General features: G+C 61.1%; 65 protein-coding genes (1 of these 65 only partly in view). 43 read left to right on the plus strand and 22 right to left on the minus strand.

The genetic code is table 11. From position 1 onward, the window contains the following. Positions 1-169 precede the first annotated feature (169 nt). A complete protein-coding gene (locus F8O05_RS05520) occupies positions 170-487 on the minus strand; it encodes a GntR family transcriptional regulator (RefSeq protein ID WP_225735760.1) in 318 nt (105 codons plus the stop codon). A 280-nt stretch (positions 488-767) separates the two neighbouring features. Between F8O05_RS05520 and F8O05_RS05525 the strand changes: the two genes are divergently transcribed. From F8O05_RS05525 to F8O05_RS05545, 5 genes are all read left to right on the plus strand, one after another. Continuing rightward, a complete protein-coding gene (locus tag F8O05_RS05525; RefSeq protein ID WP_192497049.1) occupies positions 768-1,148 on the plus strand; it encodes an SMI1/KNR4 family protein in 381 nt (126 codons plus the stop codon). 166 nt (positions 1,149-1,314) lie between these two features. After that, entirely contained in the window at positions 1,315-1,845 is a 531-nt protein-coding gene (locus F8O05_RS05530; protein ID WP_192497050.1) for a hypothetical protein, read from the plus strand. Positions 1,846-2,066: 221 nt separating this feature from the next. Then, positions 2,067-2,396, plus strand: a complete 330-nt coding sequence (locus F8O05_RS05535; RefSeq protein WP_158051777.1) for a hypothetical protein — start codon at positions 2,067-2,069, stop codon at positions 2,394-2,396. Then, positions 2,380-2,739: a hypothetical protein gene (locus F8O05_RS05540; RefSeq protein WP_158051778.1), complete on the plus strand. Its 360-nt coding sequence runs from the start codon at positions 2,380-2,382 to the stop codon at positions 2,737-2,739. The genes F8O05_RS05535 and F8O05_RS05540 overlap by 17 nt, the downstream gene beginning before the upstream one ends. Positions 2,740-3,101: 362 nt before the next feature. Next, positions 3,102-3,320 carry a hypothetical protein gene (locus F8O05_RS05545; RefSeq protein WP_158051779.1) on the plus strand — a complete coding sequence of 73 codons (219 nt, stop codon included), beginning with the start codon at positions 3,102-3,104 and terminating at the stop codon, positions 3,318-3,320. A gap of 283 nt (positions 3,321-3,603) precedes the next feature. Here the strand turns inward: F8O05_RS05545 and F8O05_RS05550 are convergent, their stop codons facing one another. Continuing rightward, positions 3,604-4,011, minus strand: coding sequence for a hypothetical protein (locus tag F8O05_RS05550; RefSeq protein ID WP_158051780.1), 408 nt, complete (start codon positions 4,009-4,011; stop codon positions 3,604-3,606). Positions 4,012-4,098: 87 nt separating this feature from the next. Then, positions 4,099-4,956, minus strand: coding sequence for a MerR family transcriptional regulator (locus F8O05_RS05555; protein WP_158051781.1), 858 nt, complete (start codon positions 4,954-4,956; stop codon positions 4,099-4,101). A gap of 277 nt (positions 4,957-5,233) precedes the next feature. Here F8O05_RS05555 and F8O05_RS05560 point away from each other — a divergent pair, with 277 nt between their 5' ends. The 5 genes from F8O05_RS05560 (at position 5,234) to F8O05_RS05580 (ending at position 7,650) form a co-directional block, all read left to right on the plus strand. Beyond that, positions 5,234-5,479 (plus strand): type II toxin-antitoxin system Phd/YefM family antitoxin, encoded by a 246-nt coding sequence (locus tag F8O05_RS05560; RefSeq protein WP_158051782.1) that lies wholly within the window; start codon positions 5,234-5,236, stop codon positions 5,477-5,479. Between the two features lie 9 nt (positions 5,480-5,488). Next, positions 5,489-5,746 carry a type II toxin-antitoxin system RelE family toxin gene (locus F8O05_RS05565; RefSeq protein ID WP_158051783.1) on the plus strand — a complete coding sequence of 86 codons (258 nt, stop codon included), beginning with the start codon at positions 5,489-5,491 and terminating at the stop codon, positions 5,744-5,746. Between the two features lie 797 nt (positions 5,747-6,543). Continuing rightward, complete coding sequence (locus F8O05_RS05570; protein WP_158051784.1) at positions 6,544-6,825, plus strand: type II toxin-antitoxin system RelE/ParE family toxin; 282 nt, start codon at positions 6,544-6,546, stop codon at positions 6,823-6,825. Beyond that, on the plus strand, positions 6,800-7,120 hold the full coding sequence (locus F8O05_RS05575; protein WP_158051785.1) for a HigA family addiction module antitoxin: 321 nt from the start codon (positions 6,800-6,802) through the stop codon (positions 7,118-7,120). The genes F8O05_RS05570 and F8O05_RS05575 overlap by 26 nt, the downstream gene beginning before the upstream one ends. A 20-nt stretch (positions 7,121-7,140) precedes the next feature. Beyond that, on the plus strand, positions 7,141-7,650 hold the full coding sequence (locus F8O05_RS05580) for an AAA family ATPase (protein ID WP_158051786.1): 510 nt from the start codon (positions 7,141-7,143) through the stop codon (positions 7,648-7,650). Positions 7,651-7,902: 252 nt separating this feature from the next. On the opposite strand, the gene F8O05_RS05585 is transcribed toward F8O05_RS05580, so the two are convergent. Together F8O05_RS05585 and F8O05_RS05590 are read right to left on the minus strand one after the other, a co-directional pair. Beyond that, entirely contained in the window at positions 7,903-8,118 is a 216-nt protein-coding gene (locus tag F8O05_RS05585) for a hypothetical protein (protein WP_158051787.1), read from the minus strand. Positions 8,119-8,503: 385 nt separating this feature from the next. Then, positions 8,504-8,698: a hypothetical protein gene (locus F8O05_RS05590; protein ID WP_158051788.1), complete on the minus strand. Its 195-nt coding sequence runs from the start codon at positions 8,696-8,698 to the stop codon at positions 8,504-8,506. Positions 8,699-9,229: 531 nt separating this feature from the next. On the opposite strand from F8O05_RS05590, the gene F8O05_RS05595 reads away from it, so the two are divergent. Further along, positions 9,230-9,991, plus strand: a complete 762-nt coding sequence (locus tag F8O05_RS05595; RefSeq protein WP_225735761.1) for an alpha/beta fold hydrolase — start codon at positions 9,230-9,232, stop codon at positions 9,989-9,991. Between the two features lie 148 nt (positions 9,992-10,139). After that, positions 10,140-10,961, plus strand: a complete 822-nt coding sequence (locus tag F8O05_RS05600) for a siderophore-interacting protein (protein ID WP_225735762.1) — start codon at positions 10,140-10,142, stop codon at positions 10,959-10,961. A gap of 77 nt (positions 10,962-11,038) precedes the next feature. Here the strand turns inward: F8O05_RS05600 and F8O05_RS05605 are convergent, their stop codons facing one another. Further along, entirely contained in the window at positions 11,039-12,082 is a 1,044-nt protein-coding gene (locus F8O05_RS05605) for an alpha/beta hydrolase (protein WP_192497051.1), read from the minus strand. A gap of 25 nt (positions 12,083-12,107) precedes the next feature. Here F8O05_RS05605 and F8O05_RS05610 point away from each other — a divergent pair, with 25 nt between their 5' ends. The 4 genes from F8O05_RS05610 to F8O05_RS05630 all read left to right on the plus strand — a co-directional run bounded on the left by F8O05_RS05610 (position 12,108) and on the right by F8O05_RS05630 (position 16,081). After that, a complete protein-coding gene (locus tag F8O05_RS05610) occupies positions 12,108-12,578 on the plus strand; it encodes an iron chelate uptake ABC transporter family permease subunit (RefSeq protein WP_225735763.1) in 471 nt (156 codons plus the stop codon). Positions 12,579-12,616: 38 nt separating this feature from the next. After that, entirely contained in the window at positions 12,617-13,459 is an 843-nt protein-coding gene (locus tag F8O05_RS05615) for an ABC transporter ATP-binding protein (protein WP_158052079.1), read from the plus strand. 571 nt (positions 13,460-14,030) lie between these two features. Then, a complete protein-coding gene (locus F8O05_RS05625; protein ID WP_225735764.1) occupies positions 14,031-14,924 on the plus strand; it encodes a M23 family metallopeptidase in 894 nt (297 codons plus the stop codon). 8 nt (positions 14,925-14,932) lie between these two features. Continuing rightward, positions 14,933-16,081 carry a DUF2207 domain-containing protein gene (locus F8O05_RS05630; RefSeq protein ID WP_158051790.1) on the plus strand — a complete coding sequence of 383 codons (1,149 nt, stop codon included), beginning with the start codon at positions 14,933-14,935 and terminating at the stop codon, positions 16,079-16,081. A 24-nt stretch (positions 16,082-16,105) separates the two neighbouring features. On the opposite strand, the gene F8O05_RS05635 is transcribed toward F8O05_RS05630, so the two are convergent. Together F8O05_RS05635 and F8O05_RS05640 are read right to left on the minus strand one after the other, a co-directional pair. Beyond that, a complete protein-coding gene (locus F8O05_RS05635; RefSeq protein ID WP_158051791.1) occupies positions 16,106-17,125 on the minus strand; it encodes a CNNM domain-containing protein in 1,020 nt (339 codons plus the stop codon). Then, on the minus strand, positions 17,122-18,501 hold the full coding sequence (locus F8O05_RS05640; protein ID WP_318655810.1) for a hemolysin family protein: 1,380 nt from the start codon (positions 18,499-18,501) through the stop codon (positions 17,122-17,124). Before F8O05_RS05640 ends, F8O05_RS05635 begins: the two co-directional genes overlap by 4 nt. 266 nt (positions 18,502-18,767) lie before the next feature. Between F8O05_RS05640 and F8O05_RS05645 the strand changes: the two genes are divergently transcribed. The 6 genes from F8O05_RS05645 (at position 18,768) to F8O05_RS05670 (ending at position 22,194) form a co-directional block, all read left to right on the plus strand. Continuing rightward, complete coding sequence (locus F8O05_RS05645; RefSeq protein WP_158051793.1) at positions 18,768-19,040, plus strand: hypothetical protein; 273 nt, start codon at positions 18,768-18,770, stop codon at positions 19,038-19,040. A gap of 64 nt (positions 19,041-19,104) precedes the next feature. Further along, positions 19,105-19,548: a YtoQ family protein gene (locus tag F8O05_RS05650; RefSeq protein WP_158051794.1), complete on the plus strand. Its 444-nt coding sequence runs from the start codon at positions 19,105-19,107 to the stop codon at positions 19,546-19,548. Positions 19,549-19,599: 51 nt separating this feature from the next. Further along, complete coding sequence (locus F8O05_RS05655) at positions 19,600-19,968, plus strand: zinc ribbon domain-containing protein YjdM (protein ID WP_158051795.1); 369 nt, start codon at positions 19,600-19,602, stop codon at positions 19,966-19,968. 19 nt (positions 19,969-19,987) lie between these two features. Beyond that, positions 19,988-20,686 carry an SDR family oxidoreductase gene (locus F8O05_RS05660; RefSeq protein WP_158051796.1) on the plus strand — a complete coding sequence of 233 codons (699 nt, stop codon included), beginning with the start codon at positions 19,988-19,990 and terminating at the stop codon, positions 20,684-20,686. Positions 20,687-20,819: 133 nt separating this feature from the next. Beyond that, positions 20,820-21,050, plus strand: a complete 231-nt coding sequence (locus tag F8O05_RS14950; protein WP_225735790.1) for a hypothetical protein — start codon at positions 20,820-20,822, stop codon at positions 21,048-21,050. A gap of 460 nt (positions 21,051-21,510) precedes the next feature. Further along, positions 21,511-22,194, plus strand: coding sequence for a YdeI/OmpD-associated family protein (locus tag F8O05_RS05670; protein WP_158051797.1), 684 nt, complete (start codon positions 21,511-21,513; stop codon positions 22,192-22,194). Here the strand turns inward: F8O05_RS05670 and F8O05_RS05675 are convergent. Next, complete coding sequence (locus tag F8O05_RS05675; protein ID WP_158051798.1) at positions 22,191-23,240, minus strand: tocopherol cyclase family protein; 1,050 nt, start codon at positions 23,238-23,240, stop codon at positions 22,191-22,193. The genes F8O05_RS05670 and F8O05_RS05675 overlap by 4 nt on opposite strands. 132 nt (positions 23,241-23,372) lie before the next feature. Between F8O05_RS05675 and F8O05_RS05680 the strand changes: the two genes are divergently transcribed. Further along, entirely contained in the window at positions 23,373-23,729 is a 357-nt protein-coding gene (locus tag F8O05_RS05680) for a carboxymuconolactone decarboxylase family protein (RefSeq protein WP_225735765.1), read from the plus strand. A gap of 6 nt (positions 23,730-23,735) precedes the next feature. Then, positions 23,736-24,296 (plus strand): dihydrofolate reductase family protein, encoded by a 561-nt coding sequence (locus tag F8O05_RS05685; RefSeq protein WP_158051800.1) that lies wholly within the window; start codon positions 23,736-23,738, stop codon positions 24,294-24,296. Here the strand turns inward: F8O05_RS05685 and F8O05_RS05690 are convergent. After that, positions 24,293-24,637: a CHY zinc finger protein gene (locus tag F8O05_RS05690; protein WP_225735766.1), complete on the minus strand. Its 345-nt coding sequence runs from the start codon at positions 24,635-24,637 to the stop codon at positions 24,293-24,295. The genes F8O05_RS05685 and F8O05_RS05690 overlap by 4 nt on opposite strands. After that, on the minus strand, positions 24,630-25,766 hold the full coding sequence (locus F8O05_RS05695) for a threonine synthase (RefSeq protein ID WP_158051801.1): 1,137 nt from the start codon (positions 25,764-25,766) through the stop codon (positions 24,630-24,632). The genes F8O05_RS05690 and F8O05_RS05695 overlap by 8 nt, the downstream gene beginning before the upstream one ends. A gap of 133 nt (positions 25,767-25,899) precedes the next feature. Here F8O05_RS05695 and F8O05_RS05700 point away from each other — a divergent pair, with 133 nt between their 5' ends. The 4 genes from F8O05_RS05700 to F8O05_RS05715 are packed head-to-tail and all read left to right on the plus strand — an operon-like array spanning position 25,900 to position 28,954. Continuing rightward, complete coding sequence (locus F8O05_RS05700) at positions 25,900-27,291, plus strand: MFS transporter (protein ID WP_158051802.1); 1,392 nt, start codon at positions 25,900-25,902, stop codon at positions 27,289-27,291. Positions 27,292-27,301: 10 nt separating this feature from the next. Beyond that, positions 27,302-27,763, plus strand: coding sequence for a DUF1801 domain-containing protein (locus tag F8O05_RS05705; protein WP_158051803.1), 462 nt, complete (start codon positions 27,302-27,304; stop codon positions 27,761-27,763). Between the two features lie 25 nt (positions 27,764-27,788). Further along, positions 27,789-28,154 carry an iron chaperone gene (locus F8O05_RS05710; RefSeq protein ID WP_158051804.1) on the plus strand — a complete coding sequence of 122 codons (366 nt, stop codon included), beginning with the start codon at positions 27,789-27,791 and terminating at the stop codon, positions 28,152-28,154. A 23-nt stretch (positions 28,155-28,177) separates the two neighbouring features. After that, positions 28,178-28,954 carry a tellurite resistance/C4-dicarboxylate transporter family protein gene (locus tag F8O05_RS05715; protein WP_225735767.1) on the plus strand — a complete coding sequence of 259 codons (777 nt, stop codon included), beginning with the start codon at positions 28,178-28,180 and terminating at the stop codon, positions 28,952-28,954. Here the strand turns inward: F8O05_RS05715 and F8O05_RS05720 are convergent. The 4 genes from F8O05_RS05720 to F8O05_RS05735 are packed head-to-tail and all read right to left on the minus strand — an operon-like array spanning position 28,951 to position 32,125. Then, entirely contained in the window at positions 28,951-29,514 is a 564-nt protein-coding gene (locus tag F8O05_RS05720) for a TetR/AcrR family transcriptional regulator (protein WP_158051805.1), read from the minus strand. The two genes, F8O05_RS05715 and F8O05_RS05720, sit on opposite strands and share 4 nt — an antisense overlap. Then, a complete protein-coding gene (locus F8O05_RS05725) occupies positions 29,511-31,049 on the minus strand; it encodes an MFS transporter (RefSeq protein ID WP_158051806.1) in 1,539 nt (512 codons plus the stop codon). Before F8O05_RS05725 ends, F8O05_RS05720 begins: the two co-directional genes overlap by 4 nt. Before the next feature lie 46 nt (positions 31,050-31,095). Further along, complete coding sequence (locus F8O05_RS05730) at positions 31,096-31,389, minus strand: acylphosphatase (RefSeq protein WP_158051807.1); 294 nt, start codon at positions 31,387-31,389, stop codon at positions 31,096-31,098. A gap of 10 nt (positions 31,390-31,399) precedes the next feature. Then, complete coding sequence (locus tag F8O05_RS05735) at positions 31,400-32,125, minus strand: MgtC/SapB family protein (RefSeq protein WP_158051808.1); 726 nt, start codon at positions 32,123-32,125, stop codon at positions 31,400-31,402. A gap of 104 nt (positions 32,126-32,229) precedes the next feature. Between F8O05_RS05735 and F8O05_RS05740 the strand changes: the two genes are divergently transcribed. The 4 genes from F8O05_RS05740 (at position 32,230) to F8O05_RS05755 (ending at position 35,604) form a co-directional block, all read left to right on the plus strand. Then, positions 32,230-32,826 (plus strand): protein-L-isoaspartate O-methyltransferase family protein, encoded by a 597-nt coding sequence (locus F8O05_RS05740; protein ID WP_158051809.1) that lies wholly within the window; start codon positions 32,230-32,232, stop codon positions 32,824-32,826. 65 nt (positions 32,827-32,891) lie between these two features. Further along, positions 32,892-34,337: a succinic semialdehyde dehydrogenase gene (locus tag F8O05_RS05745; RefSeq protein ID WP_158051810.1), complete on the plus strand. Its 1,446-nt coding sequence runs from the start codon at positions 32,892-32,894 to the stop codon at positions 34,335-34,337. A gap of 18 nt (positions 34,338-34,355) precedes the next feature. Beyond that, on the plus strand, positions 34,356-35,177 hold the full coding sequence (locus tag F8O05_RS05750; protein WP_158051811.1) for an SDR family oxidoreductase: 822 nt from the start codon (positions 34,356-34,358) through the stop codon (positions 35,175-35,177). Between the two features lie 7 nt (positions 35,178-35,184). Then, a complete protein-coding gene (locus F8O05_RS05755) occupies positions 35,185-35,604 on the plus strand; it encodes an MmcQ/YjbR family DNA-binding protein (protein WP_158051812.1) in 420 nt (139 codons plus the stop codon). A 9-nt stretch (positions 35,605-35,613) separates the two neighbouring features. Here the strand turns inward: F8O05_RS05755 and F8O05_RS05760 are convergent, their stop codons facing one another. Beyond that, complete coding sequence (locus F8O05_RS05760; RefSeq protein ID WP_158051813.1) at positions 35,614-37,023, minus strand: DHA2 family efflux MFS transporter permease subunit; 1,410 nt, start codon at positions 37,021-37,023, stop codon at positions 35,614-35,616. A 36-nt stretch (positions 37,024-37,059) separates the two neighbouring features. Between F8O05_RS05760 and F8O05_RS05765 the strand changes: the two genes are divergently transcribed. The 3 genes from F8O05_RS05765 (at position 37,060) to F8O05_RS05775 (ending at position 40,131) form a co-directional block, all read left to right on the plus strand. Beyond that, complete coding sequence (locus F8O05_RS05765; RefSeq protein WP_158051814.1) at positions 37,060-38,130, plus strand: LacI family DNA-binding transcriptional regulator; 1,071 nt, start codon at positions 37,060-37,062, stop codon at positions 38,128-38,130. Positions 38,131-38,320: 190 nt separating this feature from the next. After that, the gene (locus F8O05_RS05770; protein WP_225735768.1) at positions 38,321-39,355 is read left to right on the plus strand and encodes a Gfo/Idh/MocA family oxidoreductase; all 1,035 of its coding nucleotides are present in this window, start codon (positions 38,321-38,323) and stop codon (positions 39,353-39,355) included. Next, positions 39,352-40,131, plus strand: a complete 780-nt coding sequence (locus F8O05_RS05775; RefSeq protein ID WP_158051815.1) for a TIM barrel protein — start codon at positions 39,352-39,354, stop codon at positions 40,129-40,131. Before F8O05_RS05770 ends, F8O05_RS05775 begins: the two co-directional genes overlap by 4 nt. Before the next feature lie 59 nt (positions 40,132-40,190). On the opposite strand, the gene F8O05_RS05780 is transcribed toward F8O05_RS05775, so the two are convergent. Together F8O05_RS05780 and F8O05_RS05785 are read right to left on the minus strand one after the other, a co-directional pair. Further along, entirely contained in the window at positions 40,191-41,117 is a 927-nt protein-coding gene (locus tag F8O05_RS05780) for a transketolase family protein (protein WP_158051816.1), read from the minus strand. After that, positions 41,117-41,989 carry a transketolase gene (locus tag F8O05_RS05785; protein ID WP_158051817.1) on the minus strand — a complete coding sequence of 291 codons (873 nt, stop codon included), beginning with the start codon at positions 41,987-41,989 and terminating at the stop codon, positions 41,117-41,119. The genes F8O05_RS05780 and F8O05_RS05785 overlap by 1 nt, the downstream gene beginning before the upstream one ends. 126 nt (positions 41,990-42,115) lie before the next feature. On the opposite strand from F8O05_RS05785, the gene F8O05_RS05790 reads away from it, so the two are divergent. Then, on the plus strand, positions 42,116-42,904 hold the full coding sequence (locus F8O05_RS05790) for an IclR family transcriptional regulator (RefSeq protein ID WP_158051818.1): 789 nt from the start codon (positions 42,116-42,118) through the stop codon (positions 42,902-42,904). Next, on the plus strand, positions 42,901-43,644 hold the full coding sequence (locus F8O05_RS05795) for an IclR family transcriptional regulator (RefSeq protein ID WP_158051819.1): 744 nt from the start codon (positions 42,901-42,903) through the stop codon (positions 43,642-43,644). The genes F8O05_RS05790 and F8O05_RS05795 overlap by 4 nt, the downstream gene beginning before the upstream one ends. A gap of 7 nt (positions 43,645-43,651) precedes the next feature. On the opposite strand, the gene F8O05_RS05800 is transcribed toward F8O05_RS05795, so the two are convergent. After that, a complete protein-coding gene (locus tag F8O05_RS05800; RefSeq protein WP_158051820.1) occupies positions 43,652-44,407 on the minus strand; it encodes a sulfite exporter TauE/SafE family protein in 756 nt (251 codons plus the stop codon). Positions 44,408-44,548: 141 nt separating this feature from the next. Between F8O05_RS05800 and F8O05_RS05805 the strand changes: the two genes are divergently transcribed. The 6 genes from F8O05_RS05805 to F8O05_RS05830 all read left to right on the plus strand — a co-directional run bounded on the left by F8O05_RS05805 (position 44,549) and on the right by F8O05_RS05830 (position 51,172). After that, complete coding sequence (locus F8O05_RS05805; protein ID WP_158051821.1) at positions 44,549-46,000, plus strand: sugar porter family MFS transporter; 1,452 nt, start codon at positions 44,549-44,551, stop codon at positions 45,998-46,000. A 68-nt stretch (positions 46,001-46,068) separates the two neighbouring features. Further along, positions 46,069-46,848, plus strand: coding sequence for an IclR family transcriptional regulator (locus tag F8O05_RS05810; protein WP_158051822.1), 780 nt, complete (start codon positions 46,069-46,071; stop codon positions 46,846-46,848). Then, entirely contained in the window at positions 46,845-47,594 is a 750-nt protein-coding gene (locus tag F8O05_RS05815) for an IclR family transcriptional regulator (protein ID WP_158051823.1), read from the plus strand. The genes F8O05_RS05810 and F8O05_RS05815 overlap by 4 nt, the downstream gene beginning before the upstream one ends. 71 nt (positions 47,595-47,665) lie before the next feature. Beyond that, entirely contained in the window at positions 47,666-48,514 is an 849-nt protein-coding gene (gene iolB, locus F8O05_RS05820) for a 5-deoxy-glucuronate isomerase (protein WP_158051824.1), read from the plus strand. A 49-nt stretch (positions 48,515-48,563) separates the two neighbouring features. Next, complete coding sequence (gene iolD / locus F8O05_RS05825; protein ID WP_158051825.1) at positions 48,564-50,444, plus strand: 3D-(3,5/4)-trihydroxycyclohexane-1,2-dione acylhydrolase (decyclizing); 1,881 nt, start codon at positions 48,564-48,566, stop codon at positions 50,442-50,444. A 146-nt stretch (positions 50,445-50,590) separates the two neighbouring features. Next, on the plus strand, positions 50,591-51,172 hold the full coding sequence (locus F8O05_RS05830) for a TetR/AcrR family transcriptional regulator (RefSeq protein WP_158051826.1): 582 nt from the start codon (positions 50,591-50,593) through the stop codon (positions 51,170-51,172). Between the two features lie 13 nt (positions 51,173-51,185). Here F8O05_RS05830 and F8O05_RS05835 read toward each other — a convergent pair whose 3' ends face one another. From F8O05_RS05835 to F8O05_RS05845, 3 genes are all read right to left on the minus strand, one after another. Further along, positions 51,186-51,647, minus strand: a complete 462-nt coding sequence (locus F8O05_RS05835; protein WP_192497054.1) for a hypothetical protein — start codon at positions 51,645-51,647, stop codon at positions 51,186-51,188. An 80-nt stretch (positions 51,648-51,727) separates the two neighbouring features. After that, entirely contained in the window at positions 51,728-53,230 is a 1,503-nt protein-coding gene (locus F8O05_RS05840) for an HNH endonuclease signature motif containing protein (protein ID WP_158051828.1), read from the minus strand. A 326-nt stretch (positions 53,231-53,556) separates the two neighbouring features. Continuing rightward, positions 53,557-54,852 carry the 3' portion of an amidohydrolase gene (locus F8O05_RS05845; RefSeq protein ID WP_158051829.1) on the minus strand. 339 nt of this gene lie beyond the right edge of the window, so the window shows 1,296 of its 1,635 coding nt (coding positions 340-1,635); its start codon lies beyond the right edge, outside the window — the gene reads right to left on this strand; the stop codon is at positions 53,557-53,559.

Genomic DNA, 54,852 nt, shown 5'->3' on the forward strand with positions numbered 1-54,852 from the left:
ACTGCCGACTAGCCCTGGTGGCAACACCCCCCGGATCATTGGTTAGACAGGGGCAAGACACCATGCCAGGACTAGCTGGCCGACAGTCCAATCATCACCGATGAAGGACTCTCAATAAAGTAACGGGCGCCGTGTTCCCACGCGGTGCGAACGGCGCTCAACGCATCGCTCAAGCTTGCAGCGCTGCGTCGCGCGCTGAGGATATAAGCCTCGGCGACCGCACGGAGATCCCCGGTAACACTCGGGTTCCTCCTGCTCTGTTCGACGTGATCAACCCCATGGTCTCGAGCTCTCGGTATGCGCGTGCGACGGTGCCCGGAGCGATCCGCAGGTCACCGACGAACTGCCGGATGGAGGGGAGTCGGTGCCCGGCTTCGAGTTCACCGCTCCTGATGCTGTCCTTCGACCTGAACCGTCGCGAAAGTGGCTTCCCTCTCGCGGTCTCGTAGATAGGCTTCCCCGAAGACGCGGAACCACTGGGCCTCACGATGTCAGAGTACTTCGCGGAAACACGTACTGGTCAGAGTGCTTGAGTCTGCTTGCGGAGTCGCGCGGTAGTACGGGAGAGCGCATGTGTTACGTGCGTGAACGCGCTCAGTAAAGAGCGACATGCAAGGTTAGGGTCGGATGCGCCAGAGTATCGTCTTGCTCGCGCGACCTTCTGCGTTATAGTCACCAATTTCTCCCTCGCCTTCACGCACCATTTTGCCCGCGATGCGTTCATCGTGTGAGATTGTTGGTCGATGCTGTCGAGAAGCGTACTGAGTGTGACGTTCACCCTGCATCCTCCCGCACCCCGCGCTGCCATCGAGCGGGAAGAGATCGAGTATGGCGGCTCGTTGCCCCGGGAATACGTGGAGTTGCTCCAGATTTCGGATGGGATGTACACCAACGGGAATCTGAGCATTCTCGGTGCTGAGGGTGTCGTGCAGCGCAACGTGGACTACGAGGTGCAGGTCTACTTACCGGACTGTTTCATGATTGGTGACGACGGCGGCGGGCACGCGATCCTGCTGAACCTCGGTGATCGCCGCATCTATGAGGTGGACATGGGGGTCATGGATGAGGAGAGTATGAAGCTCGGCGCTGAATCCCTCGATGAACTACTTGCGCTTGGCACTTGTTTGACTGAGCGAGGCGGCGGATGAAGATCGCCTGGCATGTGCGGTGACATGGGAGAGGTCCTCTTCAACGTATAGTCGAGTTCCGTCTCCACAGAGAGCGCAGGGAACGAAGCTCGGCGAACGGGAAGAGAACTAGCGGGTGTCAATACGAGCGGGTCGAGTGTTCCTCGCATTCACAGGTGTGCTACTCGTGGCTTCCCTGGCGTGGATCGGGGTCGTCTGGTCCGCGGCGGATCCACTGCCGAGCGCTTTCGTCGCGCCCTCGGTGATCGGTCTCGTCGCCCTCGTTTTCTTCATCGTCGGCGCTCTGATGTTCTCGCGATTCGTTGAAGTGTCTGTCGGTGAAGGCCACGTCACAGTCCGGCATGTCGTGGGGGCGGGTCGGTCTGTGCCGCTGTCTGAGATCGATGAGGTTGTGCTGCTACAGCGACTGATCCTGCCCGCAAGGAGTGGGTCGTCGTCGACTCCACGAGTGCTTCTCCGTCACGGTGATCGCACTTTGCTCGCCTTCACTCCTCGAGGGCACGGAGTAGTGGAGATACTGGCATCGCGCGGGTTGCCGTCGACGGTCATCAGTGAGCCGCTGACGCCGATCCAGGCGTCGCGACGCTACCGGAGGTCCGTCAGTTTCGGAGAGCTGATTGGCGGCCCGCTGGTCTGGGCGGCAATCGTCATTTCTGTGATCGTCACCGTTTGGGCGCTCTGGAGTGCGGTGCACTGATAGCGGATAGGGCTGCTCGAGCGTGCAGCGGTGGGCTAGGTGACAGTTGACGCGAAAGCATGAGTGAGACGTGGAAGATTCTCGGCGCGTCGTCGAGATCGTGGAAACAGTTGAGGCGAGCGGCGGGTACGTCGGAGTGGCCGAGGAAGCTACCCAACAACGGAACTACTGAGTCGATCTCAGCCAGTGCCTCGCTCGTCGGGGCCGAGAGGAAAACCGCTGTGCGTATTGACAGCCTGTTCGCCCTCCGATCGGGTGGGGTCCGGCTTCCGGACGGCCAGCCCGCAACGCTTGAGATGCAAGAGCTCGGGCGGCTTCGTGTGCCGCCGGGTAGCCTCGGCATCTGCGACCCGATCTGGCTTCAGGCCCCCGTTGTGCTATCGATTCCGCCAGGTGATCATCGGGTGCTGACGACAATCGCTCGGGTTCCAGAAAGCTACGACCTTATGAGCCGACCGGGCTATCTGAGCCTTGTCATCTCTGACCGGCCAACCACCTCGGTGCACCCTGGAGTATTCGAGGAGGGTGGGCCGGATGGACACGGAACGTGACGGGCCACTCGGCTCTATCTTCACGGAGCGGCCGGAGGCGACTAACGGTGAGAACATTGCAATCCTGATTGCTCGCCCCGAACGGTTGTTTCCGGGGCTGGAGACGAGAGATGCGCAGGGTGCGATCACCGGAATCCATATCGACCTGGTGATTATCGGCGGACTCAGTGAATTGCTTAGCGCTTTTGATGGACAGAGCAAATATGCGGCGGAGTTCGCCGCGGAGGCTGAAGACGCCCGGCGTCGCAAAAGTGAGGCCGCACGCTGCCGCGCACCGTTGTGGCGAGTTGAACGCTTTGGTCGTAGCGCTTGGATGCGGTGGCGGTGCCGTGATGATCGGTGAGAGCGAGCTTTGCGCCTGCGTCCCACGCGAGGTGGCTTCCCTCATGCGATCAATACCTTCTGGTCGGTTCGAGCAACGGATCATTTTACGAGATCTCTACGGGCAGCATCGGTTGCATACGTTGGTATGTGCGGCGACGTGGTGGAGTTCCGGTTCAACGTATAGAAGTACCAGGTCACGGTTGATTTCCTGTGTCGCAGTTCCACTGGGCGAGGCTCGTCGAGCTCCGTTCAAGGGTGAAGACTCGGACGATGTCGCCAGCGCAGCCATCGACGGCGACCTGCGCTTCATCTACGGGCGGTACATGGATCCCGAACGAGGTGGTCAAGTCCAATGACAGGTGGAACTGTAGCCTTGCTCGTATGAGCAGACCTCGCCCCGACTACTCCGGAATGACTGTGAACGAGCGGCTCAGTGCTGCCGGATTGCTTCCTCAGTGGGACGCGGCGATCGCGGCGGGTGACCGGCAGAGGGCGATCGACGTGCTGGGTCGGGTCGACATGGACGAGACTCGAGCATCACCCACAGTCGACGCGACACTGGGCGACCCGTCGAAGTACGGCTTCCCGCCCTCGAGGTAGTCCGCGCTCGGTAAGAATCTGGTCAGCTAGAGCCGGGAATCTAGAACCGGGACACTAGGCTCTCCGACGAATAGAGGCAGAGGTTCCTCTGTGTGCGTCCGCCGGGGCGCGGACGGTGACTCGCCCGTCTTGGCCTTCGTGAGTGGCTCGGTCGTGGCGAGCGCGTCGACGGTGGAGACGGGACCGCGTGATGGCCGTACGTGCCGCAACTCGGTCGGCTTTCGATTTAACGTGTGATGTCGTTGCAAGGCGCTGGCGGGTCCGTCGCCCTCGCTGCCGGGAGTCAGGAGGGCAGCGATCCGGTACGGATCAGGTGGCCGAACTCGTGGGAGAAGCGCTCGGCAACGACCTTGCGGTTCGGCACCATAGTGATGTCGCGCCCCGAGGTCCGAGCCGCCCTCACCTTGGAAAGGATTCCCGGACGGTAGCGGACGCTCTCCACCTCCGAGCTGGGGACTTCCCGCTGGATCTTGGCACGCTTGAGGGGTCCGGCCACTGAGACGAGGAGGAACCGGGTGGCGGTCGCGATCATAACGTTGGGGAAGTCACCCGCGACGCCGGGAAGCACCAGCAGCACTTCCTCCTCGGGATGGAGCAGGGAGGGAACGTCGCGGCGCAGTCCAGGGCTCTCGAACAGCTCGTTGCGGTTGAGTGCGCTTGCGTAAGTGAAAGCGGCGCGAGTGGTGGTCACATCTCGAGTCTTCCGGAGCTTACCGAATAGATCAACCAGCAGACGGGCCAAAGGTTATTCAGTAACGGAACGTTGTCGCCTTTCGCTTCAATGTTCAACGCAGGTCGGTCGGCTGACGGCAACTGAGGCGGCGAGTTCTTCGGCCAATTCCACGCAACGCACGCGGGCCGGGGAGTAGTCGTAGGGCATCTTCCCGATGGCTTGGATGACGCTCATGGACTCTTGCCCCGTGCCAGAGCCTTGGCCGGCCTCGTTTTCGCCTTCATCGGCGGGAGCGGGGTGCAGAGCGTCCCAGGAGTCGAAAATCGCATCATCGTCTTCCGCCAAACCGGAATCCTCGATGACGGCATTCAAAGCCTGTTCGAAGGCATGCCGCTCGGCAGCCACCTGTGCCACGCGGGCGTCGTCGACAGCGATCGTGTCATCGAGTGCCTCCTCGGCGGCCTCAACGCGGTCGGATTCCTCCCGCAGACCCGGGTGGGTGGCCAAGGCGATGTAACGGGCGGCGTTGATGGCCGCACCGAGCGGGCTGAAGATCCGCTCCATGACCAGCAGGTTGTCCAGGTCCGTCTGGCGCAGGGAGCCCTCCGACAGGTTCTTGAGGCGGCTGGTGACGAAGTCAGAGAGCAGATCCATCCTGCCAGCTGGGGTGCGCATTCGCAGCAAGACAGCCACATCGCGGTGGCTGACAGCACCAGCAGGAGTCGTGTCAGCAAAGATGTCACGGATATCGTCTAGGCCGATCCCGGCGTCGGTCATCGTGCGAATCCACAGCAGCCGGATCACCTGGTCGTAACCGTAGCGGCGGCGGTCGTCACTGCCTCGCTCGGGATCGGGGAGCAGGCCAGTCTCGTGGTAGTGACGGATCGCCCCCGGTGTGGTGCCGACGAACGATGCCGCGTCACCGATCGTGACCTGACGCGGCGGAATAAGGGACGGATGCATGAGCGGATTCTTCCTTAGCGGGGCGGGACGTGAGCCCATCGGACCACAGAACGCTACGGAAGGTGCACCTCAAAATATCTCACCGCCGGAGCTTCAACCGCCTGGTTGATCCTAAGAGTCGACCTTTACTTCCTCGGTCGCCCCATGGCAGTCGTCTTGCAGAATGTGCCGAGAAGATCCGTGAGCGATGCCCTGCGCGGCCTATTTTATGCACGCTTGGTGGGGCACGGATGCTAAGGGCATGTACATCTCGGTGTCAGTCTTGTACAATCGGATCATGTTCACTATCGCCGCCTCTGAGGCGCGCAAGGGCTTCGCTGCCGTTATCGAGACCGCTCAGCGCGAGGCTGTCTTCATCGAGCGTCGCGGCGAAGCCGAGGCTGTGGTGATCAGCACTGCGGAGTACAAGCGTCTGATAGATGCGGCCGAAGAAGCTGAGGATGTTGCCGCATTCGACACTGCCATGGCCGAAGAGGGGCCGAACATCCCATGGGATCAAGTCAAGACAGACCTCGGATGGTGACCTGGATCCGTGGCGTACGAGATCCAGGTACGACCGGCCGCTGTGCGCGCACTGAAGCGCATCCATCGACAGGATCAGGCGCGCATTCGTGGCGCAATCGCGCTCTTAGCAGCTGATCCCAGACCGCCCGGCACGAAGGTCCTCCGTGGTCGCGATGGTTTCCGCATCCGCGTCGGCAACTACCGCATCCTCTACACCGTCGAAGACGATCGGCTACTCGTCGTGGTTGTCACGCTCGGTCATCGTCGCGACGTGTACGACCGGTGATCGAGGCCGCCGGTCACCAGGATGGGCGAGCTGAAGCCGACGCCTATTGTGCTCTGGAGGAGGCAGGCCATTCCGTTGCTAGCGCGAAGTAGACGTTATTCGGCTTCGGAACGCGGTTGACTTTAGATTTAACGTCTGACCAGGGACGACCTGCTCGGTTATCAAACAGCGCGGTGCTCTTGACTGTCTGGACGGGGAGGTCGATACCCGGCACTTACTCCTCCGGCCACCGCCACACTCGCAATCCCTTGTCCAGAATGGTCTGGAGCCCTCGCCACGTCGCGTGCGACCGTGCCGCAAAGTTCCCATCCTCGGTGACGGCGTCACTCGCTCAACCCACGTGAAGCCAACATCACGCCAGTCTTCATCCTTCTTGCGGTGCCGGGCGACAAGAAAGGAAACGCTGCGCCTGTCGTCCATCGGCTTCGGCGGCGTCTCCGGAAGCGGCTTCAGTTTGGCCAGCTTTCGACTGCTCGGCATCGACGGTTTGCCCCAGTCCAGTCGCCGCAAAATCGGAGCAGTGCCCACACGCCGCGCGTCGAGATTCGCGACCCGGAAGAGAGTGCGTTGGCCGTCAGGCAAGGTGTAGGCGAGCACGTCACCGGGACTGAGGTCGGTCGTGTGCGACCAAGGGCGGCGGACCTTCGTGGCGGGCTTCTGCGGACCCGTGAGGGCCTCTCGAAGCTTGCTCAGGACAGCTTTCCTCTTGGCCAACACACGTTATTCGGCTACGGAACGTGGTCGAGTTCCGGTTTAACGTATAGCGTTATTGACGGCTCCCGCTATAGAATGCTCTCGTGATCAGATCATTCGGGAACAAAGACACCGAACGAATCTGGCACGAGCAGTACGTCAAGGGTGTTGATCGGACCGTGCAGCGGGCGACGCTGCGCAAGCTCGAGCTGATTCACGCGGCAAAGGACGTCGACGACCTGCGGATCCCGCCCGGGAATCGGTTGGAGAAGTTGGCCGGAGATCGGCGGGGTCAGCACAGCATCCGGGTGAATGCCCAGTGGCGGATCTGCTTCGTCTGGAGAGATGGAGGTGCGGATAATGTCGAACTCGTCGACTATCACTGAGGCCGACCTGATCGAGCCGATCCACCCGGGAGAGATCCTGATGGAGGATTTCATCGAGGGGTTCGGGATCACGCAGAACAAGCTTGCTGTGTCCATCGGTGTGCCGCCGCGCCGGATCAACGAGATCGTGCACGGTAAGCGGGGGATCACCGCCGACACGGCGATCCGCCTGGCGCGGTACTTCGGGACGTCTGAGGAGTTCTGGATGAACCTGCAGTCGAACTATGAACTGCGGCTCGAGCGTCGAGTGCTGCGCGACAAGGTCGTTGCGATCACGCCGTTGAAGGTCGCATGACCTCTGGGGAGACCGGCTCCGTGAGCTCTCGTCTGATCATCATTCGCGGGAACTCGGGCAGCGGGAAGTCGCATTTGGCGCAGGCGATCCGAGCTGCGCGACCTCGCGGCGTGGCGATTATCGGCCATGACGTGCTGCGGCGAGAGATCCTCCACGTTCGCGACCATCCGGGTGCGTTGAGCGTGCCGTATATCGATCTGTCGGCGCGGTTCGCGCTCGACAACGGTCTCGACGTCGTGATCGAGGGCATTCTGCATTCCGAGATCTATGGCGAGATGCTCGCTCAGCTGCGAAAAGATCATGCTGGTCTGACTTGCTGCTACTGCTATGAACTCGACCTCGACGAGACGCTCGAACGGCATCGAACGAAGGCATTGGCTGCGGAGGTGTCGGAGGCCGATGTCGCGTCCTGGTACCGCAGCAAAGACCGGGATGAGTCAGTATTCGATGCCACGGTGAGCGCCGCTGACGCTCTGCAGCAGGTCCTCGCGGATGCGGGGTGGAGCGAGACGCGCGACATCAGTTCATGACTGGCCCTCGTGATATCCATCGCTGACATGGTGCGTTCGGGCCGAACTTCATCAGAGGTTGCTCTGTGCCGGAATGCCGTCGAGTTCCGCTTTAACGTCTAGTAAGCAAATCTGAACTGGGGTTTTGGCCTCGCTCCGACCGGGTAAGCCTGCTGGGGCGTTCCAGTCGGTCACGCGTTGCTCTGTGTTTGTCTCTGCCGGGTCAACATTGTGATCTGCTCGCGGCTCAGTGCATCACTCGCGCGGGAGTTATCAGGTCTGCTTGTGTTTCCTGCTCTCCACCACCTGGATCCGCCGGGACCTGAGGGTCGCAATGACCTCGGCAAACGGCTTCTGGTACTCGGCGGCGGGGTAGCGCTGCAGTTTGGTCTGAACGGTGTGCTTGGCATTCGGGTGCGCGAGCAGCAGCACGCTGACGAGCAGGAGGATTGTGCTCCGCCGGATTCTCGGTCGATGGAATTCGCGCATACTGGTGAAGCTTTGCACTGCATACCTTCGGTCGGTTCGATGAATGATCTATTTTACGGAGCTTCTCCGGGCCTGTGCGTGCCCGCATGTGAACGCGCGGCGATGACTCAGTGGCGGTGGTGGTCCGGTGCCGACCTGAGGTCCAATGCCATAACCGTTTTGCCTGAGGATCTCCCTGCGCTCGTCGATCGAGCGGCAGAGCTGGTCTAGCCCGTTCTGAGACTACTGCGGACGGTAGTGCGGCACCGCTTCTGGAAGCGAGAAAAATAGAGTCCTCATATCAAGGTGGTATCTGCGGCTAGGTGGTCGAATTTAGACTCGTTGTCTGGCGGTCAACAGTAGTGAATGGCGGTAATCGAGTGGTTTCGAATCGGTCGGGGCGTATTCAGCTCCCACTTGCTAGGAAGCATTGGGCGATAATTGCTGCCGCGGCGATGCTGGTGGTCGGTGGGTGCGCGATGTACCTGTCGTGGGGTGCGTGGGGTGTGTTCGCAACCTGTAGTGCTGTGACGCTGGTGGGCTCAATCGCTTCGGCGCTGCTGCTTCTGCCGCGGTCTGCGGTGACGCGAATGTTGGTCATGCAAGTGGCATCTTGTGCGCTCTGGTTCATGCTCATCGGATGGGGGCTGGTCGCACTGCTCTACCCCGAATACACAGTCGGGTGGAGATTCCCGACTAAAGGTGGCAGCGGTGGCATGCGCATAGAGGATGAGGACGACGCTCTATGGGTGGGCTGGTCCGTGCTCAGCATGGGGGTTGCCTGTGCTGTTCTGATCATCACGGTCGAGAGGCTCCCTCGCATACGTAAAGCACGAATGAAGTGACTTCGAGGATCTCGCGGTATGGTTCCTGCTGTTCGCCAGAGGTTATTCGGCAACGTAACGCGGTCGAGTTCCACTTCCAAGTGTAGTCGCGTTCAGCTCCGGTGAGCTGGGTCGTCATATGTGGGCGGCTCTCGTTGGTCACGCTGTATCTTCGTCTTCGAGAGACCGGGCGTGGCTGCTTTGGAAAGTCTGATCAAGTGTGAGGCTCGTGCAGTGCGGGATCTCAGGAGGTACGGAGAAGGCGTCACGGTGCGGCTGGGGAATCGTGCATCGGTAGGCTGAAGTCTGTGGCAGAGAACGGATCGGATCTACTCGTTGAAACTCGAGGAGAGGGTTCGTCGACGATTCTCCTGCTCCACGGTGGCGGTGTCGCGGGGTGGATGTGGGAGCCACTTGCTTCGCGCATTGAGTCGTCGTATCGGTTGGTTATTCCAGACCTTCCCGGTCATGATCGCAGTCAAGGTGCGGCCTACCGTTCCCATGACGCGACAATCGAGATCCTCGCTACAGTGATCGAGAAAGATGCTTCGACACCAGTAACTGTTGTGGGTTTCTCGCTCGGAGCGCAGCTCGCCGTGCTTCTGGCGGCACGCTATCCGCGCTTGGTCCAAGATGTCGTAATTATTAGCGCCCAGGCAAAGCCAACTCCGTGTCCGGGCGCGACGCTCGCTTTACTTCGCATGGCTGCTCCGCTGGCGAGAAATGAGAAATTCGCGCGGCTGCAAGCTAAAGAGCTATTTGTGCCTAACGAGCTCATGGACGACTACTTGCGCACCTCTAGGAGTATTAACGCACATACGTTAGTGGCGGCCGTGGGGGAGAACCTGAAGTTCACGGTCCCCCCGGGGTGGTCAGCATTCCCCGGTCGTTCACTCGTCATGGTGGGGGAGCGTGAGCGTGTGCTGATGAGGAAGTCCGCACAGCTCTTAGCGGAGGCTCACAGCAGAAGCGAGATTGTCGTTGTTGAATCCTGTGGGCATGGCATCCCATTTCAGCAGCCCGAAAGACTTGCTGTTCGACTCCAAGAATGGCTGCGCGGGGCGGGTTAGCTCTGCATCTTTTTCGATTGGACATGCTTCCCAAGGACGATGGTAAGAACCGCGATGACGTGGTCGAGGTTCGCTGCGATAACTGGCTGACTGGCGGGAATCCCTGTCACTCGTTCGAGTCAAGTGAAATTAGGGTAGCCTTACCTTCGTGGGTAGGAAAAAGAATACACCGTCCGACCGCCGATTCTTGATGACGAATGTCGTTCGAAAGGAACGCATCAGTCCCAGTATCGTGCGGTTGACGCTCGCTGGTCTCGAGGGACTCGAAGTCCGCGGAGCTGACCACTGGTGCAGGCTCTTCTTCGCGCGGGACGGGCAGGACGTGCTGGAACTTCCCACCAGCACTACGGAGATTGGCTGGTACCTGCAGTACCTCGCGACCCCGAAGACACGACGACCGTGGGTGCGTGCGTACACAGTGCGGAATGCACGGCCTGATGTGGGGGAGGTGGACATCGACTTCGTCATCCACGGCGAACACGATGGGAGCATCGGGCCCGCCGCACGATTCGCGCTCGATGCCAGAGTCGGCGACCGGGCCGGATTTCTCGACCAGGGGCTGGCCTTCACTCCCGACCACCCTCACGACTGGACGCTGTTGGTCGGTGAAGAGACGGCGCTGCCCGCGATCGCCGGCATCTGCCGCGCGCTGCCACGCGACGCACGAGGCGTCTCGATCATCGAAGTTCCCACCGCCGGTGATCGCCAGGAGCTCTCGGCGCCCACTGGGATGGACATCACCTGGGTCCATCGCGACGAGTCGCCACAGGCTCCTGATCGGCCGGGAGAACTCGCCCTTCATGCGCTCAGAGCTGCCACGCTGCCAGAAGGGGCGGTGCATGCGCACGTCATCGGCGAGTCCGCGCTGGTTACCGGAGCAAGGCGGCACCTCGTCCAGGAGCGAGAGGTGCCGAAGCGCAACGTGGACTTCGTCGGCTACTGGCGGTACGGGCGCTCCGCGGCCAACTGAGCTCCCACGACAATCTGCCATTCCTGAGTCCCGGTAAGGGCGGCGGTGGCATGCGCGTGGAAGATGAAGATGACGCACTAAGCGGAGACCGGAAGCACCTCGGCCAGGGCCGTGACCAGTTCAGCGCGCCACGCTGGCCAGTCATGCCCACCGGTAAACACAGTGCGCCGAACCTTCCGGCCCTGGAGCCGAAGGTCTGAGTCCAGCGTTTGCTCCAGATTATGAGTCGCGTCGATCATGTGTCCCTCATGCACACCCGCTTGAAGTTGGATCGAGGTCCAGCCTGCTGCGGAAAGCAGAGGCTCTGCGACATCGAACCGCCAAAGAGAGGGGGATTGTGCAATCGCACGGCCGACCTCGCCATCGCTGAGCGCCAGGGTCCACAGAGCGGCGATTCCGCCGAGGCTCTGGCCAGCAACGATCGTGTCGCTTCCCTCGCGTGTGACGTTCCACTGTGCACGTATTTGGGGAAGGAGCTCATCAAGGAGTACATCCACCTGCCCGCCTGGAACCCCGAGCTGTTCGCCCCGATCGCGCGGATCGCCCACGTCAAGGAGAGCGAGGTGCACTGGCGGCAGCACACCTACCTCGACCGCCTGGTCCAGTATCCGCGGCAAACCCATCTCTTTCCACCGTCTGCCATCGAACAAAATAATGAAGGGCGTCGCAGGACAGTGAACCGCAGGTGCCTGCACCCACGCACCTGCGCCACCACTCAGCGGAAGATGATCCAAGCGAGAACTCGGTGAAGTTTCTTCGGACAACGGCTTCTGCCTGGGAGTTGGATCCCAAAGCTCCTGTGAAGCCTTAGGTCCGTGCGCGATTGAGACGGGCCTGCCATTCGGGTCGACCGTGTTTTCTGTTGCTCGGGGGTCTGGTGAACCTGCCTCTCGCGCCGCCACGATCACCTCGCGCCGGCCCTCCGCAATCCGCCACGGTGGGCGCTCATCGTGTTCCCAGATGGCGATGCGGTAGGAAGCTCGCAACGATGCCGGGAATCGGAGACAGATGGTCCAGAACCCGGAATCGGTCAGCGGGGTTAGCTCAGCGGTTTCGATCGCGTTGTGGTCGAAAACGGGATTGAGCCACAGCAGAACTGCTCTGGCCTGTGGAGCTTGCACCAACCACGTCCAGAGGCAGGTGTCCGTGTCGTTGCCCAGGACACTGAAGGAAGGGTTCGGCTGGCTCAACGCCTCGCGAACTACGAGTGCTCGATTATCCGCCGCTGCGCTCCTTGCGCCGGCCTTGAAGCGACTTGAACTGGGTGAGGATGCAGCCGTCACCCTGGGTACTCGACCGACCCCGGTCAGGCTGGCGCTGATCATCGTCGGCGTGGCCACCACGGCACTCGTCACAGCAGCGGCCGGACCTATCGGCTTCATCGCTCTCGCGGCCCCACAACTCGTTCGTCGGATCGCCCGCACCCCCGGGGTCTCGCTGCTAGCGTCCGCCGCCATGGGAGCTTTTCTGCTGGCGAGCGCACACCTTGTGTCGCTCTTCATCGCCCAGGTGTATCGCCCAGTACCCGTGGGTCTCATCACCGTCTGCGTCGGTGGAACCTACCTCATCTGGCTGCTGATGCGTGAGACCCACAAACGCTACGGAGGCGACAGGTGAGTCTTTCGGCAGACCATTGTAGTCAGGAAGGCAACGGAATGGTCCATGACCTAAATGGATTCGACGGCGTTAAAGCGGGCGGGCAGGCACGCCTTCGGGTCGAGAATGCGACGATCTGTTACGAGAAACGCACGATCTCGGAGGCCCTGAGCGTCGAGATCCGCGATGGTACTTTCACCGCGATCATCGGGCCGAACGGCTGCGGGAAGTCCACGTTGCTGCGTTCGCTCGCACGAGTGCTCAGGCCGTCCGTCGGAGAAGTGGTGCTTGACGGGAAGGATATTTCTTCCTACCGGTCCAAAGAGGTCGCTCGTCGGCTCGGGTTGCTCCCTCAGAGCTCGCTGGCACCCGACGGGATTCGTGTCGCAGATCTCGTGGCGCGTGGCCGGGCTCCGTACCAATCTCTCTTTCAGCAATGGCGAAAGAGTGATGAGGACGCTGTGTCTGTTGCATTAGAGGCCACCGGTCTCAAGAGCCTTTCAGACCGTCTTGTCGATGAGCTATCCGGCGGGCAGCGTCAGCGCGTGTGGGTCGCCATGCTCCTTGCGCAAGACACGCCCATCATGCTCCTGGACGAACCCACTACGTTTCTCGACATCGCGCATCAGTATGAGCTGATGGAGTTGTTCCGTGACTTCCATGACCGTGGGAAAACGATCGTTGCGGTTCTGCATGATCTGAACCAAGCCGCCCGCTATGCCGATCAGCTGATCGTGATGCGTGAGGGAGAGGTCGTTACCTCTGGGGAACCCGCTGATGTCATTACTCCAGATCTGATGGAAAGAGTCTTCGGACTACGCTGCCTGGTCATACCTGATCCGGTCACTCATACCCCGTCCGTCGTCCCGCTCGATCCGCGCAATCCACGATCACCCGGCTAGTAGTCTGATTGTTTGGAGTATCGTAATATTGGAGAGTGGCTACTAATCTGCGGGACCTCGAACTAAAGCTCTCTGAGCTGACAAAGAGGGTAGAACAGCTTGAATCTGAACAGGGTGGCAAGCATCCGGCCTCAGCATCCGTTCCCGTATCTGAAGAAGAGCAGTTCTGGGCATTGCACGGGTTGCAGGCCCGGCTTGCTGACCATCCACGCACGGCCGGTGGTGCGGTCATGATTGTTGGCAGCGCCATCTTGCCAGACGGGACGCCAGTTGCCTGGCAGCCAAGCGCTGGGAGTGACGGTCTTCTCGAAACAGACTGGTCAGACTTGGCCGGGACACTTAGTGCGCTCGGGCACCCGGGCCGCCTGGAACTTATCCGTCACATTCTTTCTGGAGTACATGGCACTGCGGAGCTCGCTGAAATTACGTCGCTTGGAACCACGGGAAAACTCCACCACCACCTACGGCAGCTTGTGGCAGCTGGATGGGTGCGGCAGAGTGGCCGTGGCAGCTATGAGGTTCCTGCGGCCCGCGTAGTCCCACTGCTTGCTTGCCTGACGGGAGCGGAGCGGTGAAACGCGCAGTACTCGCGATTTACCGCGTGCGGGGACCGTTGTATTTTTTGGCGGCCGGGATTCTCATCGGTAACGCATTGTTTGGCCGGTTCCTCACACTGGAAACGGTGGCAACGTATCGGAATGCGCTGGTATGGGCTGCAATGGCACTGGCCGCGCTCTGTGTGGTGCTGACGTATTCGGGGCCTCGTGTTCTGCCCCAGGTCCTGTCACGCTCGGTGCGCGTCCCAGTGATGGGAAGATGGCAGGCGTTGAACAGCCCGGCGTCTGCCGTACCGAGCCATGGTGTTCGCGCTTACGGTCAGGCTTACGCGATAGACCTCGTGTATGACGACGTCCATGCGCCTCGTCCCGAGTTTGGTCGGGCGATGATGAGGGAACCGAACGAGTACCCAGCGTTCGGGCAACCCGTGTACTCCATGATCGAGGGGACGGTGGTGCGTGCTTCCGGTTGGCGGCGGGACCACCGCGCCCGATCGAACGCCTGGGGCGTTGCCTACATGATGATTGAAGGCGCCTTTCGGGAGTTGGGCGGTCCAGGGTGTGTGGTCGGTAACCATGTCGTCATTCGTGGTGACGAGGGAGTCTATGCAGTGGTCGCTCACCTGAAGCAGGGATCTCTGGCGGTGTCGGTAGGTGATCGCATCGCCGCGGGTGTCCTCGTGGGCTATTGCGGTAACTCGGGCAACAGCAGCGAACCACACGTGCATGCGCAGCTTATGGATCGCGCGTCGTTCTGGACCGGCCAAGGGGTCCCGATGGTGTTCGAGAATGTCACAGTCGGTGACGAATCTGCCGCCACGGTGCTTCCTGCGAACGGGGAATACCTCGCCACACAGTCCGATGGAGGGGCCTTCGGGGCTGCCATCGGACTGGGCGATACCATGTGATCTCGCTCATGATGGAATTATCCCGGTTATTTGGTTTTGTCGCGATAGGCGTAGTGCTTGTGCTGATCGCGCTCCTCATTGTCGTGATGACCGGCCCGTTCGTGAAGCATCTGCCGCGGTCCCAAGTTGTGCATTATGTGCCGCCCGCTGGGAGCGTAATCCACCACGGACTCGCGGTGCGCGCGGACCGCAGAGTCCTCGCTGCCGCTATCATTGAGCTCGTCGTTACGAGAAAAGTGCGCCTCCTTACAATGCCGGGCGCTCGCGGGCCAATTGCCCTGGAAGTACGGCCTAACGTGGAGCTCACTCCCGATGACCTTCGCTTCCTCCAAGCCTTGCGGCCAGCGCTCATCGGGAGGCGGCGGCGCCGTTATCTCGAAGCGCTTAAGGAAATCGGTATTCATGTCCAGGTTCCGGAAAAAGCTCCCGACATCTACTTCCTCAAAGGTAGGGGCGCTTTTCGTCTACAACAGCGAACCGGGCTGTCGAATTATTTCGATGCGGTTCGAAGAGAACTCGTCAGCGGTGGTCTAACTCACAAACGGCCGGTGAGCGTTCATCTCTACCTGCTCTCCCTGTTATTCCTCGCCGTCTGCATAATTGGCTTTTTGCTCGTCATCGGTGCGATCGTCCAAGGAGAGTGGAGCGGAGCGATCGTAATCGTACTCGTCGCGGTTGCGTTATTCGGTGTGCTCATGATTGCTCCGCCTCCGTTACTGCGGTTCACGCCGTTGGGGCGGGAACTGAGACGTTACCTGTCCGGGCTCCGTGATTATGTGCGATTGGCCGAACAAGACCGGTTGCGCGTATTGCAATCTCCTCAAGGAGCACTCCGCTTGCCCGCAGGCGCGCTCACACCGGGCGGTAAGGCACTCGGATTGAGACCGGCGCCGATCACTGATGACGTGGTTGCGCAGACGGAGCTTGATCGGTACTTGTTGATCGAGAAGTTACTTCCGTATGCAGTGCTGTTCAGGTGCGAGAAGCAATGGCAACGTGAATTCCAACAGCTTGGGAGCGCCGATGTCTCCGTGCAGAACCTGCATGCGTTGGAATCCACTCTCAATGGCGTTGCCGCCGTGTTCCAGGCGATTTCCATTGTGCTGCAGATTGCGCGCTTCATCGGCAGCGTGCTGTCGCTTTTCGCCCGCGGATAGCGGTAAAAATAGCGGATTGCCTGGTTAGCGGCCTGCCTCGACGGCGGTAGAAGCGGGAAGCATTTCTCGCAGGAGGTCGTCGAGCGTTATTACGCCGACGAGCTGCTCGTCGGCGACTACGGTCGCGAGCTGCACACGGTTCTTCCGCAGGTGCGCGAGTGCGTCATGTGCTGAGGCGTCCGGTGACACGACGAGCGCTTCGCGGGCCAACTCAAGCGCTGGGGTACTCGGCGCAGCAGTAAGGGTGTCTCGCACATGCGCGACACGAGCTGATGGTCCTTTTCCAACCAGGATGCGCAGATGGCCTGTTGCCGCTGCGACTCTTTGAACATCGGCCGCGGTCGCACCCATCGGGACGAAAGTTGGTCTCCGATCGGTACGAACAACGTCACCGACAGTAAGTGTGCTGAGCGCGATCGCTTTCGCGATTGGCTCGGAGTACTCCTGTTCGAGCGTTCCAACCGTGCGGGAATGAGCTACCAGTTCACGGATGGTGTCTGCATCCTGCCCGCCCACGGCGGCTTTTTCGACGGGCTCAACGCCGGATGCCTTTACGAGCTTGTTTGCGATGCGATTGATCCAGAGCAGAAACGGTCGCAGGGGCCAGGTCATCGCGCGCGCGAGAATGCTGGTTGCCTTGGCGGCTGTTTCAGGGTGGGCGATTGCCCATGATTTCGGCGCCATTTCGCCGATGACCAGATGCAAGAACGTGACAACGATGAGCGCCAGCACGAATGCAATGACATCAGCTAGAACGTACGGCAGGCCCCACTCCTCGAATACGGGGGAGAGAGCGTAGTCGATGGCTGGTTTCGTCACAGCGCCGAGGAGGAATGTGCAGGCGGTGATGCCGAGCTGTGCAAACGCGAGCATCACCGTGAGTTCGTTCATGCCTCGGAGTGCAGAGCGGGCCGCAGCACTCTTATCCGCTTCTTCTTCTAGCCGGTGTCGGCGTGCTGCAAGCAGCGCGAACTCGACGATGACGAAGAATGCGCTCGCAACGATCAGCGCGATCGTAATGATTGTTACTACCCACCAGCTCATCGGATCGTCCCTTCGTCGGAAAGAACGGATGGCTCATCGAGATTGGTCTCGTGCAGCTGCACAGTTACCTGTGACGGCACCAGGCGTGTTACCTCCGTGACTGTGATGTCGAGCCAGCGCTCGACACGCAAACCCTGTACCGTCTCAGAAAATCGTTCAGGAATGTCGATCCGCACGGTTGCATTAACAGGCATGAGATCGCCGTATTCGGCGACAATTAGCCCAGAGATGGTTTCGGAGTCGTGCCGATCTAACTCGTGGCCGATTAGCCGTTCCACCTCATCGAGATGCACGTCACCTGGAAGCGACCAGAGCCGATCGCCCATGCTCACGACCTCTGGCATATGAAGGTCGTGCTCGTCCGCGATCTCGCCAACAACTTCCTCGGTGAGGTCTTCAATGGTGAGGATGCCATCGAAATTGCCGTACTCGTCAACGACACAGGCGAGCTCATTTCGGGTCTGGCGCATCCGTTCCAGTGCCATGGGCAGCAACATGGAGGTTGGCAGGACGACTGCTTCGCGCATCACTTTCGATACGGCGGCATCATCTTCAACTTCCAAGCGGAGAAGATCAATGAGTTCTACGACTCCCACGGGAGAATCTTCTTCGCCCACCACGGGGTATCGCGTATGTCCGGTAGCCATCAACGCACGCACCTCGGCGACCGTTGTCTCGGGTGAGATCGAATCCGCACGGGAACGGGGCACCATTGCGTGTTCGACATCTCGTTGGGGGAAATCGAGAATTCGGTCGATGACTTTCGATAGATCCTCGGAGAGATCGCCACTCGCGCGAGACTCCTGGATGATGGCTTCTAAGTCACGTGCGGTGGCGCTTTCATCCACATCCTCGAGGGGTTCGATTCTGAAAAGTCGCAACAGTGCGTTTGCAGCTTTGTCGAAGAGCGTAATCATCCAACCGAAGAGCATGAGATAGATGCGTGTCGGGACTGCGAGAGCTCGAGCGAGCGGTTCCGGACTCGCGATCGCAAGGTTTTTCGGGTAAAGCTCGCCGAAGATCATCGTGACGATCGTGGCCAGCAATAGCGCCGCGATCGTTCCTATCAGCACCGAGATGGCCGGGTCGAGGCCAGCCCCGCCCAGCAGCGTGCCGATGGACTCGCCAATTAGTGGTTCGGCGACGTAACCAATCATGAGTCCCGTGACGGTAATGCCGAGTTGCGCGCCGGAAAGCATGAAGGACGTGCGCTTGGTGATCGCAAGGACACGGTTTGCTTGGGCATCGCCTTTCTCAGCTTTTGCGGCCATGCGGGAACGATCCACGGACATGTAGGCGAATTCTTGGGCAACAAAGAACCCGCACGCAACGATAATGGCAAGGGTGAGGAGAATCCCAAGGAGCAGAGTAAGCACTGCTTCTAGCACAGAGTTTCACCCCCTCTCACGTCACAGGGGTCGAGATCTCGACCCTCCTGGTCGTCGGAGGCAAGTGGCACGCTCACGGGTGTTCTTTCTCTAGGGCACGGGTGGGCGTGTCAATTCTAGGGGGCTTTCACCACTCACAGTTTTTAACGTCATGCCTTACGGTTGGCGTCATGCAGATTACTGTGCCCGATGATTGCGGGAACTCACCCCGGAACCTCCTCGTGAGTCAGTTCTCAGTGGACTGGGCAGCCGGGATGACCGAAAGTCTCCGGCCGTTGCTTGCTGATGATGTGCGGTGGGACATTTTCGGGGAGCCTGAGCTCGATGCAGAGACGGCCCTTTCGTTCCCGCAGGACATCCAAGAAATTGAGGTCTTTACCGCGATCAATCACGGCCGGGCTTCGTCATGCAATGGGCGGATGCTCGCGGGTGCACAGAGCATCGATTTCTGCCATGTGTTCCGTTTTTCAGGCGTGGCCAAAACCGCAAAAATCGTCCACATCCGCACCTACTTAGTGCGCGCCTGACCTCGCTAGGGTAAGGGGTCGAGGGAATCGATCCAATTGTGCACCGAGACAGGAGCTTTGAAGCATGACTTTCACCGTTTACCTTTCTGGCGAGATCCACTCCGATTGGCGCGACCAGATCCGTCGCGGCGCTGAATCCGCGGGACTTGACGTCACCTTCACTGCGCCGGTGACGGACCATCCCGCAAGCGACGCCGCTGGTGATCACCTCGGAGAAACCGGTACCCAGTTCTGGCGGGATCATCAATCCGCCAAAGTGAATGCGATTCGCACCCGCACCTTGATCCAACAGAGTGATTTGGTGGTGGTGCGCTTCGGCGATCAGTACAAGCAATGGAACGCCGCATTTGATGCGGGCTATTGTGCCGCGCTCGGCAAGCCATACGTGACGCTGCACGATGCGAACATCGTGCATGCGCTCAAGGAAGTCGATGCCGAGGCGCAGGCCTGGTGCACAACAACCGATCAAGTCGTGGAGACGCTGCGGTACGTGCTCCAAGCCTCGTAATGAGGCAAGCGCGATTGACGCAACAGCACCATTAACAAGAAACGAGAGTCAATGTCTGAGGTATTGCCGGCCTGCACTGAGTGTGCGGAGTCATACACCTATGAGCAAGGCGCGCTGCTGGTGTGCCCAATGTGTGGTCATGAATGGTCTGCGGATGCCGCGAGCTCCGATACGGAATCGGCCGAGACGGAGCGGGCGATCACGGATGCTGTTGGCAATCCGCTTGCCGACGGCGACACGGTCACGATCGCCAAGGACCTCAAAGTCAAGGGCGCAGGTGGTGGCACCCTAAAGGTCGGCACCAAAGTCAAGGGGATCCGCCTCATCGCTGACAGCGGTGACGGTCACGATATCGATGCCACGGTCCCCGGGTTCGGGCGCATGCAACTCAAGTCGAGTGTCGTGAAGAAGGTTCTCTGAACCGTGTGAGGATTAGTGCATGCCTCTTCATCTTGTAACCGGTGCTGGTTCCGGTATCGGCGCAGCAGTCACCCGAAAGCTCCTTGGCCGGGGTGACGGCCTCGTGTTGCTCGCCCGCGATAGCGCTCGCGCCGAGCAGCTTGCCGAAGAGTTCCCCGGGGCTGCGACCCTGGTTGGTGATTTGGCAGTGCCCTCGAAGTTGGGGGACGCATTGACGCAGCAGCAAGTGCCCGCACGCATCGACAGCGTGCTGCACATCGCAGGTGTCGTTGACCTTGGTCGAGTGGCCATGACCTCGGTCGATGTCTGGGAACGAACCATGGCGGTCAACCTGATTGGGCCAGCCGAGCTCACGAGGCTCGTGCTGCCGCAGATCCGTGCGGCACACGGCCAGGTAGTGTTCGTGAACTCTGGTGCGGGGCTGCGGACTTCACCTGATTGGGGCGCCTACGCGGCGTCGAAGCACGGGCTCAAAGCGCTCGCCGACGCACTACGAACAGAAGAACGCGACCACGGTGTGCGGGTGACCTCGGTATATCCCGGACGTACCGACACACCAATGCAGCAGCGCGTGTTCCAGCAAGAAGGACGCGAATACGACACGACTGGGCTCATCGATCCAGAGTCGGTCGCGACCACGATCCTGGCGGCACTTGACTTGCCTCGGGATGCGCAGGTGACGGACCTGCAGGTCCGGCCCGGCACCGCGAATGGCTAAGTTGGCGCGGACCGACTCCGACTCCGACTCCGCTTAGAGCCCTGCGAGGGCCGTCAGCCGGTTGCACCATGGCACGATTCAGCATCCACGGCTCTCGCGGCCGGATCCAACAAATCGAGTTTGGATCGACCCCGTGCGAAAGCAACCAGACGCACGCATCCGTCGCGGTCTGGCCGGAGCCGACGACCACGTATTCGTCGGCAGAGTGCCCGAGACGAGCCAGATCATTGACCGGGATGACTCGAGCATCGTCAGCATCGTCAGCAACGTCGAACGGTGGTCGGGTCTCCGCAGGGATGCGCGGGGCAAGATAGTGCGCGTCGACAATCCGGCAGCGCTCGGGGACTTCAAATTGTTCGCCTGAGACAAGCGAAACGAACGTTCGGTCGCCGAGATACTCACACGCGGAGAAGAGCTCCACGCGGTCAGATTCAAGGAACCGATTATTCAGAATGCTTTCGTAGTAGGCGCATACTTCGAATTTGCTCGCACGTTCATACAGGCCAGTTTCCGGTCCGCGATGCTGCACAAGACCGTCACCGAGTGGCGTGGACGCGACCCCGTAGAACAGCGAGGCCTGATGGAGCCGTACGAACGGATACGCCTCTAGCCAGTGCCCGCCTGCGCCATGGCGTCGGTCGACCATTGCTACTCGCGCCCCATCGGCGTGGTCGATCAGGGCATCGGTAAACGCCATTCCGATGGCTCCGGCACCCACAACGAGATAGTCAGCATTGACGGTGCGGGTCACGGATTAATGGACGCACTGGCACGCCCTGCATACAAGGTGGTAGCGCTGGGCATTCGGCTAGTAGCCTTAGTCCATGTCTGCTGACGCCGGTAGCCCCGGCGGTTCCACTGAGCATCCGGCAATCTTCTTTCGTGACGCCGGCGAGTTTCGCGCGTGGCTCGAGCGCCATCACGACACCGAAACCGAACTCTGGATGGAAATCAGGCGGGCACACGTCGAAGATCGCGGTCTCACTTGGGCCGATGCGGTGATTGAGGCGCTGTGCTTCGGATGGATCGACTCGGTGTCGCAACGGATCAATGACGATAGTCGCCGGCAACGCTGGACCCCGCGCGCGGCTCGGAGTACCTGGTCGAAGGTGAACATCGCGCATGTCGAGCGACTCACGGCCGAGGGACGTATGCATCCATCTGGCATCGCAGCGTTCGAACGTCGCTCCACCGACCGGTCTGGTATCTACTCGCATGAGAATCCGGATGCGGACCTTACTTCGGAGCTCCAGGCAATCGTCGATTCGTCTCCCGGATGCGTCGCATTCCTCGCCGAAGCCACCGCCGGTTATCTCAAGGCCGTGCGCCACTGGATCGTGGCAGCGAAACAGCAGACTACGCGGGAGCGCCGCGCGCGGCAGCTTGTCACTTGTTGCGAAGCGGGTGAACTCATTCCGCCCCAGCGTCCCGGACGTACACCGGCCTGGCTCACCCGCGCGGCATCTGCGGCCCAACGAACAATGAATGGACAAGATCAGTCGGTCTAGAGGATTGGCGGCGCCGATGGCTGGGACTCGTCGAGGCCGCGGCGCCGCAGTTCTTGGCGCGCACGGTCAAGGCCACCGTGTTCGAGCGCGGCCAACCGAGTTTGTCCGCGCCAGACCAAGCGGCCGAAACGGTACACGGTTACCTCGAGATCACCTACAAGGTGTTCGAGGTCACCCGGCACATTGCGATGCTCGCTCGGTAGCGGCACCGGCAGGATGTAGGCCTGACTAAGCGGAGCGCTCGCGGTGACCGCGATGCGCCATCCAAAACCGCGCCCGGAAAGCCGCCAGCGCTCATCCCAGGTGCGCGTCCGCACGGGACTCACCACAGGATCACCCAACCGAATCACGCGACCATTTGGAAGGCGCACTACGAGCGCCGTAACCTCAACCCGCATCCGGCCGGTGGTCACTAGGCCTCCGGCGAACGCGACACAAGCACCGGGCTCTTTGAACCCTTGGGCCTGGCCCCACCACCAAGACTCTGGAAAGCCCTCACGGCCCCAGTTCTTTTCGGCGTAAACGCGCGCATTGTTGAACTGCCAGGTTTCGCCTCCCACGACGGCGATGCCAGATGCTCGTCCACTCAACAGCCAGGGATGCCAATACTGGTTGAGATTAGGAATCACCTGAAACACGCTCGAACCGCCAAGTCTTCGACGTGGCCACGGGTCAAGTGCGTCAAACTCGAGATCGAGCCGAGCATCCGGGCCGAGGTTCACACGCAAGAAGCGGTCGTTTCCCTCGAAACTGGAGGAATTTTCGTCCGAGACGCCAGCGCGAACCCCCAAACCGTGCGGGTCCGTCCATGACCCGACCAGCGCATCCGTATGCACGAATCCGGCGGGCCAAGCCGCGAGGCCAACTGTCGCCCACGGCCCGCGCGGTCCGAGATTGGCGCCGCACAGCGCGATCAAGACCCGACCGGATTCAGGATCGGTGATTCGCCAGAAGTAGCCCTCCATCGCCACGCCCCGGTGTGCTCGTGTGGGGGAGCCGAACGGCAAATCAGCGCCGGTTCCTCGATACCGCTCTAGGAGTCCCATGCGAGGCAGTAGACCACAGCAGGGTTGGTTTCGTCCGAGCACCGCGAGTTGGCTGGGTTGAGTATGGTGTCGGGCAGGCTTTGAAGCAGACGACAGGCTCGTCGTGAAATGGAGGATGCTGTGGAACTGAGCATGGAAAAAGGCAACGAATTTGTCGAGCAAACGCAGTCAGCCGAGGGAGCAGCGGCGTGGAAGCAGCAATTGGACGAGTTCGCCCCGGGTGCATCTGATTGGGTGGTCGGCGCGGTCTTCGGTGGGACCTATCAGCGTGACGGAATCGAGTTGCGTGACCGGCAGATGTTGAACATGGCAGCGCTCGCGGCCATGGGCGGAACGGAACCGCAGCTCACCGGTCACATCAAAACGGCAATCGATGTTGCGGGCATGACCAAGGAAGAAGTGGCGGAGTGCTTCGTGCACCTCATGCCGTATATCGGGGTGCCGAAGACGCTGGCGGCAATGCGCTGCATGAAGGCAGCAGGCGAGTGAACCCTCATGGGAACGTTGAGTTACACCGTCACCATTTCGGTTGATGGCTATGCCGCGGATGCGAACGGCGAGTTTGACTGGTCGGCGCCGACTGACGAGGTTTTCCAAGCGCACATTGACCGGATGTTTGATGTCTCCGCCGAGGTGCTGGGCCGCAAAACATACCAGCTGATGACCTATTGGGAGCGCGACGACGAGTCCTGGGGTGAAGCGGAGTGGGAGTTTGCCAGACGCTGGCGCGATATCGACCACATCGTCGCCTCCTCAACCCTCGCGCCCAGCGACTTGGTGTCGAAACGGGCGCGACTCGTGCCCCAACTTTCGCTCGCGGAGCTTGAACAGATCGTCAGAAACGCGCCCAAAGAGGTGGAGATCTTCGGCCCGACCACCGCCGCGCCGGCCATCCGAGCTGGGATGGTAAATGACTTCCGGTTCTTTGTCGTGCCGAAAATCGTCGGCGGTGGATTGCGCGCGATCCCGAGTGACGTGCGGCTCGATCTGCGACCCGCCGAGCAACGAACCTTCAGTAACGGTGCGGTGTATCTGCACTACACGCGTTCCGGTTAGTCCGTTTCAAAGTAGAGGGATGCGTGCGTCTTGCAGCCGGGGTTGAAGGCAGCTTGGCAATTCGGGCAGTCAGCGGTCGCCAGGTACGCGGTCACCGTAATTTCCCGGCCGCAGGATCCGCATAACACTGCTTCATCATCGAAGCGGGATGCAGGCCAGGGGACAGCGGGATGGTCAGCGAGTTCTTCGTGGCAGAGGTGGCAGGGGTAGTACTGATTGCAGCACACGTGCTTGATCGCGATGATGTCGATGTCTTGGTGATAATGCTTGCAGCGTGTCCAGGCATCACCGCCGTAGACGGGGATCCCTTCGACGAAGCTCGGTATTGATTGCTCAGTCACTGTGCACTTCCTCCGCTTCGAGTAGCTTGCTGACGGTCGAACTACCCTTCAGCCCTGAACCAGTGAGGAGCACGACCGTCCTGTCCGCTGGAGAAATAGTGCCACGCTCGAGGAGCGAAGTGAACCCAGCGGCCGCCACAGCACTCGTAGGCTCAACAAAAAGACCGCGGGAACACAGGGCACGCAGCGCCGACACGATCTCGGCCTCGCTGACGGATACGGTCCCGCCCGCGGTGCCGCGCACGGCGGCAAGCATCTGTGACAGTCGAAGAGGCACTGCGATCGACGTTCCCTCTGCGATCGTGGGGACGACCGGGCGGTCAACGTCGGCGGAGAACGCGGCGTCCACGGGGGAGCAATTGAACGGCTGGGCGGCGAACAGCCGCGGTAACTTCCTGATCTGCCCGGCCGCGAGCAATTCTTGGAACCCGAGCCAGCATCCGAGCAAACTGCTGCCCGCACCCACTGGCACAATCACATTGTCGGGCGCCTGGAAACCCAGGTCCTCCCAGAGCTCATAGGCGAGGGTCTTTGTGCCTTGGAGGAAGAACGCCTGCCAGTTATGGCTCGCGTAGAACGCGCCCTCGCTCGCTTGCCGGATTGCCTCGTGCTGGGATTCGATACGCGGGCCTTCGACCAACTGCACGTCCGCGCCGTAGGCACGAACCTGAGCGATCTTGCCCGGCGACGTCGTGGCGGGCGCGAAAATCTTGACGCGCATCCCACCGGCGGCTCCGTAACCGGCTACCGAGGAGCCGCCGTTGCCGGAGCTGTCTTCCAGCACCGATTGGATGCCATGGTGACGTAAGTAGGACAGCATGACGCTCGTGCCGCGATCTTTGAAACTCCCGGTGGGATTCAGAAAATCGAGTTTGAAGAGCGACTCGCTCGCGGCATCCCAACCCTGCCTGAGCAGGGGCGTGCGGCCCTCACCGAGCGAAATGGGCGAAGGAATCTCGACCGGCAGCGCCGCCCGATAGCGCCATAGCGAGGGCTCCGAAGCGTCGATGTCTTCGCGCGAAATGCCGCGACCCGGCTCGAGCCACAGCGGTCGGCCAGCATCAGACCGCCACCGCGGCACGTCGATGTCGTACGTGCTGCCGTCAATCGGGTCCAAATACGTGCTCATCGTCCCAAACTAGCGGGTGAACTACTGCAGGAATACCTGATTTGTCGCCTTATCAGACTCCTGCTGAGTGTTACCGTTAAGACCCTGGTATCCCTCGTGTTCCGAGGGGTAAATCACTGACAAAGGAGTCAGCGTGACCCACAATCCAGTTCATACAAGCGTCCGCGAGCGCAATAAAGTTCTCGCCGCGGTCGTGGTTGGCACCACCGTCGAGTGGTACGACTTTTTCATCTATGCCTTCATGGCCAACCTCGTCTTCGCGCAGCTCTTTTTCGAGCCGGCAGGCCCAGGGTTGGCCCAGATCATTGCTTTGGTCTCCATCGGTATCTCCTTCCTCTTCCGACCTCTCGGTGCGTTCCTAGCCGGTCACTTCGGTGACCGGATTGGTCGACGACCGATGCTGGTGCTGACGCTCTTCCTTATGGGCGCGGCGACCACGCTCGTGGGTGCGCTGCCGACCTACGACATGATCGGTGTCTTCGCGCCCATCATGCTGCTGTTGCTGCGCATCCTGCAGGGGCTGTCGGCCGGCGGTGAGTGGGGTGGCGCGGTGCTCATGGCCATCGAGCACTCGCCCAAACACCGGCGCGGTCTGTACGGTTCATTCGTGCAATCCGGTGTGCCGATCGGCATGCTGCTCGCCACCGGTATTCTGGCCGCTGTGCGTGCGCTCTTCCCCGGGGAATCTTTCCTCGAATGGGGCTGGCGAATCCCGTTCTTCATTTCCATCATCCTGGTCGTGCTCGGGTACATCGTTCGTCGATCTGTGGAAGAGTCGCCGGTCTTCCAGGAGATTAAGGAGACTGCCCAACAAGAGTCGGCGCCGATCGTGCAGGTATTCAAGCGCTACGGCTTGATTGTGCTGTTCTGTGCGCTCGTCTTTATGGGCAATAACGCTGTCGGCTACATGACCACCGGTGGCTATATTCAGGGACTTGCCTCCCGCACCGTCGAAGAGGGCGGGTTTGGCTTTGACCCGGTTGGTGTCCAGCTGGCGAACCTTGCCGGTGCCGTCTCCTGGCTGATATTCACCTATGTCGCGGGTTGGTTGTCGGACAAGATCGGCCGAAAACCGCTCTACTACATCGGATGGGTCGCGCTTATTGCCGGTGTGATCCCGCTGTTCCAGCTGTCCTCGATCGACGTGGCGGGCGTGGCCTGGGCCGTAACCATCCTGGGCGTTGGTCTCGGCCTCACCTACGGCGCGCAGGCGGCTTGGTACGCCGAATCCTTCCCCGCTTCGGTCCGGTACTCGGGTGTTTCGATCTCATACGCCATCGGTGCCGTGATTGGTGGGGCGTTCGCGCCAACGATCGCGCAGGCGCTGCTGCAAGCCACCGGTTCCACCTGGGCCATCGTGGTCTATTTGCTTGCCACGATTGTGATCTCGCTGGTCGGTACGACGCTGCTGCGTGACCGCACGCAGATTCCACTCTCGATCGAATTCGAGAACGAGGGGAACTGGGCACACTGGAAGAAGGGAGACCCCGATCCCACCGCGATAAGTTCGGGTGCAGGTCACTAGGATTGTTCGCATGGGCGGGAAGAACGAGATCACCGAGGGCCACACCGGGGTCAACGCTAAAGACATTAAGACGACGCCGACCGAGCGCAATCCACTCGACTTCATTGAGTCGCTCGACACCGAGCGAAGGATTGTGCACGGTCGGCTGCTGCTCGACCTTTTCAACCGGGTCACCGGCGCGGAGCCGGTCATGTGGGGCCCGACGATGATTGGGTACGGCCAGATCCATTACAAGTACGCCACCGGCCGCGAGGGTGACTGGTTCAAGCTCGGCTTTAGCCCGCGCAAAGCGAAACTGTCACTCTATGGGCTCACGGAAAGCCCCGAGTCACAGGCGCTTCTGCCCAGCCTTGGGAAACACACGCTCGGGGCCTCTTGTCTCTACGTGAATAAACCCGAAGACATCGATCTGGAGGTTTTGGAGGAACTTATTCGGCTCGCATGGAATGCGGAGGTCGGCGGCGGCCACTGAGCGGCTCAGCGACTACGCTGAGCGCATGCCTTATCCAAAACGCGATAACCCGGACGACTATTTCGACAGGCTTGAGCCGCACCAGCGCCCTCACCTCGACCAACTGCGGGCCATCAGCAATGAGTACGTCGACCGGGTCAGCGAAGAACTCCGTTGGAACCAGCCCGCGTACATCGCTGACGGGACACAGTGGATGCTGCAGGCCTTCAAGAACCACTGCTCGCTTCGCTTCACACCGGCATTCTTCGAGTCTTGGCAGCAGACTGTGGCCAATGCCGGCTACGAGCACGGAGCAGGATTCCTCAAGATTCGGTACGACCAAGAGGTACCGGCGGACCTTTGCCGCCAACTGATCGACGCAAAGTTGTCCGACGCAAAACTGAGTGAGTAGCTGCTCGGCGTAGCATTGCTCGGGTGTTGAGTTCCGCATTGCGAAGGGCAGACCACGCCCTGAAATCACTGTCACCGGGCTATTTTGCGCTGGTGATGGCAACGGGCATCGTGTCGATCGGCCTGCGCGAGAGCGGTTTCGACGTGGTCGCGCACTCACTGCTGGCATTTGCGGTGCTGGCCTATGTGTTTTTGGCCGTGCTCTACGTGCTTCGCTGGGTGCGCTACCGCCCCGAGGTGATGCGAGACCTGCGGGATCCGGAAAAGTCTTTCGGCTATTTCACGATTGTGGCCGGTACCGGGGTGCTCGCCGTGGGGCTCCTCGATACCCGCTTTTCTGGTGCATCCGTCGCCTTGATGGGGCTCGCCGCGCTGATTTGGTTCGTGCCGGGACTCTCTACGCCGATCGGCATGCTCGCGGTGCTGTCTTGGTCAGTGGGCGCGCTGCTCTATGCGGGTATCGCGGTCTTGATCATTCTGCGTATTGTGCATCTTGGGCTTAGCGCGGCGGAATTCGAGCCCACCTACTGGGTTTCCATGGGCGCCTTGGCAATTTCAGTGGTCGCGGGCACCGGCATTATCGATATGACCGCCACACCCATGGTGCAAGCTGCCGGGGCCTTCATCGGTGGCACCGTAATCAGTTTTTGGTGTTTTGCTGCCTGGCTGATCCCCATGCTGCTTGCCGCGGGAGTGTGGCGGCACATACTCAATCGTGTCCCGCTGCGCTATACCCCTGGGCTGTGGTCGATGGTCTTCCCACTCGGGATGTTCGCGGTGGCTTCGATGACAGAGCGCTAGTGCGGCTCCGTCATCGCCAGTAGCTTCGGATAGGCGCTCGGGAGATCTTCCGTCAGCACTTTTTCGTCATAGGCGGATGCGCAGGCGAGGCCTTCAGCGGCATAGCGCACGATTGCAATCTGCTGTGGGTCGAGGCCATCCTGCGCGAGGAAGTCGCGCCAGTAGGCGTTGTCTTCGAGGTTCAATTCGTGCACGCCGGGGAGGTTCTCCAAATAGGTCCCGAAATCTGCGTAGCTGGCGAATTCGGCGCGGATGGGGGAGTCGGGTGCGCACAGGGCACGCACGTAGGCTCGCAGCGCCTTTCCGGGATGATTTTCGGAGAGGTCAAGGCGCGTGCTGACGGCGGCACGCAGCCCCTCGAAATAGTCCCGCATGACTGCAAGCAGGAGTTCGTCCTTATTCGCGAAGTGATGCAGCAAACCGCTCTTTGACACGCCCGCGACCTCGGCCACCTGCTGGAGTGTCGCGGCGGTACCGCGTTCGGTCACAACCGTCCTGGCGGCGGTGAGAATCGCGGCACGCGTACGTTCGGTATTTCTGGACTTATCGCTCGTAGTCATCGCACAACCTCAATCTGGCCGGTGTCCTCGCTCACGCGGATCCTGCGCGGAATTGTTCGCCAAGCAAAGATACCCGTAAGGATCAGCACCACCGCGGCGACGAGCGAGGTGACCTGCATTGCCCCGGTAAAACTCTCCTGCAACGCCGGAATAAGCGAAGGGTTGGCGACCGCAACGGCTTCAAGCCCCGAAGCGAGCGACTCTGTAGCAGCGTGCCGGTCGGCGGCCGACAGCGCCGAGAGATCCGGGAGCCGCATCCGGTACTGGGCGGTCAAGAGCGAACCCAACACCGCAATGCCGAGCGCGACACCGAGCTCATAGGCCGTCTCAGAGATCGCGGATGCCGCACCCGCGCGAGCCCGGGGGACCGACCCGACCACTGCATCCATTGCGACCGTTTCTGCCAGGCCGATTCCGAAACCCATGATGAGCAAGCCCGTGATGATGCCCGCAAGGCCCGGCATCCCCTCCGCATAGGAGATCACCGCGAAACCGATGCCGGTGAGGATCAAACCGAGACCGGTGGCGCCGCCGACCCCCAGCCGTGACACGACGAAGGACACCACGACCACCACAACCATCATGGCGAGCATCGCGGGAAGCTCCGTCAATCCGGCCTGCAGCGGTTCGAGGCCGCGCACGAGCTGGAGGTACTGGGAGAAGAAAAACAGCATCCCACTGAGCGCGAAGATCGCGAAACCGATGGATATCACCGCGCCGCGGAATGCGGGCACCTTGAAGAGCTCGAGATCGACCATCGGCACCGGCAAACGCTTTTGACGGCGCAGGAAGAGCCAACTCGCGAGCAATCCCAAGGCGATCGCGGCGAAGAGCATCCAGTCGAATTTCGCACTAAAGACATGCTTGACCGCAAAGACCAAGGGCACGATGGCCGCGATCGAAAGGATGCTGGAGAGCCAGTCGACCTTTTGCGGATGCGGGTTCTTTGACTCGGGCAGCAGGAAGAGACCGGCAGCAACGAGTACGAGCATCACCGGGATATTGATGAGGAAGACCGAACCCCACCAGAAATGCTCGAGGAGGAAGCCACCCACGAGGGGCCCTACGGCGGCACCGCCGGAGGCGCCAGCTGACCAGATGGCAATGGCGCGGGTGCGCTGCGCTGGGATCGCGAACATGTGTCGCACGATCGACAGCGTGGAAGGCATTAGAGTCGCGCCGCTGAGGCCCAGGATCGCACGAGCGGCAATCAACACCTCGGCATTCGGAGCAAAGGCGGCGAGCGCCGACGCCAACCCAAACCCGACGGCGCCGATCAGCAGAAGCTTCTTGCGCCCAATCGTGTCCGCGACGTTGCCCATGGTGATGAGCAGGCCCGCCAGCGCAAAGGAATAGATATCGCCGATCCACAGCAGCTGATTCGCGGTGGGGTCGAGGGCGGCGCTCAGCGCGGGGACGGCAAGGGAGAGCACGGTGCCGTCAATGGCGAGCAGCACCACGGCGAGCACGAGCACGCCCAGGGCTGCCCATTCGCGGGCACCCGCGCGCGGTGAAGGCGGTCGTAATTCGAACATGAGGTCCATAGTACAGACCAAATAGTCGGTTGTGGAATTGGTGTCGCTAGCGAATCTCGAAGACACCGTCAGCGTCACGCTGATTGGCCGTGTCGCGCTCGAGTTCGGTCAGCGGGGTGACCCCGACCGACTCGACCCGAGCCGCGGGTGGGCCCTGCTCACACCACGCCAGAAGTGCATCCACCGCCTCAGTGGAGCCGTGGAATTCCGCTTCCACGCGACCGTCAGCGAGGTTCCGCACCCAGCCGGTGACACGGCGATCCTCGGCAGCTTGGCGGGTGGAATAGCGATAACCGACACCTTGCACCCGGCCAGAAATGACCACGTGGACTGATTTCATGACTCGCTCCTTATTCTCGGTTGGCCTCGTCGGATTCCTCATCGGTGAGCACCTCGATTGCGAGCACTCCCGGCAGTTCGGTGAGCGTTTCGACCAATTCCCCCTGTCCCATTGGGCGGAGGAGTCGAAAGGTCATTGTGGCTTCGACAATCGTGTGTTCCCTTCCAGGAATGCGGGCGGTGCTGTGCAGGCTTGCCGTGTAGCCGAGGCCGGACGCAGCTGCGAGGATGGTGCGCAAGATGCCTTGGCCGTCAAAGTATTCGAATCGCAGGGTGCGCTCGCGGTGGGGTTCGCGAATCTTGCGCACCACCACGGTCATGAGTGTCACGGAGAGGAGGTACAGCAGTACCGCTATCCCCGCGATTACCGGCATTCCCGCCCCGCACGCCATACCGATCGATGCTGTGACCCAGATCGATGCCGCCGTGGTGAGCCCGGCAACCACGCTTTGGCGCACGAAAATCACCCCGGCACCGAGGAAACCGATTCCGGTAACCACCTGCGCGGCGATCCGTGCGGGGTCTTGTGGCGGGTCACCGGTGGTCATTCCGCTGAAGCCGTAGACCGAAACGAGCGTGAAGAGCGCGGCACCGACTCCGACCAGGATGTGTGTGCGAGCACCGGCGCTCTTGTGTCGAAATTCTCGCTCGATCCCAATCACCGCGGCGAACACGAAGGCAATCAGCAGCAGCACAATTTGGCTCAGCGTCGAATCGTCGAACAACACAAACTCCATGTGCGGCTCCTTCCACATGAAGCGATCACCGCGTGCTGGGACAATCAGTGTAGGCATTGCGGCCGAAATATCGCCGAACCATTGCTCGTCGTTGGAGGTGGCCCATGCGGGATAGCGCGCAAGACCGCGTCAGCGCGGCCATGCTGGCAGTGTCACGGGCCGATTTCCTCCCGGCCTCCCAGCGCGGTCGCGCCGACTATGACGGCCCAATCAGGATCGGCTTCGGTCAAACCAACTCACAACCCCGCACGGTCGCCTCGATGCTGCGGCTGCTGGATGTACAACCCGGCCAACGGGTGCTGGATGTGGGTTCGGGGTCCGGGTGGTCAACGGCGATTCTCGCCGAGTTGGTGGGGCCGAGCGGGCAAGTGATTGGCGTCGAGCGAGTTCCGGAACTCGTCGAGCGTTCTCTGAAGGTCTTGGCTGCGCGTGCCAAAGCGAGCGCGGCGGCCTGCCCCACGCCAGAAATCTGCCAGGCCCAGCCGGGAGTCCTCGGGTGGCCGGAGGCTGCGCCTTTTGACCGCATCCTCGTCTCGGCCGAGGCGCGAGAACTACCCGAACAACTTGTTGAGCAGCTCGCGGTGGGTGGCCGACTGGTGATTCCGGTTCGGAAAACCATGATGCTGGTCACGAAGGATGCGGACGGTATAGCAGTGACGCACCACGGCGCCTATGTGTTTGTTCCGCTCATTGAAGATTGAGGTCACGCGCTGAGGCAGGCACGGTGTCGGGCCGAATCTGCAGCGGTCGGCCCTACCATCGAGGCATGACGACGACTGTCACTTCGGATTTTGCCACCGCGACCACCGCAGAAATCGACGCTGCCTTCGCGACCGCACGGCGCATCCAACCGGACTGGGCCGCAACGCCGCTGCGCGAGCGAGCTCGCGTCCTGACTCGCTTTGCCAGGCTCGTGCTCGACCACGAGACTGAACTGTTAGACCTGATCCAAGACGAGACCGGTAAGGTCCGGCGGGATGCATTCGAAGAGTTTACTGACGTGGTGCTTTGGACGAGCCACGTGGCAAGCCGCGGCCCGGGGATGCTCGCACCGAAGCGGCGTCGCGGTGCGATTCCACTATTGACGAAGACCACGGAATTGCCGCGACCGAAGGGCGTGATCGGTGTGATCACGCCGTGGAACTACCCGTTCACGCTGCCGGTGACCGACTCGGTGCCAGCACTGCTGGCAGGGAACGCCGTGGTACTGAAACCGGATAGCCTCACGCCCCGAATAGCGCTGCGAGTGCTTGAACTGCTCGAAGAAGCAGGGCTTCCGGAGGGACTCTTGCAGATTGTTCTCGGCCCCGGCGCCGAGGTTGGAGGAACGGTGATTGCTCGAGCCGATTTCGTGATGTTTACCGGGTCGACTGCGACCGGGCGGGTGATTGCCAAGCAGTGCGCCGAGCGGCTGATTGGTTTTTCGGCGGAACTTGGCGGGAAAAACCCGCTGCTTGTGCTCTCGGATGCCGAGCTATCGAAGGCTATCCCCGGGGCAGTGAGCGCGAGTTTCTCCAACGCTGGGCAGCTGTGCGTATCGATCGAGCGCATCTACGTGCACGCGAACCACTGGGAAGCGTTTGTAGCTGGCTTTGTGGACCGGGTCGAGCAGCTTCGACTCGGCGCGGGACGCGATTGGGAACTCGATGTCGGGCGGCTCATTAGCGCGAAACAGCTCGACGTCGTGAGGCGGCAGGTGGCGGATGCGGTGGGTAAGGGTGCGCGGGTGCTCACCGGTGGGGAGGTTCGGACGGACCTGGGTGAGTTGTTCTATGCGCCGACCGTGCTCACCGGGGTTGAGGAAGGCATGACACTGCACCGTGAGGAGACCTTTGGACCGGTGGTGAGTCTGTACCGGGTGGACTCTGATGAGGAAGCGATTCGCCTGGCGAATGACAGCGACTACGGGCTCAACGCGAGTGTGTGGTCTCGCGCTCGCGGTCAGTGGGCCGCCGCGCAGCTCGAATCGGGTACCGTGAACGTCAATGAGGGGTACGCACCGGCGTGGGGATCGTATGGAGCCCCGATGGGCGGCATGAAGCAATCCGGGCTCGGGCGTCGGCACGGCGCTGAAGGCATTCTGAAGTACACCGATTCGCAGACGGTTACCGAGCAACGTTTGGTGCCGATCGCGGGCCCCGAGGGTTTTGGCCACGAGCGTTGGGCGCGCATCATGTCGGCCGGCACGCGGCTGCTGCGGAAAATAAACTAAACAGACAGGGGATCGGGCATGAGCAGTAAACTTCGCGGGCGAACCCTGCTGATCACCGGTGGCGGCAGCGGTATCGGCCGGCTTATGGCCATCAAGGCAGCCGAGCGTGGCGCCAGGGTTGTGATTTGGGATCTTTCGGTGGATGCGGGGCTTGCGGTGCGGGATGAAATTCGTCGGAGTGGGGCCAGCGCCGAGTCATTCGCGGTTGATGTTTCGGACCGCGAGGAGGTGGCGCGTGCTGCGACCGCGACTGGCGCGGTGGATGTGCTCATTAACAACGCCGGTGTGGTTACGGGTAAGCGTCTCCTCGAAGCCTCGGCAGATGAGATCGAACGTACCTATCGGGTCAATGTGCTCGCGCTGTATTGGGTGACGCGCGCCTTTCTCGGGGACATGATTGAGCGTCGTCGAGGAACGGTGGTGACGATCTCGAGTGCCGCTGGCATAGTCGGGGTGGCCAAACAAACCGACTATTCGGCGAGCAAGTTTGCCGCATTCGGTTTCACCGAATCCTTGCGACAAGAGCTGCGCAAGGATCGCACTCGCGTGCGCACACTCACCGTGTGTCCCTACTACATCGATACCGGCATGTTCGAGGGCGTACGCACCCGGTTCCCACGACTGCTCCCAATTCTCGATGCAGACGACGCTGCTGTCCGGATTATTCGCGCCATTGAGCGAGGGAAGCGGCAGCTGGTGATGCCCCCGTTTGTGCGGGTTATTCCGATTACCAGGATGCTGCCGACACGGGTGTTTGACTTCCTAATGGACTTCGTTGGAGTCAACAGCACCATGGACCATTTCGTCGGTCGCGATGAGAACGCCCTGGCAGAGAAGTGAGTGCCACATGAACGGTCACGAGGTTCAGGAATTTGGGATTCGACTGGCAAACCTCTTGCCTGCGGTGACGCAGACGAATCCGTTTGGGCCGGAGACGGAAGTGTTTAGAGTCGCGGACCGAGTGTTCATGTTGACCTCGGAAATCGGTATGGGCGAGGTGGTCTCCCTCAAATGCGAGCCCGAATATGGCTTGGCGCTCCGCCAGGAACACGAGTCGATCATCCCGGGCTACCACCTCAATAAGCGTCACTGGATTTCGATCGCGGGTGGCGCATCCATCACTGAAGAATTGCTGCGTGATCTGGTGATCAATTCTTATGAGCTGGTTATTGAAAAACTGCCGAAGAAACAGCGGCCGCTTCGAGCGGTCATTGATGAAACGTATGCCACGCTCCCGGCTGAGTTCGGGACGCCCGGGTTCCTGTAGCGGGATCGTTTAGTTCTGCGCCGGAGCGAGATCCGGCAGATCCGATCGAAACTGCGAAACTGCGATCAGGCCGATCAGCAGTACACCGATCGGCAGCAGCATGGCGTTTCCCATCGCCGAAGAAATATCGGTGGTCTGCGCTCCCACCTGCATTACGGCACCGAGTGAAGCAGAACCAATCGCGGCACCGACCTGCCGGGCGGTGTTGTAGAACCCCGAGCCCGCACCGATTAAGTGGCGGGGGAGGCCCCGCATCGAAATGGTCGAGTTCGAGGACCAGCACAGTGCGTTGGATGCGCCAAGCAGCACGATCGGGATCAGCAGCCACCAGGGTGCGATGCCGGGGCGCATCAGACTTGCGAAGAGGACCATTGCGGTGATCAGCGAAGAAAAGCCAATCATCGAGACAATGCCCGGGCGCAGCTTATCCGCGAGTCGCCCAACGATGGGCGCGAGGCTAATCGACACGATCGCCATCGGCATGATCAGGAGCCCCGCAAGCTGCGAGGAAAGCCCAGCGCCGGACTGCAAGTGCAGCATGATCGGCAGCTGGATGGAATAGACGGTGAACCCAAGGGTGGTCACCGAAATAGCGCCAAGGGTGAAATTGCGAATCGAGAAGAGCTCGAGCGGCATGAGCGCCGGCAACTGCAATCGGGATGCCCGGCGCTGCAGCAGCACGAAGACCACGGCCGCGATGAGCCCCAAAGCGAGGACACCCCAGATCCACACCGGCCAGCCGGTCTCCGGTCCCTGCTGCAGGGTAAAGACCACGGCGAATACCGCCACGATCGAGATCACCACGCTCGTGAGATCGATTCGCGCCACCGCGGTCGGCAGCTTCGGCACCCAGCGCAGCGTCATCACCAAGGCGAGCAAGCCGAGCGGCACATAGAGCAGAAATACCCACCGCCAGCCGGCCGTGCCGACAATGACACCACCGAGTACCGGACCGATGAGCCCCGAAGACCCCGCAACAGCGCTCCACACACCCATCGCCGCACCACGGCGATGCTTCGGGAAGATCTGATTGATCACGCTGAAGGGCTGCGGATTCATCAGCGACGCCCCGAGCCCCTGCACCGCCCGCACCACGATGAGCATCTCAATTGTGGGGGCGAAGAAACACGTCAGCGCCGAGGCGACGAAGAGCGCAAGCCCGATCGCGTAAATATTGCGCTGTCCGAAGCGGTCACCGAGTCGTCCGGTGACGAGCAGGGGAGCGGCGAACATCAGCAGGTAGATCGCCGAGACCCACACCACCTGGTTCACGCTGGCGTCGAGGTCCTCACGAATGTGCGGAATTGCGACCGCGACGAGCGACTGATCAACCATGGTCGTGAATAGGCCGATACAGAGCGCGGTCAGCGCACGCCATGCTTGTCGCTTGGGAATTATTGGCGCTTCGGTAGTGGGCATCCTCTCCACCATAGGCATTGCGCTAGCGTCAGGGGTATGTCTGAGAGCGAACGCGGCGATGACGGCCAGGCGGTCGCGGGTACGAAGCGCGCCCGCCCCACGATGAAAGATGTTGCCGACCACGTCGGCTTATCGCGGCAACTCGTGTCGATCGTGCTGCGCGGGGTGCCGGGAGCCTCTGAGGAGTCGCGGGAGCGCATCCTCGCTGCGGCGCAGGAGCTCGGCTATTACCCGGATGCGTCCGCGCAGCGACTGCGCAGCTCGAAAAACAACCTGCTCGGTGTGTTGTTTACGATGCGGCAACCCTTCGAAGTCGACCTCGTGGATGCGCTGTATCAGGCTGCCGAGGAACGCGGCTACGTTTTGAGCCTGAGCCACATCGGACCGGGACGCTCACAGCAGACGGCGCTCGCGGAACTTCTGCGACAGCGAATCGATGCGCTCATTGTGCTTGCTGCCGAGGGTGGGGCGGCCACAACCACATCATTGCCGCGGGGTATTCCTGCGGTACTCGTCGGCGGGCCAAGTTCCGCAGGCAAGCAAGTGGCCGAGGTCCGCGTGGATAACGCTCACGGTATTGGCCTGGCCGTCGATCACCTTGTGGAGCTTGGGCACCGCGAGATCACCTATGTCGGCCCAAACGAAGGTCCCAATGCTGCCGAGCGAATCGCGGGGTTCCATGAGGCACGAACCAGTAACGCGCTCCCTGGTGATCCTGACGTCATAGAAAGTGAGTACACCGAAGACGGCGGGCACCTCGCCGCAAAAGAGCTGCTCGCACGCAGACAGCTTCCATCGGCAGTTGTGTGCGGTAATGACCGTTGCGCCTTTGGTCTTCTCGAGACGCTCGTGCGCTCGGGAATTAAGGTTCCCGAGCAGGTGTCCATCGTCGGATTCGATGACAGTAGCGTTGCTCGACTGCCCTTTGTAGATCTCACGAGTGTGCGCCCCGACCCGGCGAAGATGGCTGCAATCGCCGTCGACTCAGCCCATGAACAGCTGCAGATTCAGGCTCCACAGGAGCTGAAGACTGCGGCAAATGCGCGCGTCGTGAAGCCCTCGCTTACGGTGCGGGGGAGTACCGCAGTCAATCACAATTCGCGGTAAATCCAGATTGCATCTAGCACGTGCCAATAGAACGTGCTAGCGTCTCCAAATGGTGGAGCTGCTATCGCGTCTGGATTTCTTTGGGCGAAATTTAGCACGTGCTAGTGACTCCATCTCAGTACTTAAGACAGCGCGACAAGGATGTCGGATTTCCCAATACTTGCCGCAGCGAAACATAAGGGAGACTCCCATGACTCAGATCTCGCAGCAGCCGGTACGGCTCGGCGTCATCGGTGCCGGCTGGATCGGCGCCTTCCACGCGGAAACCATCGCTACCCGCGTCCCCGGCGCGCAACTCGCGGCGGTAGCGGATCCGGTGCCGGGCGCGGCCGAGCGTGTCGCCGGTCCACTTGGCGTCGAACAGACCCATACCGATGCGGATGCGCTCCTTGCCGACGCCTCGATCGACGGCGTGGTAATCGCATCCCCGGCGTTCACCCATACCGATCTCGTGGTCAAAGCCGCCGAGGCGGGGAAGGCAGTCTTCGTGGAGAAGCCAATGGCGCTCACCCTCGAAGACGCCGACCGTGCGATTTCCGCGGCGGCCTCGGCCGGGGTGCCACTGCAAACCGGGTTTAACCGACGGTTCGCCAAGGATTTTGCGGATGCTCGCGCGCGTGTCGCTGGTGGCGCGATCGGTACCCCGCAGCTGCTTCGCTCGCTAACCCGGGACCCAGGCTTGGCAAACCCCGGTGTGGTCAAGCCCTGGACAATCTTCCTCGAGACGCTCATTCACGATTTCGACACACTGAACTGGTTCAACGCGGATGCTCGCCCCGTCGAGGTCTTCGCCAAGGCGGATGCATTGGTCGCTCCCGAGTTCAAGGAAGCGGGACTGCTCGACACCGCCATGGTGACAATCGCGTACAGCAACGGCGCTTTGGCCTCGGCGGAAGCAAACTTCTCGGCGGCCTACGGCTATGACGTACGCGGCGAAGTGTTCGGCTCCAAGGGCATGATCCAGGCCGGTGACGTACGGGCCTCGAGCGTGCGGCAATTTGATTCGGCAGGTATCAGCGCCCCGACTGCGCGCCTCAACATCGAGCTCTTCCATGATGCCTACACCGATGAACTCGTCTCCTTCGCGCACGCAGTCCGTACCGGGGAGGTTGTGGGCGCCAGGGGAGAGGATGCGCGTGCCGCGCTCGCGATTGCCATCGCGTGCGTGGAGTCATATACCCGAAACGCCCCGGTCGCGCTTTCTGAGGCAGGTCGTCTCGCATGACGTTCACACTGGCGGCGAACGCCGAAATGCTGTTCTTGGACAGGCCCTTTGTCGATCGAGTGAGCAGGATTCACGAACTCGGTTTCGAGGTTGAAATCTGGGATTGGACCGCGAAGGACCTGGATGCGCTTGTCGCTACCGGGGCATCCTTCTCGTCAATGACCGGGTACGTCAGCGGTGAGCTGATTGATCCCGAGGGAGCCGAAACATTCCTCGAATCAGCAGCTCGCTCGCTTGAAGCGGCGGAGCGGCTTGACTGCCCGCGGCTCAATGTGCACGGCACCGGGCTCGATAGCGCGGGGCTCCCGGTCCGGCCGACCTGGCACACCGAAGGGGATGACTGGCTCGCCGCCGTCGACACGCTCCGCAAGCTCGCCGAGCTTGGTGAGCGCGCTGGCCGAGTCTTTACGATCGAGAATCTCAATACTCGCGTCGACCATCCGGGCACACCCTTTGCGCGTTCTGAAGACACCGCGCGCCTGGTGCAGGCGGTAAATAGTCCCGCACTCCGGATGAACTTCGATATTTATCACGCGCAAATCGATGAGGGAAATCTCATCGAACGCACCATCCGCTACCTGCCGCTCATCGGAGAAATCCAGGTGGCGGATGTGCCCGGGCGCAAGGAGCCAGGCACCGGCGAGATCAACTATCCCGCGATTGCCCGTGGCCTCGCTGAGGCCGGGTACACCGGCACAATCGCGCTCGAGGCCTGGGCCTCCGGTGAATCGACCGCTGCCCTCACCCGCTTCCGCGAAAGTTTCGCGCTGCCATGATGCTGAACTAGAGAAGGCTGCCTCCCGATGCGGGAGGCAGCCTTTTCTGGTGTGTGCGATTACTTCGCGGCGAGTACCTGCTCGGCGACACGCTTCGGCGAGATACCGTACTTGTCGAGGAGGAAGTCGTTCGGGCCGGACTCTGACCAGCCGTCTTCCAGGCCGATTCGCGTCAGTCGCGTGGTCTTGTCCGACTCGATGAGCAGTTCGGCAACGAGTGAACCGAGACCGTTGATCTTGGTGTGCTCTTCCACGGTGAACACTCGCGGTGCGTCGCCGATCAGTGAGAGCAGCGCATCCCCGTCGACGGGCTTGAGCGAGGCGAGGTGGATGACCTTGGCCGAAACGCCCTGCTCCGCGAGGAGCTCAGCGGCTTCAACAGTGCGCGAGGTCTGCACGCCGGTCGAGATCAGCGTCACATCGGTGCCTTCGCGAACCACGCGAGGCTTGCCAAGCTCGAACTCGGTGTAAGCCTCGGTGAACACGGGCTTGACCGGGTCGCGAGCGACACGCATGTAGAGGGGACCGTCGAAGTCGGCAGCCCAGCGGATCATTGCTTCGAGCTCGTACTCATCTGCCGGAGCGAGCACCGTCATGTTCGGCAGGGCGCGCATGACCGCGAGGTCTTCGATGTCCTGGTGCGTCTTACCAGCGGCACCGTTCAGGAGGCCCGAGTAGGCCGCGGCGAGGCGTACCGGCAGCTTCGTCTGCGAGACGAGCATGCGAATCTGGTCGAGTGCACGGTTCGAGAGGAAGACGCCGAAGGTTGACAGCCACGGGCGGTAGCCGAGGGTAGCCATGCCGACTGCCATGCCGACCATGTTCTGCTCGGCAATACCGACCTGCACGAAGGCATCGGGGTTCTCGGCGGCCATGATGTCGGCCTTGGTGGACGTAGCGAGGTCACCGTCAAGGATGACAACGCGGTCGTCGGTCTTGGAAAGTTCGTGGAGGGTTTCGCCCCACACCTGACGCTGAGCCTTCATTACTTGGCCTCCTCGGTGAGTAGTTCGGTGCGAGCGGTTTCAAGCTGCTCTGGGGTGGCGACACCGTTGTGCCACTTGTAGGTTCCCGCGGTGAACGAGATGCCGTTGCCCTTGGTGGTGCGGGCGATGATCACGGTGGGCTTACCAGCCACGCCGCGAGCGGCTTCGGCAGCGTCAAACTGCTCGATGATCTGGTCGTAGTCGTGACCGTCGATCGTGACCGCGTTCCAGCCGAACCCGGTGAAGACCTTTTCGAGGTCTACGTGACCGAGTGGTTCGCTGCGGTCGAAGCGGTCGGACTCCGTGCCTTCCCAGCCGTACTGCTGCAGGCCGTTGAGGTCTACGATCAGCGTGAGATTGTCGAGGCCATAACGGGGAGCCGAAAGGACGGTCTCCCAGATCATGCCCTCTTCCATCTCACCGTCTCCGGTGAGTACCCAGGTGTGGAAGTCCTTGCCCTGTTTCTTCGCTGCGAGAGCGATACCGGCGCCCACCGAGAGGCCCTGTCCGAGCGATCCAGTCGAAACGTCCACGCCCGGGGTGATCTTCATATCGGGGTGACCCTGCAGGCGCGAGTCGCCGTGGTCGAAAGTCGCGAGCTCTTCGACGGGGAAGAAGCCGCGAAGTGCGAGCACCGAGTACAGCCCGATGGCCGAGTGGCCCTTTGAAAGGATGAACCGGTCACGGTCTTCCTTCTGCGGGTTTTCGGGGTCGATGTTCAGTTGGCGGAAGTACAGGGTCACCATCAGGTCAGTCGCCGAGAGCGGGCCGCCGATGTGGCCTGCCTTGCTCGACGTGACGGTGTCGATGATGTGCCAGCGCGCCTGTCGGGCGATTCCGGCCAACTCCTCTGTTGACGTGTTGTCGGTCATGGTTACAAGATCCTCGCAATTCAGGGAGCGAATAGTAGTCCTAACATATCAGTGCATGGACTCAGCGTCTAGCAAATGAGATCTCATTATCGCCCCGGGTGGTCCCGCACATGAGAGAATCTTCGGATGGCCGTTGACAATGATGCGGCAGGGATCTCGATCCTCCGAAAGGCGGATTCGGTGATGACCCTGCTCGAGAAAGTGGGAGAGGCAAGCGCAACTGAAATTGCCGCCGCCGTCCACGAGCCCGTGAGCTCGACATACCGCCTTCTCGGGTCCCTGTCTGCGCTCGGCTGGGTAGATCAGGCAGGCGCACGCGGTCGCTACCGTTTGGGTTTACACGTACTGCGCATTGGGGCGCTGCTCGAAGACCGACTCGATGTGCGTCGATCAATCTTGCCGGTACTTGAGTCTGTGCGTGACCGAACCCGCTACACGAGCTTCCTCTGTTTCCGTCGTGGCGATAACGCGGTGTGCGTGGAGCGAATCGGTGGCCGGGATGTGCAGGATCTAGCGATGCGCCTAGGGGATTCGTATCCGCTGTATCAAGGTGCTGCCCCACGCGCGATCTTGGCCTTTATGCCCGAATCTGAACGTGAAGATCTCTTGAGCCGGCTCGCTCGCCGTCGTGGTAAGGGTGGCAGAGTGCCGGATAGTGGGCTCATTCGCGAGCAGATCGCCGCGGCGCAAGAGTTTGGCTACACGGTTTCGGATGCGGATGTGACACCCGGGATCATGGCCTATGGCGCGCCAATCTTCAATCATCGTGGGGAGCTTGCGGGGGCCATTTCGATCAGCGGTCTGCGTGAGCGTGTGCTCGCGCCTGAAAGTAATACGGCAGCGGAAGTGGTGGAGGCTGCGCGGCAGTGCAGTATCGCTCTCGGGTATGAGCCGATCAAGGAAGGCGCTCGGTGAAGCAACCAATACGAACGCTTGCCAATTCGGATGACATCATCGTGCTGCTTGCGCACGAGGGTGATCTTTCGCCGACGCAGATTGCCGAGCAGCTCGATCTGCCTCGCCCCACGGTTTACCGTCTCCTCGACGGTTTGAGCTCCATCAACTTCACCGAGCCGGTTCAGAGTTCGAAGACGCGACTGTCGCTGCGATGGTTGCGCATGGCTGACAAGGCGCGGGAAGCGATGCGTGAATGGCGTGGAGCCGACCGCTTGCTGCAAGAGATTGCCGAACGCACGGGTCAAACCGCGTACCTGACTATTCCGCGCGATGGGGAAGCGGTTTGCGTGGGCTGGGAGCAGGGTAGTGGTGTCGGTGTGGTCGAGGTGAAGCCGGGGCGCAGCGTATCGATGCACGCCGGTGCCGCTGGTCGTGCGCTCCTCGCCTTGAGCATCGACCTCGATAGCTACTTTGAAGCCAACCCGGTGCGAAGAAAATTCACCGAGCACACGCTCATTGAAGAATCCGAGCTTCGTGAAGACATTGCGTTGACCCGTGAACGGGGCTACGTGCTGTCGGACGGTGACGTCACCGAAGGCATTATGGCCCTCGCTGTCCCCGTGCGAGGTGGCAAGGGCCGAGTGCTCGGATCCCTGACTGCATCCGGGCTTTCTGATGAGTTTCGTGAGCGGCAAGCTGAAATTCTAGAAGTGCTCAAAGATGTCGCAGACCGGCTCGCGAACCTCGCGTCGGTGTGATTGCGGTCTAGAACAGTAGGTACACCGCGCCAACGACGGTAAGCACGAGCACCACCACTTCGAAGACGTTCTGCTTGATGCGATTCGCGATTGCGCGACCCACGAATGCTCCGACAATGAGCGCGGGCACCAGGCACAAATCAAGTGCGAGCCCGGACGGCGTTATGAGCCCCAGGCCGATCGAAAACGGCAGCTTTGCGACATTGACGATTGCAAAGAACCAGGCTGCGGTGCCAAGGAATGTCTTGACGGAAAAGCGCGAGGCGAGGAAATACAGCGACATCACGGGGCCGCCCGCATTGGCAACCATCGTGGTGAAGCCACCGAGCGTGCCATAGCCATAGCGCGCAATGCTCGCTGATGACTTCGACGGCTGGGCGTCCTTCTTTCGATAGCGCTGCCACATCGTGACCGCCACAACAAGCAAGAGAATAATGCCAATGACTCGCTGCACGCTGCCGTTATCGGCGAGCCAAAGGAAGACCGCCCCGAGTATCAGCCCCAACGCCACCGCGGGAATCAATTTCACGAGGGCTCGCAAATCGGCATGGCGTCGGTAGCTCAACAGCGCAAAGATATCGCCCACGATCAGCAACACCAGGAGCGCTCCAGTGGACTCCTTTGCGGGCATGATCGCGGCAAAGATCGCGATGGAGATGGTGTTGATCCCCGGCAGGGCAGTTTTTGACACGCCCACGAAGAAGGATGCGATGAGCAGCAGGACCCACGACACGGTGGGCAGGCTTGGGAGAAATGTTTCCACCCGGCCATCCTAGATTTACCTGATATGTTTTCTTGATAGGACATTTGCGCCGGTTTGTTTCGGCGGTAGCCCCAAAGGCGAATTTGGCGCTTGTGCCCGGATATTGGGCTGTAGCCCAAAGAATCGGCGAAGGAGTCAAATTTGACTACGGCAACGGGGAGTTCTCCAGCGGCGGGATCAAAGTTACCGCCCCTCACTGGTGGTAAGCACAAGCGCAGGATGGGCGAGGTCGCCCTGATCGCCACGTTCGGCGGGCTGCTGTTTGGTTATGACACGGGCGTCATTAATGGCGCATTGAAACCAATGTCCGTGGAACTCGGACTTACTGCCCTCACTGAGGGCGTTGTTACCAGCGCCTTGCTATTCGGCGCAGCATTTGGCGCGGTGTTTGGGGGTCGGCTCGCCGACGGTTGGGGGCGACGCAAGACCATCATCACGCTGGCGCTACTCTTCCTCGCGGGTACCGCAATTTGCGTCACCACCCCGAGCTTCGAAGTGATGGTCCTGGGGAGAATTATTCTTGGGCTCGCCGTGGGTGGCGCGTCCTCGGTGGTGCCGGTGTTCCTCGCCGAACTCGCACCCTATGAGGTGCGCGGTTCGCTGTCGGGACGGAACGAACTCATGATTGTCGTCGGGCAGCTGGCCGCGTTCGTAATTAACGCGATTCTCGGGAACACCCTCGGGCACGTGGAAGGGATCTGGCGGGTCATGCTCGCCATCTGTGCCCTGCCGGCATTGGCACTGTTCTTCGGCATGATCCGGGTGCCGGAATCGCCGCGCTGGTTGATGGCTAAGGGGCGTCGCGAGGATGCGCTGACGGTGTTGAAAGAGCTTCGGGCGGAAGACCGCGCGGTTGCCGAGATTGACGATATTGCCCAGCAGATCAGCGCCTCGCGGAATGAGACTCGCATCGGCTTCGGATCGGTGGTGCGGGACCGCTTCCTGCGGCGGATCCTGCTGGTCGGGATTGGCCTGGGTGTCATTCAGCAGCTGACCGGCATCAACTCGATCATGTACTACGGGCAAATTGTGCTGATCGAGTCTGGTTTCGAGGCGAACGCGGCTCTCATTGCGAATATCGCGCCGGGCATCATCGCCGTGATCGGGGCGGTAATTGCCCTGTGGATGATGGACCGAGTGGACCGTCGGCGGACGCTGCTCACGGGCATCACACTCACCACGGTGTGCCACGTCCTGATCGGTATTGCCTCATTCGCGCTGCCCGAGGGGAGTGCAGCCCGACCCTGGATCATTCTCTTCCTGATCGTGGCATTTGTGGGATCGATGCAGACATTCCTCAATGTGGCCGTGTGGGTCATGCTCTCCGAAATGTTCCCGCAGCATATGCGCGGGGTCGGAATGGGAGTGTCAGTATTCGTACTGTGGTGCGTGAACGCCTGCGTGAGCCTGTTCTTCCCGAGTCTGGTCGACGTCGTCGGCATCACCGGGACGTTCTTCCTCTTCGCGGCTGTTGGAGTGCTTTCGATCCTGTTTGTCTATCGGGAAGTGCCAGAGACACGTGGCCGCACACTTGAGGAGATCGACGAGGGAGTGACCACCGGCACCATCTTTTTGGAGCACGGGAAGCGCTAGACGCTCAATATTTATTGTCTGAATTTATCGACTGACGAACATAGTGTTCGATATGAGATAATGGTGCAATGGCAGTAGACACTGACGTTGCTGGGATGGCAATCCTCCAGAAAGCGGGAGCCATCATCAACGTGCTCGAGCGCGAGGGTGAAAGCAGCGCAGCGCAAATTTCGGAGGCGGTTGGGGAGCCTGTGAGCTCCACCTACCGCCTCCTATCTACGATGATGGCCCTCGGATGGGTTGATACCGGGTCAAAGCGTGGCCGTTACCGGCTCGGCGTCGATGTGTTGCGCATCGGTGGGATGCTCGAAGATCGACTCGATGTGCGTAGCGTGGCGTCCCCGATCCTCGCCGAACTGCGTGATGCGACCCGCAATTCGACATTCCTGTGCCTCCTTCGGCACGACAACGCCGTGTGCGTGGAGCGAATTGGCGGACGGGATGTTCAGTCCTTGGCGATGCGCCTCGGGGACAGCTTGCCGCTCTATAGCGGTGCGGCACCACGGGCACTGCTGTCCTTCCTGCCCAATGAAGAATTGCGCGCCACGCTCGACCGATTTGAGGCGCGTCGCCGCAACGGTGAGGCGATTCCGAGCGAGGGATCCATTCTCCGTGAGATCGAAATCGCGCGGGAGGTGGGATACACCGTGTCGGACGAGGATGTCACCCCGGGAATTGCATCCATCGGTGCGCCAATCTATAACCACCGTGGTGAACTTGAGGGTGGCATTTCTGTCAGCGGGCTGCGAGATCGGGTGCTCGGGCCTGACGTTGATACCGCCGAGAAGGTCAAGCGTTCTGCGGCGCAAATTAGCCGCGCACTCGGAAAACTTGAGGATGCACAATGAAACCGATTAGAGCGCTCTCCAACGCCGACGAAGTGGTGCGACTATTGGGGTCTGAGGGCGATATGTCGCCGGCGGAAATTGCCGAACGGCTCGACATCCCGCGCCCCTCGGTCTACCGGCTGCTGGACGGCCTTGAATCCATTGGGCTTACCGAATCGGTACCGGGATCGCGCGCCCGGCTCAACCTGCGCTGGCTGCATCTTGCCGATCAAGCTCGTGAGTCCATGGTTGAGTGGGCCGGTGCCAGGGAATTGCTGAGCGAGCTCGTTGAGCGCACCTCGCAAACGGCGTATCTCACGGTGCTGCGCGGCCACGAGGCAGTGTGTCTCGAATGGGAACAGGGCCGTGCGGTCGGCGTCTTATTGCTCAAGCCCGGTCGCAGCTTGCCGCTCTACGCGGGGGCGGCGGGGCGGACCTGCCTCGCCTTCGGTGTGAACGTGGAGGAGTATCTCGACACGGTGACCGAGCGCCGCGCATACACGGCCGACACTCTGACGAGTGATGCGGCACTGCGGGCGGATGTTGAGGCCACTCGGCGTCGCGGGTACGTGTTCTCCGATGAAGATGTCACCGACGGGATCGCGGCAATTGGCGTGCCAATTCGCGGGTCCCGGGGGCAGCTGTTGGGGGCGTTGTCGGTTTCAGGGATCAAGGTCGAGTATCTCGCCAAACGGGATGCATACCTCGAGGCGCTGCTGGATGTTGCGGGGCGACTCGCAAGCCTCAATGAAGCCGCCATTCAATAAATCGCACCTGATAGACGACTCGTCCATCCTGTGATACTTTTTGCGGAACGTAGTTTTCTGGAAAGGACGCAATGACGCAGCCACAAATCATCACCCGCGGTAACTGGCGCAAAGTTACGCCTGAAGATGCCGGGTGGCAGTTTTCTGGACTCGAGATCGCGCAGCTGAGCGCGGGGGAGGCCATCACGTTCGAGGCCGATGCGCTTGAACGTGCGTTCGTGCCGCTTTCCGGCAAGGTGACCGTCGAAGTTGCGGGCGAGACCTACGAAATCGGTGGTCGCGCATCCGTCTTCGACGGCCTGGGATACACCCTGTACGTGCCGCGCGACACGGCAGTGCGAGTAGTCGCACTCGACGACGCCGAGCTCGCAATTGCATCCTCCGTGGCGGAGAAAAAATACGAGGTTCGACTCGTAACCCCGGATGATCTGAGCGTGGAAAGCCGCGGCGGGGGCAATGCATCCCGCCAGGTATCGACCCCAATCCCGCCTGACTTCCCGGCCGACCGACTGTTGGTCGTCGAGGTGTGGACCCCTGGCGGTAACTGGTCGAGCTACCCGCCGCACAAGCACGAAGTGGACCGCGAGGGCGAATCTCAGCTCGAGGAGATTTACTACTACCGGCTGCGGGACCCCGAAAACGGTTGGGCCGTGCAGCGGGCCTACTCACCCGAACGCGATTTTGATCTCACCGAGACCGTGCGCGACGGCGATGTCTGCTTGCTGCCATGGGCGTACCACACGACGGTGGCCGCACACGGGCACGACCTCTACTATCTGAACGTGCTCGCTGGCGGTGCCGAAGGCCGTACGCTGCAAGCCTGCCAGGACCCGGCGCTGGCTGAAACGCAAAATGACTGGGCTACGGCGCAGGCAGACGAGCGCGTTCCGTTCGTCCCTCGGTACCCCGAAAATTCCTAATAATTCCCCAATTCCAATCAATATCGATACACGAAAGGCTGGTGGCGCTATGGCGTCGACGTCCTATCCAACTGTTCGGCTGACCGTCAGCCAAGCAATTATTAAGTTCCTGCAGGCGCAGTACGTTGAACGCGATGGCGAAACCCAGCGCTTCTTCGGCGGCGGCTTCGGCATCTTCGGTCACGGCAATGTCGGCGGACTCGGCCAGGCAATGCTCGAGTACGAGGAAGAATTCCCGTACTACCAGGGCCGTAACGAGCAGGGCATGGTGCACATCGGTATTGGCTACGCGAAGATGCGCAACCGTCTCGGCGCTCTCGCAGTGAGCACCTCGATTGGCCCGGGCGCCACCAACATGGTCACCGGCGCCGGTACCGCTTCGGTCAACCACCTGCCGGTGCTGCTGTTCCCGTCTGATGTTTTCGCGAACCGTGCAACCGGCGCGGTGCTGCAGCAGCAGGAAATGCCCTATGCGATGGATGTCACCGCGAACGACGCTTTCCGTGCCGTGTCGCGCTACTTCGACCGCATCTGGCGTCCTGAGCAGCTTGCTCCGGCGCTGCTCGAAGCGATGCGTGTGCTCACGAGCCCGGCAGACACCGGCGCAGTCACGATCGCCCTGCCGCAGGATGTTCAGGCCGAGGCCTATGACTTCCCGGCTGACCTCTTCCGTGACCGCGTTTGGCACGTTCCGCGTAACCGCGCCGACCGTGCGGCAATCAAGCGTGCGGCCGACGTGATTCGTTCGGCTAAGCGTGCGGTGATCATCGCCGGTGGTGGCGTGATTTACTCCGAAGCTACCGAGCAGCTGGTTCGTTTTGTGGAATCGACCGGTATCGGTGTGGGTGTGACCCAGGCTGGTAAGGCATCCTTCCCGCACGAGCACGAACTCGCCCTGGGCGCCCTCGGCTCGAGCGGTTCGAAGTACGCGAACGGCGCGGCCGAAGAAGCTGACGTGGTGATCGGTATCGGTACCCGCTACACCGACTTCACCACCGCATCCAACACGCTGTTCCAGAACCCGAACGTGAAGTTTGTGAACATCAACGTTGCCGAGATTGACGCCTACAAGGAGTCGGCAACCGCGCTGATCGGTGACGCGCAGGTGACGATTGAGGAACTCCTCGAAGAACTCGGCGACTGGTCGATCGAGTCGGCTGCGCGTGAGCGCGCGGCAGAGCTTGCTTCGGGCTGGCGCGGGGAGATCGACCGCATCATTGAGCTCGACGGTTCGCCGACGCTCTCGCAGGCGCAGATGATGGGCATCCTGAACAGTGCTGCGGGTGAGCGCGACGTGGTCGTGAACGCGGCCGGTTCGATGCCGGGTGACCTGCACCGACTGTGGCGTCCGGGCAGCACCAAGGGCTACGACATTGAGTACGGCAACTCGTGCATGGGCTACGAGATCCCAGGTGCGATCGGTAACGCCATGGCTGACCGTTCGCGCCACGTCTTCGGTCTGATCGGTGACGGTACCTTCCTGATGCTCTCGAGCGAGATTCTCACCGCGGTGCAGGAACAGCTCAAGATGACCATCGTGGTCGTGAACAACTACGGTTACGGTTCGATCGGTGCGCTTTCGGAGACTGTTGGTTCGCAGGCATTCGGAACTCGCTTCAACGAGCGTGGCGAGAGTGGTGTGACGCACGACGGTGCCCGCCTCGAGGTGGACTTCGCGCAGAACGCAGAAAGCTACGGCGCCAAGGTGTGGAAGGCCGATACCGCTGACACCTTCGCTGCAGCACTGGAAGAAGCCAAGGCTTATGACGGCGTGAGCGTCGTCTACGTCGAGGTGGATGCACAGGCTCGCTTCGGTGGCTCGGGCGCCTGGTGGGAGGTTGCGGTTCCTGAAGTGACCGAACTCGAATCGGGTATCGAGGCTCGCAAGGTCTACGACGAGTACAAGAAGAAGCAGCGTCTGTACCTGTAATGCTGTAGCTACACCAGGGAATTAATCCAAAAATCGGGGGCCGGAGCGATCTGGCCTCCGATTTCGTTTCCGGTACCTCCGGAATCGTTTTGGGCAGTGCATTCTGGGATGCTTGGGGGATAGCTGTTGTTCGGAAGAAGGTTGGAATGGTGCAAAGGACCGTCGATCATGATCAGCGTCGTGCCGAAATTGTGCGGACGACGTGGCGCATAATTGCGCGGCGGGGGATGGCGGGTGCGACTATGCGACAAATCGCGGCTGAAGCGGGGTTCGCTAACGGTGCGCTTAAGCCGTATTTCCCAACCAAGGCGGATCTGTTGATGGCTACGTATGAGCACGTCTTTGCGCGCACGAATACCCGGATCCGTGAGCTCACAGAGGATCTACACGGCCTGGATGCATTGTCGGCGGTGTGTATGGAAATCTTGCCGCTGGATTCGGTTCGTCTTGATGAGGGACGGGTAGTTATTGAGTTTTGGAGCGAGGCGACAAGCGATCCTGCTGCGCGGGAGATCTTGGTGCGTTCGGTAGGCGAGTGGAAGCAGCTGATGTTGTCTTGGTGTCAGGAAATTGACCCCGATCGGGAATGGAACTCGCGGGTGGATGCGCTGCTCACCTTCCTACAGGGGGCTCAGGTTGTGGGGGTGTTGGCTCCTGCCGTGAACGGGAGCTCGGAGAACCTCAAGGCGCAGCTTGAGGAACAGCTGGCGGCTCTCATTCGGGACTGAGGATTCTGACGGTCTAGGTGAGGGTGCTCCACTGTAGATCGCCGCGTTCGTTTTCTTCGACTTGCACCGCGATTGGATGCGGCAGTGCGAAGCGAAAGCCTCCGCTAGTGGCGAATGACATTGCTTCGTATTGATCTTCTGGCGGCAGTGCGAAGCTTGGCTGGGAACCGGCAACGAATGCTCCGGTTGGAAATACTTGCCGCTGAATCGACGCCGGAAGGCTCTCGACTCCACCGACAAATGAAGCATGTTCGGTGTGGTCGGATCGACGGCGGATGATCACATCGGCGCTTTGCGGCAGGGCGGGATTGCCCGGGCGCGGACCTTGTTCGAATCGGATGATGGCGGCAATGATGTCGCCTTCCCAAACCTCGGTCACTGATGTGAGCTTTCGCTGCAGAGTTCGAAACGTTTTCGCGACCACGGCAAGCAGCACCGCTCCACTAAGTACGAGAAGGATCACCGCGTCACCCATAGGATTAGTCAACCATCAACACTCGTAATCGACGAACCCCGATGCGAGATCTTCGATTTCACGAGTGGTGAGCGAGCCAGTCAAAACGGCGGCGGCGAGTCGTCCGCGGCAGACCCAGTCCCCGAATTTTCTTCGTCGGCTATTTGAGTTTGGCTCGTCGGCCGAAACTCTGGTCCTGCCGCAGTTGGCGCATGCGGCGGCGGTGGTGGTGGCGCGTATGACTTTGGTTCGCTGGTGACGACTTGGCCGAGGGGTGTGCGCCATTCGAGGACCCCGTTGCCGAGGTTGGTGACGGTCCAGGGCTTCTCGTGTTTCAGCACGTGATGGCTCTTACACAGCGACGCGAGATTCTCCAAGCTCGTGGCGCCACCTTCGCTTGCCGGGTGCGTGTGATCAATCTCACACCGCGCGGCAGGACGCATACACCCGGGAAGCCGACAGGTCACGTCGCGGATTTGGATGAACCGGCGCTGTGCCGGTGTGGGCTGGTAGCGATCCACCGCAACGACATGCCCGGTCACGGGGTGATTAAACACGCGCTGCCATACCGGAGCGGTCGCGGTGAGCTGGCTTGCTTCGGTGAAGATCATTGGCTCCATCCCGTTCACGAGCGCCGGCGCGGTACCGTTTTCGCGACCCTCCACGAGGGCGAGCGCGGGAATGGTGATGTTCACCTGCGCGGTCACCCGCGACTCCCCCGGGGTAGCGCACAACAGCGTTTCGGCGAAGATATCGGCACGCAGCTGATCCATGGTGCGGGTATCGGTCGCGGCAGGATCCGCCTCGGCAGCGGAAGCGGCACCAGCACTGGCAGCAGCACCCGCAGTACCAGCGGCACTGCCGTTTGTGCGTGTCCCGAACGCGGACTGTTGGGCTTGCTGGTTGGTTTCGCGCAGGGCTTTGGCTTGCTTATCGAGGAGGTCTTTGATCGGCATCGCGAGCTCGATCGGTAGATACCCGTGCAGTCTTGCCATCCCCCACTCGTCCAGGGTGATCGACACGTACCGTGCGGCGCGGGCTTGCTCACAGGTCTGCTCGAATGCATCGGCCGCAAGGGTAGCCACCAATCTGGCGGCCTCGGCCTTGGTCGCGCCCACGGTGTGGGCCTCGGCAAACTTCAAGAGTTGGCGACCGTACTCGGTGTACTGCTCTTCCCGCAGCAGGTGGGTTTTGCGGAGCATCGTGCGAGCGTGCTCAAGATCGATACGCCCGGCCTCGATCGAAGTCACCCAGTCGGGGAACTCGGTCACGAGTGTGTGGGCGTCGTAGCCACGATTCGTGAGCGCTTGGGGTGACTCGTTCGTTTTGATCGCGAAGTCGGTCAACAGCGAGCTGAAGTGCCAGGAGAACACTTTGGATTGCTCCCCGACCGCGTCGTTGAGATCCGCGAGGGTGCGGTCAACCGCGATCTCGTACACCGACGCGAGCAGACGCAGGATCCCGGCCTCGGCAGCACCCCGCGCAGCCCGTAAGGTGGTGAAGTCGTCAAGCTTCGCGCGAGCTTCGTCGGCGCGAATGTCATCCGCAGGAATGTGTCGGCCCGTGTTTGCACGCGGGACGTCGGTGTGCGTGTGTGTAGCCATGCGACCCGACCTCCTGCTAGTTCCCGTAAAGCTCCCTTGTTCGAATAGAGTATCGAACGTAGCTGGGAAATTACATAGAGCAAAAGATCTAGTGAGCCTGGCTGGGGTGCCGCTCAGCAGCGCTCGTCTTGTAGACGGTGGCCCGTGGGCTGCGGATCATGGGCTCATGGATTGTGGGTTGTCCCTGGGGCGCTGTCGACAATCACTCATCGACAGCACCCTCAGAGACAGCCCTCACCTCGATTGGTTAGTCGAAGTTCGTTCTACCCACACCGTATTACTAGCCACCGACATCATCACTGGCCACCGACAAACTGACTCGCCTGCTAACTCTCTACGCCGGCGAGCCAGCGCGTCACAACTTGGGTGTTGTGCACATCCTCGATCGGAATCTCGAAAATATTGCGGTCGATAGCGATGAAGTCTGCAGACTTGCCGGGCTCGATCGTGCCGGTTTCTGAAGCGATACCGAGGGCCTTGGCCGACTCGCGGCTGAACGCAGCAAGCGCCTGGGGGAGCGTGATCGCCTGTGCCGCGTTGACGCTGCGGTCATCACCGTCTTCGACCGCGGCCTTGCGGGTCACCATGCCCTCGATGCCAAGCCATGGGTTCAGCACCGGCAAGCCGACCGGCCAGTCTGAGCCGCCCGCAATAACCGCGCCCGTGGCAAGGAGATCCTTGAATGGCCAGATGTTTGCCATCGTCTCATCCGCGACGAACTCGCCGACCCCGTCGGTGAGGGGGCTCGGGAACCACATAAAGGGGCATGCATCCGCGGCCACATTCAATGCCGCAAACCGACCGAGGTCTTCCGGTGAGATGAAGGACATGTGGGCAATCTGCATAGCCGGTCCGCCGTTGGCGTCCCGCCGAACGATTTCGGCAGCGTCGAGTGCCTGGCGGACCGAAGCATCCCCTGTTGCATGCAACTTGGCACCGAGGCCGAGTTCCGCGCAGCGACGCAGGGCCGCGACCAATTCATCGAGGGTCCAATAGAGTTCGCCGCGGAAGTTCGGGTCGTGGTTGCCGTGCACGCACTTATAGGGCTGCAGGAGCGCGGTGGTGAGGGTGGTCGGCACACCGTCAAGCACGAACTTCGCGAAACGGGGCTTCACGTGTGTGCTGTCGAACTTCATACCCTCAGCGAAGAGTTCTTCGCCGGTCGCTCCCGCCTCGAGGAAGGGCCGAATGGGCATCGAGGTGATCACGCGCATCCGCAAATCGCCCGAATCTTCCAGCGCTTTTAGCCCCTCGTAGTGGGGGAGCATGGTCGCCGCATCCTGCACACTCGTGATGCCGAGCGAACCGAGTCGATCGAGCGCGGTTTGGAGCGCCTGGCGCTGCCTACCCTGCGGGTCACGGTGTGATGCCGCCGCCGCACCTTCGGCCACTGAGCCAGCCAGCTCCCAGAGCGCGCCGGTGAGACGACCCTGCTCGTCGCGAACGAACGTACCACCCGCGGGATCGGCGGTGTCAGCACCGACACCCATGGCCGAAAGTGCCGCGGAGTTGACCTGCCGGTTGTGCATCGTGTCGTCGCGCAAGAGCACGGGGTGGCCGGCGGACGCTTCGTCGAGCTTCGCGAGAAATTCGACGTTATTGAGTGATGGCAGGGTGCCGGA

The organism is Gulosibacter chungangensis (assembly GCF_008831155.1).
In the GTDB taxonomy this organism is placed as follows: Bacteria; Actinomycetota; Actinomycetes; order Actinomycetales; family Microbacteriaceae; genus Gulosibacter; species Gulosibacter chungangensis.

Coding starts and splice junctions, on each gene's coding strand:
- F8O05_RS05540 (WP_158051778.1), top strand. CDS start 2,380: ATGGACACGGAACGTGACGGGCCACTCGGCTCTATCTTCACGGAGCGG.
- F8O05_RS05545 (WP_158051779.1), top strand. CDS start 3,102: ATGAGCAGACCTCGCCCCGACTACTCCGGAATGACTGTGAACGAGCGG.
- F8O05_RS05555 (WP_158051781.1), bottom strand. CDS start 4,956: ATGCATCCGTCCCTTATTCCGCCGCGTCAGGTCACGATCGGTGACGCG.
- F8O05_RS05560 (WP_158051782.1), top strand. CDS start 5,234: ATGTTCACTATCGCCGCCTCTGAGGCGCGCAAGGGCTTCGCTGCCGTT.
- F8O05_RS05575 (WP_158051785.1), top strand. CDS start 6,800: ATGTCGAACTCGTCGACTATCACTGAGGCCGACCTGATCGAGCCGATC.
- F8O05_RS05585 (WP_158051787.1), bottom strand. CDS start 8,118: ATGCGCGAATTCCATCGACCGAGAATCCGGCGGAGCACAATCCTCCTG.
- F8O05_RS05590 (WP_158051788.1), bottom strand. CDS start 8,698: ATGACCAACATTCGCGTCACCGCAGACCGCGGCAGAAGCAGCAGCGCC.
- F8O05_RS05615 (WP_158052079.1), top strand. CDS start 12,617: ATGGTCCATGACCTAAATGGATTCGACGGCGTTAAAGCGGGCGGGCAG.
- F8O05_RS05630 (WP_158051790.1), top strand. CDS start 14,933: ATGATGGAATTATCCCGGTTATTTGGTTTTGTCGCGATAGGCGTAGTG.
- F8O05_RS05635 (WP_158051791.1), bottom strand. CDS start 17,125: ATGAGCTGGTGGGTAGTAACAATCATTACGATCGCGCTGATCGTTGCG.
- F8O05_RS05645 (WP_158051793.1), top strand. CDS start 18,768: ATGACCGAAAGTCTCCGGCCGTTGCTTGCTGATGATGTGCGGTGGGAC.
- F8O05_RS05650 (WP_158051794.1), top strand. CDS start 19,105: ATGACTTTCACCGTTTACCTTTCTGGCGAGATCCACTCCGATTGGCGC.
- F8O05_RS05655 (WP_158051795.1), top strand. CDS start 19,600: ATGTCTGAGGTATTGCCGGCCTGCACTGAGTGTGCGGAGTCATACACC.
- F8O05_RS05660 (WP_158051796.1), top strand. CDS start 19,988: ATGCCTCTTCATCTTGTAACCGGTGCTGGTTCCGGTATCGGCGCAGCA.
- F8O05_RS05670 (WP_158051797.1), top strand. CDS start 21,511: ATGTCTGCTGACGCCGGTAGCCCCGGCGGTTCCACTGAGCATCCGGCA.
- F8O05_RS05675 (WP_158051798.1), bottom strand. CDS start 23,240: ATGGGACTCCTAGAGCGGTATCGAGGAACCGGCGCTGATTTGCCGTTC.
- F8O05_RS05680 (WP_225735765.1), top strand. CDS start 23,373: ATGGAAAAAGGCAACGAATTTGTCGAGCAAACGCAGTCAGCCGAGGGA.
- F8O05_RS05685 (WP_158051800.1), top strand. CDS start 23,736: ATGGGAACGTTGAGTTACACCGTCACCATTTCGGTTGATGGCTATGCC.
- F8O05_RS05695 (WP_158051801.1), bottom strand. CDS start 25,766: ATGAGCACGTATTTGGACCCGATTGACGGCAGCACGTACGACATCGAC.
- F8O05_RS05705 (WP_158051803.1), top strand. CDS start 27,302: ATGGGCGGGAAGAACGAGATCACCGAGGGCCACACCGGGGTCAACGCT.
- F8O05_RS05710 (WP_158051804.1), top strand. CDS start 27,789: ATGCCTTATCCAAAACGCGATAACCCGGACGACTATTTCGACAGGCTT.
- F8O05_RS05720 (WP_158051805.1), bottom strand. CDS start 29,514: ATGACTACGAGCGATAAGTCCAGAAATACCGAACGTACGCGTGCCGCG.
- F8O05_RS05725 (WP_158051806.1), bottom strand. CDS start 31,049: ATGTTCGAATTACGACCGCCTTCACCGCGCGCGGGTGCCCGCGAATGG.
- F8O05_RS05730 (WP_158051807.1), bottom strand. CDS start 31,389: ATGAAATCAGTCCACGTGGTCATTTCTGGCCGGGTGCAAGGTGTCGGT.
- F8O05_RS05735 (WP_158051808.1), bottom strand. CDS start 32,125: ATGGAGTTTGTGTTGTTCGACGATTCGACGCTGAGCCAAATTGTGCTG.
- F8O05_RS05740 (WP_158051809.1), top strand. CDS start 32,230: ATGCGGGATAGCGCGCAAGACCGCGTCAGCGCGGCCATGCTGGCAGTG.
- F8O05_RS05745 (WP_158051810.1), top strand. CDS start 32,892: ATGACGACGACTGTCACTTCGGATTTTGCCACCGCGACCACCGCAGAA.
- F8O05_RS05750 (WP_158051811.1), top strand. CDS start 34,356: ATGAGCAGTAAACTTCGCGGGCGAACCCTGCTGATCACCGGTGGCGGC.
- F8O05_RS05755 (WP_158051812.1), top strand. CDS start 35,185: ATGAACGGTCACGAGGTTCAGGAATTTGGGATTCGACTGGCAAACCTC.
- F8O05_RS05760 (WP_158051813.1), bottom strand. CDS start 37,023: ATGCCCACTACCGAAGCGCCAATAATTCCCAAGCGACAAGCATGGCGT.
- F8O05_RS05765 (WP_158051814.1), top strand. CDS start 37,060: ATGTCTGAGAGCGAACGCGGCGATGACGGCCAGGCGGTCGCGGGTACG.
- F8O05_RS05770 (WP_225735768.1), top strand. CDS start 38,321: ATGACTCAGATCTCGCAGCAGCCGGTACGGCTCGGCGTCATCGGTGCC.
- F8O05_RS05775 (WP_158051815.1), top strand. CDS start 39,352: ATGACGTTCACACTGGCGGCGAACGCCGAAATGCTGTTCTTGGACAGG.
- F8O05_RS05780 (WP_158051816.1), bottom strand. CDS start 41,117: ATGAAGGCTCAGCGTCAGGTGTGGGGCGAAACCCTCCACGAACTTTCC.
- F8O05_RS05785 (WP_158051817.1), bottom strand. CDS start 41,989: ATGACCGACAACACGTCAACAGAGGAGTTGGCCGGAATCGCCCGACAG.
- F8O05_RS05790 (WP_158051818.1), top strand. CDS start 42,116: ATGGCCGTTGACAATGATGCGGCAGGGATCTCGATCCTCCGAAAGGCG.
- F8O05_RS05810 (WP_158051822.1), top strand. CDS start 46,069: ATGGCAGTAGACACTGACGTTGCTGGGATGGCAATCCTCCAGAAAGCG.
- F8O05_RS05815 (WP_158051823.1), top strand. CDS start 46,845: ATGAAACCGATTAGAGCGCTCTCCAACGCCGACGAAGTGGTGCGACTA.
- iolB (WP_158051824.1), top strand. CDS start 47,666: ATGACGCAGCCACAAATCATCACCCGCGGTAACTGGCGCAAAGTTACG.
- iolD (WP_158051825.1), top strand. CDS start 48,564: ATGGCGTCGACGTCCTATCCAACTGTTCGGCTGACCGTCAGCCAAGCA.
- F8O05_RS05830 (WP_158051826.1), top strand. CDS start 50,591: ATGGTGCAAAGGACCGTCGATCATGATCAGCGTCGTGCCGAAATTGTG.
- F8O05_RS05835 (WP_192497054.1), bottom strand. CDS start 51,647: ATGGGTGACGCGGTGATCCTTCTCGTACTTAGTGGAGCGGTGCTGCTT.
- F8O05_RS05840 (WP_158051828.1), bottom strand. CDS start 53,230: ATGGCTACACACACGCACACCGACGTCCCGCGTGCAAACACGGGCCGA.